Origin of the sequence: Azohydromonas lata, from assembly GCF_034427735.1 — a bacterium.
In the GTDB taxonomy this organism is placed as follows: Bacteria; Pseudomonadota; Gammaproteobacteria; order Burkholderiales; family Burkholderiaceae_C; genus Azohydromonas; species Azohydromonas lata.
In genome coordinates, this window is record NZ_JAXOJX010000018.1 from 57316 (window position 1) to 104981 (window position 47666).

A 47666-nucleotide genomic window follows, 5' to 3' on the forward strand; every position below is an offset into this window, starting at 1 on the left:
TTGCCTGAGCAACGCATGAAGCCGGAGTTCACGGACGCCGTGCGCGACGCGGCCAAGCGGCTGACGCAGCGCTTGGGCGGGCCGGCGTCAGCCTGAGGCGGCGATCAGGCGGCGACACGCCGCCGTGAAGTCGGAGCGCAGGGCGACGGGCCGCCCTGCGAAGACATCAGCGTGAAGGCTTCAGGCAGCCGCGCGTGCGCCGCCGCAAGGCGGCACCGCCTGCGTCAGGCCTGGCACTTGCGCCAGGGCCCCTCGATCACCAGCGTGATGCCCGGCGTCTGGAGGTTCACGAACATGAAGCGGCCGTTGTGCGAGAAACAACCGCCGGCGAACTCGCTGTCGTTGATGCGGTTCTCCGCCACGCGGAACAGCTCGCCGCGCGCATTGACGCCCACGATGTTGTTGCCGCCGTCGCCGTCCTCGCACACGTAGAGGCGCCCGTCGGGGCCCACGGTGATGTTGTCCGGCATCTCCAGCACGGCGCGGTCGGTGGACTCCACCACCAGCGTCAGCGTCTGCGCCGCGGGGTCGAGCGCCCACACTTGGCCGGCGCCGATGTCGCCACCGGAGGTACAGGTGAAGTAGATCAGCCCGTTGCCGTACCAGGCGCCCTCGCCGCGGACGAAGCGCGTGGCCCCCAGCGCCTGGCCCTGGCCGCGCACGCTGTTGGCGAAGACGTTGTCCACGGGGTCCGGGTTCGGGATGGTCACCCACTCCACCGGCAGCGCCTGGCCCACGCGGTCGCCGAAACCCAGGCCGGTGTTGACGGACGTGCTGGAGCCCTTGATGCGCAGCGCCTGCAGCGTGCCGCCGGCCAGGAGCTGGCCCGGCTGCACGGGCACGTAGCGGTAGAAGAGGCTGTCGCCGGTGTCCTCGGTCTGGTAGACGATGCCCGTGCGCGGGTCGGTGGCCGTGGCCTCGTGGCTGAAGCGGCCCATGGCCACGATGGGCTGGGCCTTGACCGGGCCGGTGCCCATGGCCGGCACCTCGAACACGTAGCCGTGGCGCTTCTGGTAGGTCGTGGGCACGGCCAGCGGAATGGCCGTGGTTTCCTCGCAGGTCAGCCAGGTGCCCCAGGGCGTGAGGCCGCCCGCGCAGTTGTTGTTGGTGCCGCCCAGCGAGGCGTAGTGGCGCAGCAGCCGGCCCTGCGCGTCCAGCACCAGCGTGGTGGTGCCGCCGTTGGCGTAGGGGTCGTACTTGAGCGCCTCGGCCACGTCCACGCCGCGCAGGTTGCCGAACTTGCTCTCGCGGTTGTTGAGCTCGTGGTTGCGCACGAGGAGGGTGGTGCCGTCCGCGCCGCGGAAGCAGGCCATGCCGTCGTGGTCGCCGGGCACCAGCGTGCCGTCGCTCATGGTCTGGCCGGTGAAGGACACGGCCCAGTAGCGAAAGCCTTCCGGCAGCGCCAGCAGCGGCTGGTTGCGGAAATCGAAATACCCCGGCAGGGCGATGTCGGCGGTATTGAGCGGCAGCGTGGGCGCCAGCGGTCCGAAGCCCGCGCCAAAGGCCGGCGCGGCGCCGGCTGCACGGCTGTACAAACTGGTCAAGGGCGCAACCATGGCACCGGCGCTGAGCATCTTGACGAAATGGCGGCGGGATGCAGTCATCCAGGGAACTCCTTCTGGGCTTTGGAAACCGCGGACATATCGGCTTGCACAAGGCAAGCCGACGCCCGTGGCGCTTGACCCAAGTTAAGGAGCCGCCGTGACAGTCGCGTGAAATCGCGGGGGGCCGCGTCCCCCCCACGCGATCACGCCAGCGCCGCCTTCAGTGGTTGTGCCGAGGCGTCTTGGCGGCGATGCGCCGGTATTTCAGCGCGAACTCCAGCGTGGCGCCGTCGGCGAGCTGGTTGGTCTTTTCGCGGTACAGCTCTTCCCACGGCGAGTGGCTCGCGGGCACGGGCGGCGCGGGCAGGTCGCGCTTGCGGCGCTCGATTTCCTCCGTCGCCACCAGCGCGTCGCAGGTGCCGGCGTTGAGGTCGATGCGGATCACGTCGCCCGTCTGCAGCCAGGACAGGCCGCCGCCCGCGGCGCTCTCCGGCGAGCAGTTGAGGATGGAGGGGCTGTCGGCCGTGCCCGACTGGCGGCCGTCGCCCAAGGTGGGCAGGGTTTCTATGCCGCGGCGGATGAGGGCGTCGGGCGGCTGCATGTTCACCACCTCGGCCGAGCCCGGCCAGCCCAGCGGGCCGGCGCCGCGCATCACGAGGATGCAGCCCTCGTCGATATTGAGCGCCGGGTCGTTGATGCGGTGGTGGTAGTCGTCCGCGCCGTCGAAGACGATGGCGCGTGCCTCGAAAACGCCTTCCTGGCCTGGATTTTTCAGGTAGCGGTTGCGGAAGCGCTCGGAGATCACCGAGGTCTTCATGATGCCGAAGTCGAACAGGTTGCCGCTGAGCACCAGGAAGCCCGCGCGCTCCATCAGCGGATCGTTGAAGGGGCGAATCACCTCGCGGTCCGTGGCCTCGCGGCCCTGCAGGTTCTCGCCGATGGGCTGGCCGGTGACGCTCAGGCACTGGCCGTGCAGCTTGCCGGCCTGCTGCAGCTCCCACATCACGGCGGGCACGCCGCCGGCGCGGAAGAAGCGCTCGCCCAGGTACTTGCCCGCGGGCTGCATGTTCACCAGCAGCGGCAGCTCGTAGGCGTGCTGGGTCCAGTCCGTGGGCTCCAGCTCCACTTCGGCATGGGCGGCCATGGCCATGATGTGCACCTGCGCGTTGCTGGAGCCGCCGCAGCAGCTCACCACCGACAAGGCGTTGAGAAAGCTCTCGCGCGTGAGGATCTTGGACGGCCGCAGATCCTCGTAGGCCATCTCCACGATGCGCCGGCCCGTGTCGTAGGCCATCTGGCCGCGCTGGCGGTAGGGCGCGGGAATGGCGGCGCAGCCGGGCAGCGACAGGCCCAGCGCCTCGGCCACGGCGTTCATGGTGGAGGCCGTGCCCATGGTGTTGCAGTGCCCTGCGGACGGGGCGCTGTCGCAGGCGCGCTGCAGGAACTCCTCCTCGTCGATCTCGCCCGCGGCCAACTTGCGGCGGCTGCGCCAGATGACGGTGCCCGAGCCCACCAGCTCGCCCTCGTGCCAGCCGTCGAGCATGGGGCCGCCGGAGAGCACGATGGCCGGGATGTCCACCGTGCTGGCGGCCATGATGCCGGAGGGGGTGGTCTTGTCGCAGCCCGTGGTGAGCACCACGGCGTCTATCGGGTAGCCGTAGAGGATCTCGACCAGCCCCAGGTAGGCCAGGTTGCGGTCCAGCGCGGCGGTTGGGCGGCGGCAGTTCTCGAAGATGGGGTGCACCGGGAATTCCATGGGAATGCCCCCGGCGTCGCGGATGCCCTCGCGCACGCGGCGCGCCAGCTCCAGGTGGATGCGGTTGCAGGGCGAGAGGTCGCTGCCCGTCTGCGCGATGCCGATGATGGGTTTGCCTGAGCGCAACTCGGCCGGCGTGAGGCCGTAGTTCATGAAGCGCTCCAGGTACAGCGCCGTCATGTCCGAGCGCTGCGGGTCGGCGAACCACTCGCGCGAGCGGAAGGGGCGGGCGGGTTTCTTGTCCATGGGAGTTGTCTTTCTGCGCAAAGGGGGTGCTGCGGTGCCAAGCCGCCCACGAGGCGCGGCAATTCTGCCGCCCGCTCATGTGCTTGCGCGCCTTGGGGACCGGGGTGAATCCCTGGGTGCTACGGTGACGATTCCATCCCCTGGAACCGCACAAGCCCATGGACACCGACTGGCTCATCCGCGACGCCGACGCCCGGGACCTCGCCGGCATCGCCCTGCTGTATGAAACCTCCGGCGTGGACGCGCCGGGCACCAGTGACCCGCACACCCTGCGCGCCCATTTCGCCCGGCTGCAGTCGCTGCCCGGCGCCCGCGTGCTGGTGGCCGCGGCGGCCGATGGCGGCGCGCTGCTGGGCACGCTCACGCTGTTCGTCCTGCCGCTGCTGGCCCACGGCGGCACGCCCGGCGCGCTGGTGGAGGACGTGGCCGTGCACCCCGACGCGCAGGGCCGCGGCCTGGGCCGGACCTTGATGGCGCACGCCCTGCGCATCGCCGGCCAGGCCGGCTGCTACAAGCTCGCGCTCAGCTCCAACGCCAAGCGCGCCGACGCGCACGCCTTCTACGAGCGCCTGGGTTTCAAGCGCCACGGCTACAGCTTCGTGGTGGACGTGCAGCCCCCCGCCGAATGAGCTGAAGCCGCGCCGGCACCCACGCGCGCGGCCCAGCCTCGGTGAGCGTCAGTGCGGCGGGCAGCCCTTGCAGCCGTCCACCATGGCGCCGCGCCACTGCGTGGTGCCGTCCACGGTGGCGCCGCTCAAATCGGCACCGTCGAGGTTGGCGCCCTGGAAGTTGGCGCCGCGCAGGTCCGCACCTTGGAGCGCCGCGCCGCGCAGCTCGGCGGCGTTGAAGTCGGCGCCGCGCAGGTCGGCCTGGCGCAGGTCCGCCCCCTGGAGGCTGGCGCCGTTGAAGCTGGCGCCGCCGGCACGGGCCTGCGACAGGTTGGCCTCGGCCAGCTTGGCGTTTTGCAGGTTGGCCTCGGTCAGCTCGGCGGCCTGCAGCGACGTGCGCTGCATCTGCGCGGCGCGGAAAGCCGTCTTGCCCAGGCTGGCGCGCTCCAGCCGGGCGCCGGGCAGGCGGGCCTGGTTGAGGTTGGCCTCGCGCAGCTTGGCACCCGTGAGGTCAGCGCCGGTGAGGTCGGCCTTGAGGAAGTTGGAGTGGTTGAGCTCGGCGCCGCGCAGGTCGGCGTGCGCCAGGCTGGCGTCGGGGCACAGCGTGGCCGTGGTGAGGCTGCAGCCGTTGACGCTGTCGCTGCCGGCCATCGCGGGACCGGTGGCCAGCGCCCAGGACGCCAGCGCCGCCAGCAGGCCGGCGGCTCGCCATGAGGATTGAGGCATCGTGTTTCTCGCGCAATTTGCAGGTGCCCGCCGGGTTGCAATCGCCATGCCGCCAGGCGCGCCGGCCGCGCCGCGCCTCCCTGGCGGCGGGCCGGCCCAAGCTGTAAGCAAGGGTAGGCACCACGGCTGTGCGCAGCCGCCCGCGGTGGCGGCCAGGCGGCGCCTCAGCGCCGCTGCCAGCCGTTGCGCGCCTGCACGCCCAGGAAGGCGTGGTCGGTGAAGAAGCCGTCCATGCCCAGGTTGAGGAAGGCGCGCACCTGGCCCGCCAGGTCGCCCAGCGCGGCGGGGTCGCTGCCCTGGTCGAAGTCGTCCGGCAGGAACTGGTTTTCGGCGCGGAAGGTCCAGCCGTGCACCAGCAGCCCCGCGGCATGCGCGTCGCGCACCAGCGTGGTGGGCGTGCCCAAGCGGCCGGCCACCAGCGGGATCATCAGGCTGGTGTTGGCACCCACGCCCTGCGCATAGCCGGCGATGTCCGCCAGGCCCGCGGGCTTGGCCAGGTCGGCATAGGTGCGGGCGTCACCGGACACCGTGAAGTCCCAGGGCTGGCCGCTGCCGTTGAGCAGTTGCACCAGCGGCAGCCTGGTCATGCCCGCGAGCTTGCGCAGGTTGGCGACTTCGAAGGACTGGATGAAGACCGGGTCCTTGCGGCTTTGGTAGCCCCAGGCGTGCAGCGTGCGCACCAGCGGCTCCTCCAGCGACAGGCCCAGGCCCTGGAAGTAGCTCGGGTGCTTGGTCTCGGGATAGAGGCCCACGGCCCGCCAGGGCTTGCCGCCGGCGCGCTCGCGGCGGCGGTCGTTGGCGTCCTTCACCAGGCGCAGGATCTCGGTGAGCGTGGGCACCTGGAACATGCCGTCGAAGCGCGCGTTGGCCACGCGCAGCGCGGGCAGCCGCTCGCGGGCGCGCAGGGTCTTCAGCTCGGCGAGGGTGAAGTCCTCGGTGAACCAGCCGGTGAGGGTGACGCCGTCTATGGTCTTGGTGGCGCGGCGCGCGGCGAATTCGGGGCGGTCGGCCACGTCGGTGGTGGCTTCGCGCACGCTGCCGTCGGCGTTGAGGATGGCGATGGCGTTCTCGTGCCGCGCCACCAGCACGCCGTCCTGGGTGCTCACCAGGTCCGGCTCTATGTAGTCCGCGCCCATTTCAATGGCCATCCAGTAGGCCGCCAGCGTGTGCTCCGGCAGGTAGCCGCTGGCGCCGCGGTGGGCGATGACCACGGGCTCCGCGGCGCCGGGCTTGTCCTGCCCGGGTGGAGCCGCCATCGCTGCGGGGGCAACCATCACCAGCGCAGCGCTCAGGCCGGCCAGCAGCCGGCGGCGAAGAATCATCATCGAAGGACTCCAGGTGCTTGCACGCCCAAGCTTTGGACGCGGGCGCACTGTGCGCAGCGCGCATGTCAGCGCCGTGACGTGGCGCCGCCGCTCCCGCGCCCGGCCGGGGTGGGCGCCGCGCGGGGCGGTTCAAGTGCGGGAGCCGGCCGTCATCACGCCGTCACGGCGCTTCCGGCTCCGTCAGCCGTCCCTCGCGACCAGCACGGGGCTGCTGGACGCCGGCGCCGCGGCGCGGGCGTCGCCCAGCCCCTGCGCGCCGTCGTGCCGCGGCAGGGCCACGACATGCCGCCAATGCAGCCGCATCATTTCCTGGCGCACCTGCTCCACCGTGACCAGGCCGCGGCAGGCCAGCGCCCACAGCTCGTCGAAGCCCTGCTCGTACTGCGGCGAGCGGTATCCCGGGATGTGACATGCAGCCATGTGAAACCTGCCTTTGCTCAAGCAACGTCAAGGCCGCCCTTGTCTGCCCGGTGCGTGACGGCACGATGACCGGGCCTTGCCACAGGAGGCGCATTTCCCCAAGGCCCCAGGCTTTACCCACCCCATGAATACGGGGATTTCCGCAGGGGTTTTCCATAGAATGCGCGCACCTCAACACCGACAGAGGAGTGGACGTGGAACCCCATCAGGTCACGGTTTACAGCTTCGACGTTTTCGACGTGGACGGGCGCAACTACATGCCGTTCAAGGCCACGCGCGAGGAAATCCTCAGCCGCTACGGCGGACAACTGATTGAAGGCACGGCCGAGACCGTGCCGCTGGACGCCCTGGACGACGAGGGCCACTACCGCCGCTGGAGCGGCGGCTGGACCGAGCAGCACTTCGCGCTGCTGCGGCACTGAAGCGCTTCGCCGCGGCGCAGGGCGCTCAGGCGCCGGCGGGCGGGCAGCGCGGCGCCATGCCGGCGGCCGCTCCACTGCGCACCGACACCAGCATCCGCAGGAACTGGTCGCACACCGCGGACCAGTCAAAGCGCAGCGCGCGCTCGCGCGCACCCTGGCGCGGCAGCGCCAGGGCCTGCAACGCAGCGGTGTGTAAATCTTCGTGCAGCACGCCGCCGCCGGAGTCGCCCACCACGTCCAGCGGTCCGGGCACCGGGTAGGCCGCCACGGGCGTGCCGCAAGCCATGGCTTCGAGCATGACCAGGCCGAAGGTCTCGCTGCGGCCGGGAAACACGAACACGTCCGCGCTGCCGTAGATGGCCGGCAGCTCATGGCGCGGCACGATGCCGCGCCAGTGCACGCCGGGAAAGGCCTTCATCAGCGCGTCGCGCAGGGGCCCCGTGCCGTACACCACCTTGTCGCCCGGCAGGTCCAGCGACAGGAAGGCCTCCAGGTTCTTCTCGTAGGAGAGGCGGCCGACGTAGAGGAACACCGGGCGCCGCCACGGCTCAGGCGGCTCGCCGGGCCTGAGGGCGGCCGCGGGCTGGAACAGCCGCAGGTCCACGCCGTGCGACCACGCCCGCGCGTTGGTGAAGCCGTGGCCGCGCAGCAGATTGAGCATGCCGTCGCTGGGCACCATCACGGCGCTGGCCGGCGCGTGAAAGCGCCGGAACCACGCGTAGCTCCAACGCACGGGAATGCGCAGCCCCTTGGCCAGGATTTCCGGGAATCGCGTGTGGAAGGCGGTCGTGAAGGCCCAGCCGCGCCGCAGGCAGTGCCGCCGCGCGGCCGCGCCCATGGGGCCTTCGGTGGCGATGTGCACGGCGTCTGGCTGCAAGGCGTCGAGCTGGCGGGCCACGCCGCGCCCGGGGCGCCAGGCGATCTCGATCTCGCGGTAGCCGGGGCAGGGAAAGCGCCGGTAGGCGCCGGGCTCGATGACGTGCACCTCGTGGCCGCGGGCGCGCACGCCCTCCACCAGCTCCACCAGCGCCGTGACCACGCCGTTGACCTGGGGCTGCCAGGCGTCGGTGACCAGCGCGATCCTCATGGCTGCACCCGGACCTGCACCGGGTTGGGCAGCGTGGGCGGCCAGCGCAGGGGCGCCGGGGCCTCGTCGCCGGACAAGGGCACGGGCAGCGTCGTGTCCGGCCGGCCCCATTCGACGATGGCCAGTTGCCCGTCGAAGTGCTCCACCAGCGCCGTCATGCTCTCCACCCAGTCGCCGTCGTTGCAGTAGAGCAGCCCGTCGATGTTGCGAATCTCGGCGTGGTGGATGTGGCCGCACACCACGCCGTCCACGCCGCGCTTGCGCGCCTCGTGGGCCACGGCGCGCTCGAAGTCGCTGACGTAGCTCACCGCGCGCTTGACCTTGAGCTTCAAGTATTTGGACAGGCTCCAGTACGGCAAGCCCAGCCGCGCGCGCAGGCGGTTGAAGTGGCGGTTCAGGCGCAGCGTGAGCTCGTAGAGGTTGTCGCCCAGGTAGGCCAGCCACCTGGCGCACTGCACCACGCCGTCGAAGAGGTCGCCGTGCGTCACCCACAGCCGCCGGCCGTCGGCGGTGCGGTGCACGGCCTCGTCCACCACCTCGATGCCGCCGAACTCGTGCTGCACGTAGCGGCGCGCGAACTCGTCGTGGTTGCCGGGGACGAACACCACCCGCGTGCCCTTGCGCACCTTGCGCAGCAGCTTCTGCACCACGTCGTTGTGCGCCTGCGGCCAGTACCAGGAGCGGCGCAGTTGCCAGCCGTCGATGACGTCGCCCACGAGGTAGAGGGTTTCGCAATCGACACGCTTGAGGAAGTCCAGCAGCGCCTCGGCCTGGCAGCCCGGCGTGCCCAGGTGCAGGTCCGAGATCCAGACCGTGCGGACGAGCCAGCGGCCGTCGCCGCGCGGGCCGGGCGCGGGGTGGCGCCCGGACAGGTCGGGGAAGTTGGGCAGGGGAGGAGGGTCGCGGTGCATGGCAGGCCATGCTGGGCGCACGCCGTGACGAAGCGGTGTCGGATCGGTGACGCATCCATGACGCCGCGCGCTCGGCCCCCCAGCGGCCGCGGCCCGCGCAGGCGGCCTTGGGCGCCCCGGCAAGGCACACTGCCGCGCCGCAGCGCTTCCGAAGTTGGCGGCACCAGGCCCAGCCACACCCCCATGCACAACTCCCCGACGCCCTCCCGCCGCCGCATGCTCCAGCTCCTGGGCGGCGTGCCGCTGCTGCCGCTGGCCGCCGCGGGCTGCGCCTCAGGCCGCCCCGGGCCGGACGCGGCCCCTGCCGCCCCCCAGGGCCGCGGGCCCGTGCGCAGCGTGCGCTTCGAAGGCATGGCCGCGCCCACGCTGGCCGACCCGGCCGCCATGGCCACCACCCGCGTCGCCTCGGCCCTGGTCGCCACGCTGGCCGACGGCTCGCAGCACCGCCATGCGCTGCAGTACGACACCTTCTTCATCACCGGCGCGCTGGTGCCGGACGGCGCGGGCGGCCAGGTCGTGGCCGGCGGCTGTTTCGACATCCACAACCGCCCCATCGTGGACGCGAGCGACCCCGGCCGCCGCCAGTTCTTCTCCGACGCGCCGGACGGGATGTCGCTGCTGCAACTGCCCCGGGCGAACGTGCCCGGCGTGCGCGGCCACACCCTCTTTGCCGTGGTGCAGTTCGAATACACCACGCGCGACGCCGCGGGCGCCTCCATGTACGGCCAGCTGCCTTCGCCCATCGCCGTGCTCACGCTGGACCAGGACCCCGCCACCGGCCGCCTGCGCCTCGTGAAGTACGCCAACGTGGACACCAGCGCCGTGCACGGCCTGTGGACCACCTGCGGCGCCAGCCTCTCGCCCTGGAACACGCACCTGGCCAGCGAGGAGTACGAGCCCGACGCCGCGTTCGGCGACGAAAGCCTGGCCGCGTTCAGCCGGCACCTGTATGGCGACCCGGCCCGCGCCAACCCCTACCACTACGGCCACCTGCCGGAAGTGACGGTGCTGCCCGACGGCACGGGCCGCATCGCCAAGCACTACTGCCTTGGGCGCATCTCGCACGAGCTGGTGCAGGTCATGCCGGACGAGCGCACCGTGCTCATGGGCGACGACGCCACCAACGCCGGGGCCTTCATGTTCATTGCCGACCGGCCGCGCGACCTCTGCGCCGGCACGCTGTACGTGGGCCGGTGGCACCAGACCTCCGCCAGCGGCCCCGGCGCCGCCACGCTGAGCTGGATACGCCTGGGCCACGCCAGCAGCGCCGAGATACGCGCGCTGGTGGACGGCGGCATACGCGCCGCCGACATCATGGACGTGAGCAAGGCCGACCCCGGCGACGCCAGCTTCACCAAGATCCCCTTTGCCGGCGGCTTCCACTGGGTGCGCGTGAAACCGGGCATGGAAAAGGCCGCGGCCTTTCTGGAGACGCACCGCTTTGCCGCGCTGGCGGGCGGCTCGCTGGGCTTTACGAAGTGGGAAGGCACCACCGTCAACGCGCGCGACAAGGTGGCCTACGTCGCCATGTCGCGCATAGAAGCCTCCATGCTCGACGGCTCCGGCGGCGTGAAGGTGGAAGGGCCGTACTCCGGCGCCGTCTACGCGCAAAACCTGCGCGGCGGCCAGCGGGACCACCGTGGCGCGCCCATCGCCAGCGACTGGGTGCCCGTGGACATGGCCGCCGTGCCCGCGCTGGTGGCCGAGGACTTCGGCGGCGGCAAGCTGCGGCGGCAGGACGCGCTGGGCAACTTCGCCCACCCGGACAAGCTGTCCATGCCGGACAACCTGAAGTTCAACGAGGCGCTGCGCACCCTCTTCATCGGCGAGGACAGCAGCACCCACGTCAACAGCTTCCTGTGGGCCTACGAGGTGGACACGGGCCGGCTCTCGCGCCTGCTGTCCTGCCCGGCCGGGGCCGAGTCCACGGGGCTGCACGCGGTGGACGCCGTCAACGGGTTCACCTACGTCATGAGCAATTTCCAGCACCCGGGCGACTGGGAATCGCCGCTGCACGACAAGGTGAGGCCGGTGCTGGACCCGCTGATCCGCGCCCGCTACCGCGACCGCAACGGCGCCGCGGTGGGCTACCTCACGGCGGTGCCGGCAGCGCACGCGCCCGGCTGAAGCCGCGGCGCCGTCCAGGTCCAGGAAGTCACTCCCCTTTTGTCCCCCTCCATGAGTCGCAACCTTTGGGCGCTGGTCGCCTTGCAGGGCCTGTTCCTCACCAACAACGTCACCTTCATCGCCATCAACGGCCTGGCCGGCCTGTCCATGGCGCCTCACGCCTGGATGGCCACGCTGCCGGTGATGGCCTACGTGGTGGGCGGCGCGCTGTGCACCGGCCCCGTGGCCTGGACGCAGGCCCGCTTCGGCCGCAAGGCCAGTTTTCAATTTGGCCTGCTGGTGGCGCTGGGCTCCACGCTGTTGTGCGCCTGGGCGGCCAGCACGCGCAACTTCTGGCTGATGTGCTTCGCCACGCTGGTGGCCGGCTACCACTCGGCCAACGGCCAGCTCTACCGCTTCACGGCCGCGGAGTTCGCCGCGCCCGCCGCGCGCGAGAAGGCGGTGTCGCTGGTGATGGCCGGCGGGCTGCTGGGCGCCGTGGTGGGGCCCAACCTGGCCTCGCGCACGCGCGACCTGGCGGCGCTGCCCTTCGTGGGCGCCTACCTGGCGCTGGCGGCCGTGGCCCGCCTGGCGCTGGTGCTGCTGGCCTTCCTCTTCACCGGCGCCACCACGCTGTCGCTGTCGGCCTACACGGCGGTGGAGAAGGACAGGGCGCAGGGCGCCATCAACTTCATCATGTTCGCCGTCATGGCCGTCACCGCCTTCAGCTCCGGCGCCCTGGTCAGCGCCGCGCAGGGCTGGAGCTGGCTGAACCTCGGCTCGGTGCCCGCGGTGCTCGCCATGGGCGCGGGCCTGGCCTGGCTGGCGCTGCGCCGGCGCGACCAGCCCGCGGCGGCGTAGCCGGGCGGCGGCCAGGCCGCTCGAACGGCAGGCGTTAGACGGTCTAACACCGGGTTCATGGGGCAAGCCGGCGCCGTGCCGGCCCGCCCTCGGCGCCTCACACCGCCAGCTTGAAATTGGCGGTCAAGCCCTGCAGCCGGCTGGCCTGGCGGTGCAGCAGCTCCGACGTCGCGGCCGACTGCTGCACCAGTGCCGCGTTCTGCTGCGTGGCGGCCTCCACCTCGGAGACGGCGCCGCTGAGCTCGCGGATGCGGCTGGTCTGGTTGGCGGCGGCCTGCAGCAGCTCTTCCATGGAGTGCGCCATGCGCGCCACCGAGGCGTTGATGCGCTCCATGCGCGCCTGCGCGTCGTTCGCGGCCTGCGTGCCCTGATCCACCACGTGCACCGACTCGCGCGCCAGCGACGCGATCTCGGCCGAGGCCGACGCGGCACGCTCGGCCAGCACGCCCACTTCCTGCGCCACGACGCTGAAGCCGCGGCCCTGCACGCCCGCGCGCGCGGCCTCCACCGCGGCGTTGAGCGCCAGCAGCCGCGTCTGCAGCGCGATGCGCTCGATCACGCCGGTGATCTCCGTGATGCGCGAGGCGCTGCGTTCGAGCTGGTCCATGGCGCCGCACACGCTGGCCACGGCCTCGCTGCCGTCCTGCGCGGCGCCGGTGGCCGAGTGGGCCAGTTGCGTCACGGCGTTGGCCGTGTGCTCGGTGTGGCCCACGCAGCGCGCGAGCTCGCTCATGGCCGCGGCCGTCTGCAGCAGGTCCGCCGCGGTGCGCTCGGTGCGGGAGGAGAGGTCGCCGTTGCCCGCGGCGATCTGCACGCTGGCCGCGGCCACCGCCTGGCTGGACTGCTGCATGTCGTGCAGCATCTCGCGCAGCCGCGCCTGCATGGCCGCCATGGCGCGCAGCAGTTGCGAGAACTCCTGCACCCCGCCCGTGGCGATGTCGCCGGCCAGGTCGCCCTTGGCAATGCGTTGCGCCACCGCCACGGCATGCGTCAGCGGCACGGTCACGGCGCGCACGCCGGCCCAAGCCAGCCAGGCGAACACCGCGATCGACAGCGCCGCCACGCCCAACATGGCCTGGCGCCAGAAGTCGCTGCGCGACTGCGCATGCGCGCGCCGCTCCTGGCCGCGCGCGGCTACGTCGTCCGAGAGCCGGCCCACCAGCGCGGCCAGGCGATCGGCCTGCGCACGCGCGCCGGAGAGCAGCTGGAAACCCTCGGTGGCGGTGACGATGCGGCCGTTGATGCTGTCCTGTATCACCGCGCCGGCGCTCTTCTCGTAGCCGGAGAGCAGGGCGCCCAACTCGTCGGCCGCGGCGCCGTTGCCACGCTCGCGCAGGGATTGCAGGCTGTCCTTGGCGGCGCCCAGCGCCTGGTGCCAGCGCGACTGCAGCGCCTTGGCGGCCTGCGCATCGTCGATGTTGATGAGCGCCTCCTTGTCCAGGCGCATCACCTCGCCCAAGTGCAGCCGCAGCGTGGCCACGCCGGCTTGGGCGGCGAACTCGTTGTCGGCAAAGGCGCCGAACTCGGCGTTCACGTCGCGCAGCGCCAGCGTGGCGGCAGCCAGGACGACGAGCAGCGTCAAAATGGATGCGACCGCACCGGCGGCCAGCTTGGCTCTCAGGGTGGCTCGGGGTCCGAAAATCATGTTGTGTTCCATCGAGTCAAACGGGGGGAGGCGATGCGGGCAGGTGGTTACGCCTGCATCAAGGCCGCGATTCGGCCATGCAACAAGGTGTTTCCCTATGAAAGCCGAGTGGGGACACCGTGTAAGCGGCGCCTTCATCAAGCTGTCACGGCTTGGGGTGCAAGGTGTGCCGACGCAGCGCAAGCCGCGCCCGTTCGTGGCCGGGTGCGGTGTTTGCCCTGACGTCCACACCATGCCTGCCACCCGCCGCGTGATGCTGATCCGGCATGCCGAGGAGCCTGACAAGGGCGCCGGCATCCTGGGCGTCGACGAGTCCGGCCACCCGGATGCCGAGGCGCTGTCCGTGCGCGGCTGGCAGCGCGCCGGGGCGCTGGCGGGCCTGTTCACGGCCTGCGCGGGGCATGGCGCGGCCTACCGGCCGCTGGCCCCGCCCATGGCCGTGTTCGCCGCCACCGACGCCGGCAAGAGCCGGCGCCCGCTGTGCACGGTGCAGCCGCTGGCGCGGCGGCTGGGCCTGGAGGTGGACACGCGCTTCGGCTCCGAGGATGCCTTGGCGCCAATGCTTGCCGCCGTGCTGGCCTGCCGCGGCCCGGTGCTGGTGTGCTGGCGCCACCAGACCATGGGCGACGTCGCGCAGGCACTGTGCGGCGGGCCCGCGCGCCGCTGGGACGCGGCGCGCTTCGACCTGGTGTGGGTGTTCGAGCGCCAGGGCGGCGCCTGGCAGCTCACCGAGCTGCCGCAGCGGCTGCTGGCCGGCGACGGCTGAGCCGCGGCCGAACCGCAGGCCAACCGCAAACGAACCATCGGCCGGCGCGCCGTGAAGGAGGCTCATTCGTGCACGAAGTCGAGATCAAGCTGCAAGTTCCCTCGGAACACCGCGCCGCGCTGGAAGCGGCGCTGGACGTGGCGCAATGGCACCTCACGCGGCTGGAGGCCCACTACTTCGACACGGCCGGCCGCCAGCTCGCCGCGCACGGCTTTTCGTGGCGGCTGCGCCGCGAGAACGGCCAGTGGGTGCAGACGCTCAAGGGCGACGGCGGCCACCTGCTGCAGCGCCTGGAGGACGAGGTGGAGGTGTCCGCCCAGGAGGGGCGGGAGGTGCCCAGGCCCGATATCCGGCGGCATGGCGGGAGCCCCGCCGGGCGGGCGCTGGCCAAGGCACTGGGCGGGGCGCTGGACGACCTCTCCACCCTGGTGGTGGAGCAGTTCCACAGCCGCGTGGAGCGCCGCGCGCGGGTGATGAACCGGCACGGCGCGCAGGTCGAGGTGGCCTTCGACGTGGGCAGCCTGCACGCCAAGGGCCGCAGCGTGCCGGTGTGCGAGCTGGAGCTGGAGCTCAAGGACGGGCCGGTGACGGCGCTGTTCGAGCTGGCGCGGCCCTGGGTGGCGACGCACGGGCTGTGGCTGTCCACGGCCGCCCTGGCGCGGCGCGGGGCGCTGCTGGCCGAGGGGCGCGATGTCGGTCCCGCGATCAAGGCCGGCGTGCCGGCGCTGGCGTGGTCGCAGTCGCCGCAGGCGCTGCTGCGCGCCATCGTGGCCAGTTGCCTGGAGCAGATCCTGCCCAACGCGGGCGCGATCGCCGCGGGCAGCGTGGAAGCCGAGCACGTGCACCAGGCCCGCGTGGGGTTGCGCCGGCTGCGCACGGCGCTGCGCGAGCTGGGCGACTTCGCCCCCGCGCTGGACGAGGCCGGTGCGCAGGTGCTCGCCACCACCTTCTCACGCTTGGGCGAAGTGCGCGACCAGGAGGCCGTGGCCCGCGCCGTGCTCGCGCGCCTGGCGCAGGCGGGCGCGCCGGCCGGGCTGCAGTGGCCCAAGGCCGAGGGCGAAGTGCACCCGCCCGCCGCGGCCGTGCGCGACCCGGAGTTCCAGGCGGTGCTGCTGGACCTGCTGGCGTTCACGCTGGCCGAGGCGCCGGACGAGGCGCCGTGCAAGCACGACGGCGGCTGCCGCAAGGCGCTGCGCCGGCGGCTCGTGAAACTGCACAAGCAGGTGGTGCGGGACGGCGAACGCTTTACCGAGCTGCCCGTGGAGCAGCAGCACCGCGTGCGCAAGCGCCTGAAGCGGCTGCGCTACCTGAGCGAGTTCCTGGCGCCGCTGTACGGCCCGCAGGCCGTGGAGCGCTACGTGGAGGCGCTGCGCCCGGCGCAGGACGCGTTGGGCGAGCACAACGACGACGCCGTGGGCCTGGAGGCTTTCGGCCGCGCGACGGCCACGCAGCCGCAGGCGTGGTTTGCCGTGGGCTGGCTCAACGCGCAGCAGGCCTCCAGCGCCCGCGACTGCCGCCGCGCGCTGCGCAAGGTGGCCGAGGCGCCGCGGTTCTGGAAGAAGCGCGGCCACTGACCAGCACCAACGGCCCCTGGAGGGGCCGTCGAGCCGGCATCAGCGCTGCTGCGGCCCCGGCGTGGGCCCGGGCTGCTCGCCGCCCGGCATGCGCCCGTTGGGCTTGTGCACGGCACCCGCTTCGCCGCCCTTGGGCAGCGAGGCGCGGCCGGCCAGGCCCAGGTCCAGCGCCATCAGGCGCAGCTCCAGCGCACTTTGCAGCCGCAGCTTGGTCATCACGGCGGCGCGGTGCTTTTCCACCGTCTTGGGGCTCAGGCCCAGTTCCTGGCCGGCGCTGCGGTTGGTGTGGCCCGCGGCGATGAGCAGGAAGACGTCGCGCTCGCGCGGCGAGAGCCGGTCCAGCGGGCAGGGCTGCGGCGCCGCGGGCGCGGGCTGCGTGAGCTGGCGCGCCATCTCGGCGTCCAGGTAGATGCGCCCGGCGAACACGCAGCGCACGGCGTCCAGCAGCTCCTGCTCGGTCAAGTCCTTGCGCAACAGGCCCGCGCAGCCGGCGGACAGCACCTCGCGCACGGACACGGCGTCGTCGCGCTCGTTCATCAGCAGCACGCGCACGGCGCCGGACTGGCTCACCAGCCGCGCCACACCCAACCCATTGCCGCCGGGCAGGTGCATGTCCAGCAGCACCACGTCGGGCTGCAGCTCCTCGGCGCGGTGCACCGCCTCGTGGGCGTCGCCGGCCTCGCCGATGACGTTGATCTCCGCGTCCACCGCCAGCGTGGAGCGCAGGCCGACACGCATGAGGCGGTGGCCGTCGGCCAGCAAAACTCGGATGCTCATTGAGGTCTCCCCGCAAGAATGGAGCGGCCGGCGGCGAACCGTCCGGTGCATTGGTTGGTGTTGTCGAGCTGCATGACGGCACTCATTGGGTTCACGTGGCGGGGCCTGCTCCGCGGAAAGCGGGCAGCGGCAAGGGTGGGAGCAGGCGCCAGCCTTCGGCATCGGCCAGCCCGGTGAGTCGCGCGTGCTGCCAGGCATCGGCCGGCAGCACGCAGGTTTCGGCGTTTTCCAGTCCCTGGCGGACGGCAAAGCCCATCAGCCGCTCGCGCACGGTGTAGGGCACGTCCACCTGGCAGGACTCCCAGCACAGCGCCTCCAGCGCGCCGTGGCGCAGCGCCATGAGCTGCAGGCCACGCTGGCGCAGCAGCGCCACCAGGGCGTCGCCGCGGGGCAGGTCGGCGCTGCGGTACTGCAGGTCCTCGGCCAACGCGGCGCGCATCGAACGTATCGCCACGCCCTGCGAGCCCAGCGCCGCACCGAGCCCGTGCACCAGCTCGCCGGAGACGGCCGCCGCCAGCCAGCGCTGCCCGCCCGGGGCCAGGCCCAGCGTCACCTGCAGCGCCTCGTCGCCCGTGTTGACGGCAAACAGGGCGCGGGCCCGGTCCACCGCGTCGCGCCAGCGGTGCTGCGCCGGCAGCAGGTAGTAGCTCAGGCACTCGTCCTCCAGCACCACCACCGCCGAGCGCGGCAGCGCGTGGCCGGTGCGGCGCACGGCCTGCAGCGCCGAGCGCAGCGCGGCTTCCGGCCAGTCCCCGGCCATGCTCAAGGCCACGGCCGGATGCGAGCGCCAGCCGGCGCGCCACAGCGCCAGCGCACAGTGCTGCGGGCCGATGCGCACCCACAGCTCACTGCGCAGCCGCAACGCCACCGCGGGCCACCTGCAATCGCGTGGCGCCGGCGACACGGCCTGGCTTGAGCGCAAAGACGCCACGGCATGCGGCGTCCGCGCCAGGCCGGCGCAAGCCGCCGAATCCCGTGTGCCCTGCAGACCCGGTGTGGGAGACACCCGGGCCTATGGGCCTGGTATTTAACAATTTCCCTTCGTTGAAGGGATTCCCTCGTTTCATTGTTTTCCCCGTTTTTCCATCCGGGCGGGCTTCAATTGCCCTGCCGCGCCGGCTACCCCTCGGTTCTTATTCGCTGGAATTCTTCTTGCGGGCGATTCCCCAGTCGGCGAACCGCATTGCATATGAATACCTTAGGGCGGGTCCGCATGGGGTGTGTTACGCGAGTGTCAACAACTTGGTTACACACGCGCCGAAATATCCGGCGCCATCCGACGACGGAATCATTTCAATTGATATTGATTAATTAAAACTTGTCCGCGCCGCGGCCAAGCCCCTGCGATGCGTGCGCGGCCCGTGCCGGCGGCGTGGCGCAGGGCGTACACCGGCAAGGCCATCCACGGCCGCCTACGCTCATGAAGCGACAAGAGCCGCCCTGCATTCACCACGAACCGCTCGTTTGCCGCCCACAAAGCACGCTTCATGGAAGCCAAATGGCTCGCAAATAGTTACATTCCGTTTCCATGAAGATTGCGCCCCTGTTCCTGCGGCGGGCCCGACGGGCTGATGCGCTGCACTTAGGCGCGGTGCGAAAGGGCATCGCAGAAAGCCGTGAGGGCAAAAACAGCGCGGTGTGCTCCACGGCCATTTGAGAAACGACGCCCGCGATGCGCCCAATGGCCTTCAGCCTACACGACAGTATTCAGCGAAAATCACGACAATGGCGTTGAAAATAAGAGGCCATTCAGCACCAAGGTCCGACATACACCTGAACCGTTCATTGAAGCTGGCCGCGAACCGCATGCCGGCAATTCGTTTATCGTGCCTCCATATTCCATCGGCGGATGGCGGGTCCAAAATTCAATCCGCTCGACCCATACAAAAAAATAGGGCGGGACGATGCATGTCCCACGCAGCCTCGGCTTGGAGCGCAGCTGGGCTTTGGCCGCTTCCATGCCCTGCGCCTCGCATTCAGCCCGGACGGCCGTTATAGGCACGTCACCTTGCACCCAGACACCGGCGCGTCAACGAGCGCATCACTCCATGGAAAACGCAATCCGAAGATGGCGGCACCGACGTTCATTGCTTCAACCCAACCGTCTCTTTTCTGGTGCCACATTTGAAAAGCGTCAAATCAATAAATTGTTCTTTCAGCAAGATTTTCTTGTGCAAGACCTGTGAATGGGTCGGTATGTTTCCAATCCATGGAACATATGCCGGCTCCACCCTAGGTGGTTTTACGGAAATGATGGTTTTCTTCACCTCCCGTGAGCAGAAAGCTGCTCCAGGATTTTGTTGAAGGCCTTTGAAGAAACCCCCATGGCGTCCCACACCGCCATCCACCGTGGTCGATGCCGGACGCCTTCTCGTCGATATTCACGGGCCCGCACGCCGGATTCGCCGGCGCCTCACGGCGCCCGCCGCCACCAGCGCAGCGCCAAAAGCGCCAGCACGGCCGTGACCACGGCGATCAACGCCACCACGATCCAGAAGCCGTGGCCGTGGTCGGCCAGCGGGATGCCGCCCACGTTCATGCCCATCAGCCCGGCCACCAGGTTGATGGGCAGCGCCAGCACCGTGACCATGGTCAGCGCGAACAGGCTGCGGTTGTTCTGCTCGGCCACGTGGGCGGCGGCCTCGTCCTGCAGCAGCTTGATGCGCTCCTGCAGCGCCAGCACGTCGCGCAGCACCACGGAAAAATCCTCGCCCGCGTGGCGCAGCAGCTCGCGCTCCTCGGCCGCCATCCAGCGCGGCGGCGAGCCGAGCACGCGCAGCAGCGCCGTGGGCTCCGGCGCCAGCAGCCGCTGTAGCCGCACCGTCAGCCGCCGCAGCCGCGCGAGCTCGCCGGCGTGGTGCGTGCCGCGGCGCGCCAGCAGCTCGTCCTCGATGTCGTCCACCCGGTCCGCGGCGGCGCGGTGGATGCGCTGCAGCTCGTCGGCCTGGTCGCCCAGCAGGTGCTCCAGCAGCGCCACCGTCGAGGCGATGGGCTCGCCGCGGTTGACGGCCGCGCGCAGCCGGTCCACCGCGCGCAGCGGCTGGCGCCGCGCGCTCACCACCAGCCGCGGCCCCAGGCTCACCCACAGCGTGGCCACGTCGTTGGGGTCGAAGGAGAAGTCGAACGTGACGTCGTTGAGCACCGCCAGCAGCGTGTGGCCGTCGCGCTCGATGCGCGTGGAGCGCGAGCCCAGCGCGTTGATGACTTCGAAAAAGCCCTCGGGCAGCCGCGCATGCGCCTGCAGCCAGGGCAGGGCCTTGGCGTGGGTGAGGTTGAAGTGCAGCCAGACGAAGCCCGGGTCCGTGTCGTCGGTTGGGCGCTGCAGCCAGCGCAGGGCCTCGTCGGTGCCCAGCGGCGCGCCGCTTTGGCCGGGCAGGAAATGAAAGCCGCACACCAGCCCGTTGGCGTCGGCGCCGTAGCCGGCCAGCGTCTGCCGGTACAGCGCCTCGGGGCCGGCGGCGGGCCTGGCCGCCGCCGGCGTGCCGTCGGCCAGCCCGCTGCCGCGGCCTTCGCCGGCCATGCGCTCAGGCCTTGAGCGTGAGCGTGAAGTGCCCCTGCTGCCCCCACTGCGCGATCTCCTCGCGCAGCAGGTGCAGCGTGCGCGGGTCGGCCGGCACGTCGCCGGGCTCCCAGCGCAGGTTGTGGCGCGTGGCGTTGACGGGGTCCATGCGCAGCCGCGGCGCCTCGCTGTCGCGCCGCGCATGGCAGCGGATGGCCGCCAGCCGCAGGCACAGCGCCTGGCGCGCGAAGGAGCGCCGCGCCAGCGAGGCCTCCACCTTCTTGAGCCCGCCGCGCTGCGCCAGCACCAGCTCCGCAATGCGCCGCTGCTGGCTCTGCGAGAAGCCGGCCGCGTCCACGTGGCCGATGAGGTAGGCGCTGTGGCGGTGGAAGTCGTGGTGCGAGACGCAGCGTCCAACCTCGTGCAGCGCGCAGGCCCAGGCCAGCTCGCGGCGCTCGTCGGCCGAGGCGTCGGCCGCGATGTCGCGGTGCAGCGCCATGGCCACGTCGTGCACGCGCCGCGCCTGCGCCAGGTCGCAGTGGAACTGGCGCTGCAGCCCGGCCACGGAGGCGTCGCGCAGGTCCGGCGCCTCGCCGCTGGCGCTTTGCTGGCGCTCGTGCAGGTCCACGATCACGCCCTGGCGCAGCGCGCCCTTGGCCGGGGCGATGTCCTTGATGCCGAACTCGCTCATCAGCGCGGCCAGGATGGACAGCCCGCCTGCGATCACCGGGCGGCGGTCGTCGCGCAGGCCGCGCAACTGCAGCCGGTCGATGTGCCCGGCATCCACGCAGCGCTCTATGCACCAGTTCAGCGCCGAGGGCGTGATGCGCCCGTCCGTGATGCCGTGGTTCACCAGCATCAGCGACACGGCGCCGGCCGTGCCGGAGGAGCCCAGCGCCTCCTGCCACATGTGCGGCTCGAAGCTGGTCTCGGCCTCCTCGAACTCGGCCTGCGCCGCCACGCGGGCAGCCTCGAAGGCGGCCTTGGTGAGCAGGCCCTCGGCAAAGTAGCGCTGCGACAGCGACACGCTGCCGACCTGGAACGACTCGGCCTCGCCCGGCGTGCGCCCGCACCCAAGCACCAGCTCCGTGGAGCGCCCGCCGATGTCTATGACCAGCCGCGGCAGCGCCGAGGGCTGCAACTGCGCCACGCCCACGAAGATCAGGCGCGCCTCCTCGCGGCCGGAGATCACCTCCACCGGCGCGCCCAGCACGTCGCAGGCGCGCAGCAGGAAGGCGTCGCGGTTGCGCGCCTCGCGCAGCGTCTGCGTGGCCACGGCGCGCAGCCCGCCCAGCTCGAAGCCCGCCAGCCGGTCGCGGAAGTGCCGCAGCGTCTGCAGCCCGCGCTCAGCCGCCTCCTCCTGCAGCATGCCGTGCGCGTCCAGCCCGCCCCCCAGGCGCACGACTTCCTTGAGGCTGTCCAGCCGCTGGTAGCGCCCGCCCTTGAGCTGGCCGATCTCCAGCCGGAAGCTGTTGGAGCCCATGTCGATGGCTGCCAGCGGCAGCGAGGTGGCTTGGTTCATGGGAAGAGGCGGGTTCTGCAAGGGTCTGCTGCGCGGGGCAGGCCGCATGCCATGCAGGCGGCCCAAGCACGCGGTGTTGTGGGTTGTAGTGAAGCCCAGCCTAAGGCATGCGGGTGACATCTCCATGACACCCGCCAAAGCCTCATGCGAAAGGGCTTGCGGCCGTGGTGCCCATGCTGCCCCCGCACGACGGCGCAGGTGCCGCCCGCGGCTTGTCACGGTAGTGACATATGTCGCAACTAGTCTGCCGGTATTCGCTTTTCACCCAGGAGTCGTGATGAAACGCCTTGCCGCCCGCTTCACCTTTTCCCTGCCGCTGGCCTGCGGTGCTCTGTTCGTCGCCGCCACCGGCCACGCGCAGGCCCAGGACGTCACCGGTGCCGGCGCCACCTTCCCCGCGCCCATCTACGCCAAGTGGGCCGAGGCCTACAACAAGGCCGCCAGCGTGCGCGTGAACTACCAGTCGGTGGGCTCCGGCGCGGGCATCAAGCAGATCAAGGCCAAGACGGTGGACTTCGGCGCCACCGACATGCCGCTCAAGGACGAGGAGCTGGCCGCCGACGGCCTGGTGCAGTTCCCCACCGTCATCGGTGGCGTGGTGCCCGTGGTCAACGTCAAGGGCCTGCAGCCCGGCCAGTTGAAGCTCACCGGCCAGGTGCTGGGCGACATTTACCTGGGCAAGATCACCAAGTGGAACGACGCGGCCATCACGGCGCTCAACCCGGGCGTGTCGCTGCCTGACGAGGCCATCGCCGTGGTGCGCCGCGCCGACGGCTCCGGCACCAGCTTCCTCTTCACCAACTACCTCTCCAAGGTCAACGCCGAGTGGAAGTCCAAGGTGGGCGAGGGCACCGCCGTGAACTGGCCCACGGGCGCGGGCGGCAAGGGCAACGAGGGCGTGGCCGCCTTCGTGCAGCGCCTGCCCGGCGCCATCGGCTACGTGGAGTACGCCTACGTCAAGCAGAACAAGATGACGTATGCCCTGCTCAAGAACCAGGCCGGCAACTTCGTCGCCCCCGACGACCTCAACTTCAAGGCCGCCGCCGCCGGCGCCGACTGGACCAAGACCTTCTACCAGGTGCTGACCGAGCAGCCCGGCAAGGACGCCTGGCCCCTGACCGGCGCCACCTACATCCTCATGCACAAGACGCCCGAGAAGCCCGTCAACGCCGCCGCGGCCTTGAAGTTCTTCGACTGGGCCTACGCCAACGGCGACGCCATGGCCACCGAGCTGGAATACGTGTCGCTGCCCCAGGCCGTGAAGGTGCTGGTGCGCAAGCAGTGGAGCGGCATCAAGAGCGCCGACGGCAAGGCGCTGGCCGCCGCCAACTGACACGCCGTTGCCAGGCCGCCGCCCGCGCCGCCGCGCGGCGGCGGCCCGCCCCGGCAGTACCCCCCAACACCTCGCGGATCGCCACCCCCCATGGCCAAGCCGCGACCCAAGGACGCAAGGAGGCCCATGAGCACTCCCATGCCGACGACGGGCCACCTGCGCGACCTCGCCTCCCGGCAACGCACCGCACCCCTGTCCTCGCCCCCATCGCAGCCCCGCTTCTCGCCCTGGCCGGACCGCCTCTTCTCCGCCGCAGCCCACGCCGCCGCCGTGCTGGTGCTGGCGCTGCTGGTGGGCATCATCGTGTCGCTGGTCATCGGCGCCGCGCCGGCCATCAAGGCCTACGGCCTGGGCTTCCTGTGGACCAGCGAATGGGACCCGGTGCTGGAGCACTTCGGCGGCCTGGTGATGATCTGGGGCACGCTGGCGAGCTCGGCCATCGCGCTGCTGATCGCCGTGCCGGTGAGCTTCGGCATCGCCGTTTTCCTCACCGAGCTGGCCCCGGGCTGGCTCAAGCGCCCGCTGGGCACCGCGGTGGAGCTGCTGGCGGCCGTGCCCTCCATCGTCTACGGCATGTGGGGCCTGCTGGTGTTCGGCCCGCTGCTGGCGCGCTTCGTCCAGCAGCCGCTGCAGGCGGCCTTCGGCAACGTGCCGTTGCTGGGACAACTGTTCCAGGGCCCGCCCGTCGGCCTGGGCCTGCTGTCGGCCGGGATCATCCTGGCCATCATGATCATTCCCTTCATCGCCTCCGTGATGCGCGACGTCTTCGAGGTCACGCCGCCCATGCTCAAGGAGTCGGCCTATGGCCTGGGCGCCACCACCTGGGAAGTGGTCTCCAAGGTCGTGCTGCCCTACACCAAGACGGGCGTGGTGGGCGGCATCATGCTGGGCCTGGGCCGCGCCATCGGCGAGACCATGGCCGTCACCTTCGTCATCGGCAACATGAACCAGCTCGGCTCGCTCTCGCTGTTCGAGCCGGCCAACAGCATCACCAGCGCGCTGGCCAACGAGTTCGCCGAGGCCGGCGAGGGCCTGCACCAGGCCTCGCTGATCTACCTGGGCCTGGTGCTGTTCTTCATCACCTTCGTGATCCTGGTCCTGTCGCGCCTGCTGCTCAAGCGGCTGCAGCGCCATGAAGGAGCGCGCACGTGAACGCCCCCATGTCCCCCACCCCGACCGCGCCCGCCACCACCGCGCCGGACCGCCGCCTGGCCAAGCACCGCGCGCGCAAGCGCGTCAACGCCATCGCCCTGGCCATGGCGCTGGCCGCCATGGCCTTCGGCGTGTTCTGGCTGATCTGGATCCTGTGGGAGACGCTGCGCCTGGGCCTGCCCGCGCTGTCGCTGCACGTGTTCACGCAGATGACGCCCGCGCCGCAGTCCGAGGGCGGCGGCCTGGCCAACGCCCTCATGGGCTCGCTGCTCATGGTCGGCCTGGCCACGCTCATCGGCACGCCCATCGGAGTGATGGCCGGCATCTACCTCGCCGAGTACGGCCGCAAAGGCCTGCTGGGCGCGGCCACGCGCTTCATCAACGACATCCTGCTGTCGGCGCCCTCCATCGTCATCGGCCTCTTCGTCTACTCGGTGGTAGTGGCCACGACCAAGGGCTTCAGCGGCTGGGCCGGCGTGCTGGCGCTTACGCTCATCGTCATTCCCATCGTCGTGCGCACCACGGAAAACATGCTCTCGCTGGTGCCCAACGCGCTGCGCGAGGCGGCCTACGCCCTGGGCACGCCCAAGTGGAAGGTGATTGGCGACGTCACGCTCAAGGCCGCACGCTCCGGCGTGCTCACCGGCGTGCTGCTGGCGCTGGCCCGTGTTTCCGGCGAGACCGCGCCGCTGCTCTTCACCGCGCTGTCCAACCAGTTCTGGAGCGCCGACCTCTCCGACCCCATGGCCAGCCTGCCGGTGACCATCTTCAAGTTCGCCATGAGCCCCTACCAGAACTGGCAGGAGCTGGCTTGGGCGGGCGTCTTCCTCATCACGCTGGGCGTGCTCGCGCTCAACATCGCCGCGCGCGTGCTGCTGCGGCAAAAGCATTGACACACACCATGACCGCTGCCGTCGCTGAAAAAAGGGCCGTGCTCGATTACGCGCTGCCCGCCTATGAGAAAGCCAAGCTCTCCGTGCGGGACCTGCGCTTCTATTACGGCAACTTCCTCGCGCTCAAGCACGTCAACCTCGACATTCCCGAAAAGAAGGTCACGGCCTTCATCGGCCCGTCGGGCTGCGGCAAGAGCACGCTGCTGCGCACCTTCAACCGCATGTACGAGCTCTATCCGGAGCAGCGCACGGAAGGGCAGATCCTGCTGGACGGCCAGGACATCCTGACCTCCGGCCTGGACGTGAGCCTCATCCGCGCCAAGGTCGGCATGGTGTTCCAGAAGCCCACGCCGTTCCCCATGTCCATCTACGACAACATCGCCTTCGGCGTGCGGCTGTTCGAGAACCTGCCGCGCGTGGAGATGGACGAGCGCGTCGAATGGGCGCTGCGCAAGGCCGCGCTGTGGAACGAGGTCAAGGACAAGCTGAGCCAAAGCGGCGCGGGCCTCTCCGGCGGCCAGCAGCAGCGGCTGTGCATTGCGCGCGGCATCGCCATCCGCCCCGAAGTGCTGCTGCTGGACGAGCCCTGCTCGGCGCTGGACCCGATTTCCACCGGCAAGATCGAGGAGCTCATCCACGAGCTCAAGAGCGACTACACCGTGGTCATCGTCACGCACAACATGCAGCAGGCCGCGCGCTGCTCGGACTACACGGCCTACATGTACCTGGGCGACCTGGTGGAGTTCGGTCCGACCGCGGAGCTGTTCATGAAGCCGCGCAAGAAGGACACCGAGGACTACATCACCGGCCGCTTCGGCTGAAGCTGCGCGCGCAACTGCAGGAGGAGCCAAGATGGCCGACAAACACCTTTCGTCCGAGTTCGATGCCGAGTTGGGCGCCATCTCCAACCGCGTGCTGGAGATGGGCGGCATGGTGGAGGCGCAGATGGCGCAAGCCATGTACGCGCTCTCCAACTTCAGCCAGGAGACCGCCTCGCAGGTGCTGGAGCGCGAGGTCATGGTCAACGGCATGGAGCTGGAGATCGACCGCGACCTCTCCGCCGTCATCGCGCGGCGCCAGCCCACGGCGCGCGACCTGCGGCTGCTCATCGCCGTGAGCAAGGCCATCGCCAACCTGGAGCGCGTGGGCGACGAGGCCGCGCGCATCGCGCGCACGGTGCAGCAGCTCATCAAGGCGGGCCTCTCGACGCGCATGCGCGTGCCCGTGGCCGACCTGGCCTATGAAGCGGAGCTGGCCATGATCAGCCTGCGCAAGGCGCTGGACGCCTTCGCCCGGCTGGACACGGCGCGCGCCCTGGAAGTGCTCAAGCAGGACGACCAGATCGACCAGGAGTTCGACGGCCTGCTGCGCAAGCTCATCACCTACATGATGGAAGACCCGCGCACCATCTCGGCGAGCATCGACCTCGTGTTCGTCGCCAAGGCCATCGAGCGCGTGGGCGACCACGCCAAGAACCTGGCCGAGGTGATCATCTACGTCGTCAAGGGTACGGACGTGCGGCACGCTTCCCTGGAAGCGGTCGAAAACGCCGTGCGCTGACGGGATTTTTTGAAGTTGTCTGGGGAGTCCGGCCGTGAGTGACGTGCTGGTGGTGGAAGACGAGCCGGCGATCGCCGAGCTGCTTGCAATGAACCTGCGCCATGCCGGGCATGAGGTGCGGGTGGTGATGGACGCCGAGTCCGCCGTCGCGGCGGTGGACCGCGTGCTGCCGGACCTGGTGCTGCTGGACTGGATGCTGCCCGGCCGCTCCGGCGTGGCGCTGGCGCGGCAGTGGAGGAGCGACGCGCGCACGCGCGAGCTGCCCATCATCATGCTCACGGCCCGCACGGACGAGTCCGACCGGGTCAACGGCCTGGACGCCGGCGCGGACGACTACCTCGTCAAGCCGTTCTCCATGTCGGAGCTGATGGCGCGCATGCGCGCCGTGCTGCGCCGCCGCGCGCCCGAGGCGCTGGAGGCGGCCGTGGAGGTGGGCGGCCTGCGCCTGGACCCGGCCACGCGGCGCGTCACGCGCGCGGTGGAGGGCAGCGTGCGCGACGTCAAGCTGGGGCCCACGGAGTTCCGGCTGCTGCACTTCCTGATGGCGCACCCGCAGCGCGTGCACACCCGCGCGCAGTTGCTGGACAAGGTGTGGGGCGACCACGTCTTCATCGAGGAACGCACGGTGGACGTGCACGTGAAACGCCTGCGCGAGGCGCTGGCGCCGGTGGACTGCGCGGCGCTGATAGAGACGGTGCGCGGGGCGGGGTACCGGATGGCGCAGAGCGTGGAGGCGGTGGCGGGCTGAGGGCTGAGGGCTGAGCGCTTGCCTTCACCCAAAGACAGGCCCGTACAGCCCAGGCCGTAGACGTAGAACGCAAGCCGCGAGACACCAAGCCACGCCCTCTACCTCGTCATTCCCGCGAAGGCGGGAATCCAGGCGGTCCCACGCCTAAGCGTAGAAATGACGCAGGCAAGCCAAGGTTAGGCCCTGGTACGCCGACGGGTGAGCTGGCGGCCGGCTTGGGGGCCGCCTGGATTCCCGCCTTCGCGGGAATGACGGCTTGAGGTGCGCTGCCCGTCAGTTTCCGGCTGAGGGCTGAGGACGAACAGCGAACAGCGAACAGCGAACAGCGAACGCCTAGCAGCAGGCGGCAGGCGACATCCCATCCGACAGCGAGAAAATCGTCGCCCCCACCTCACCCCGCCCCGAAGTTGAGCCTGTACCCATACCCGCGCTGCGTCTGGATCATCGAGCGCCCGCGCCCGCCGTCGAGGTGCTTGCGCAGCCGCTTGATGTTCTGGTCCACGGTGCGCACGTCCACGGCGTGATCCGGCCCCCAGGTGGCGGCGATGATCTGCTCGCGGCTGACCACGCGGCCCTGGTGCTCCATCAGGCAGCGCAGCAGCTCCAGCTCCGCGCGCGGCAGCGACACCACGTCCACCTTCTGCCCGCGCGCCACGCGCACTTCGTGGCGCAGCGTGTCCAGCTCCAGCGGGCCCAGCCGCAGGGTGGCTTCCGGCGGGGCCGGCGCCACCGGCGGGCGGCTGTTGAGCTGCTCACCCAGGCAGCGCACCACCTCGCGCGGCACGAAGGGCTTCTCTATCCACAGCCGGCGGCTGCCGGCCTGCTCGTCGCCGCGGGCCTGGGACGACAACACCAGCGTGGGCGCGATGTCGTCCGCCGCGGCGCCCGCGGCGTCCAGCCAGGCGGCGGCGGCGGGTGAGTCCGCATCCACCAGCACCGCGTCCGGCCGCACCTCGCCCGCAAGCTGCCGCCCCTCCTGCGCCGAGGCGGCCAGGATGGGCAGCAGCCGCGCGTGCTGCAGGTGCGAGGCCACGAGCTCGCGAATGGCGGGGTTCTCGATGATCACCAGGACGGACCTGGGAACCGGTTGTCGAGGAGCGGCTGCGGCAGATCCGGGCATGGTCATGGGCAAGCGATTCCTTTAACGCCCAACGCCAGACGTCGGGCCCAAACCGCCATGGTGAAGCCGCGATGTGACAGTCTCTTGACACCCCCAAGACGCACACGCCGGCGGCGTCAAGGAATGCCGCATGCCCAGCCCTGGCCATGCCCACCATCCCGATTTCCAGGGGGATGAAATGCTTTTCCTCAAGTCCGGCCCGCCTTGTCACATTGCTGTCTTAATCGGTTCATAGAGTGGTTTGCATGAACGATTTCCCGCTTTCCGGCGACATGACGGCATTCCTGGACCCGGCGGAGCTGACCCCGCCACTGGTGTTGCTGGAGCGCGAAAAGGCCATCCTGGCCTTCAACCGCCGCGTGCTGGCACAGGCGCGGCGCGAGGACGTGCCGCTGCTGGAGCGGCTGCGCTACGTCACCATCGTCTCCTCCAACCTCGACGAGTTCTTCGAGGTCCGCTTTGCCGACGTGATGGAAGCCGCCCGGCTGCCCGGCACGGCCGTCTCCACCGGCGAGGTGCAGGCCGTGGCCGCCGAGGCCCGCGCCCTCGTGGACCAGCAGTACGCCGTGTTCAACGACGAGGTCATGCCCGCCCTGGCCCGCGAGGGGCTGGTGGTGCTGCAGCACTCGCAGCGCAACGAGGCGCAGCGGCGCTGGGTGGCGCAGTTCTTCGCGGCGCAGGTGCGGCCGCTGCTGGTGCCCGTTGGGCTGGACCCGGCACACCCCTTCCCGACGGTGGCCAACAAGACGCTGAACTTCATCGTCCAGCTCGGCGGGCGCGACGCCTTCGGCCGCGAGAACGCGATTGCCATCGTCAAGGTGCCGCGCGTGCTGCCCCGCGTGATCCAGTTGCCCGACGAGCTGGCCGAGGGCAGGCAGGCCTTCGTCCTGCTCAGCAGCGTGATACGCGCGCACCTCAAGGAGCTTTTCCCCGGGCGCGAGGTGCTGGCCTTCTCGCAGTTCCGCGTCACGCGCGACTCCGACCTGGAGGTGGACGAGGACGACGCCACCAACCTGCGCCAGGCCCTGCGCACCGGCCTCTACACCCGCCACTTCGGCCAGGCCGTGCGGCTGGAGGTGGTGGACAGCTGCTCGGAGACGCTGGTGCAGTTCCTGCTGCAGCAGTTCCAACTGGCGCCCTGGGCGCTGTACCGGGTCAACGGCCCGGTCAACCTCGTGCGGCTCAACGAGCTCATCGACCAGGCCGACGCGCGCGCCTTGCGCTTTCCGCCCTGGGAGCCGGCCTGGCCGGCCAGCCTGCCGCGCGGGGGCTCCATGTTCGAGCGGCTGCAGCAGGGCCCCATGCTGCTGCACCACCCGTTCGAGAGCTTCGAGCCCGTGGTGCAGTTCCTGCGCGAGGCGGTGCAGGACCCGGACGTGCTCGCCATCAAGCAGACCATCTACCGCACCGGCACCGAGTCCGTGCTGATGGAGCTGCTGCTGGAGGCCGCGCGCCGCGGCAAGGAGGTGACCGTCGTCGTGGAGCTCAAGGCCCGCTTCGACGAGGAGGCCAACATCAATTGGGCCGAGCGCCTGGAGGCCGTGGGCGCGCAGGTGGTCTACGGCATCGTGGGCCTCAAGACCCACGCCAAGCTGCTGCTGGTGACGCGGCGCGAGCGCAGCGGCACGGGGCAGGGGCGGCGCGAAGCCACCGTGCTGCGCCGCTACGTGCACCTGTCCACCGGCAACTACAACGCCCGCACCGCGCGGCTCTACACGGACCTGGGCTGCCTCACCGCCGACCCCGAGCTGGCCGCCGACGTGGACGCCGTCTTCCAGCAGCTCACCGGCCAGGTGGAGCTGGGCCGGCTGCACCGGCTGCTGGCCGCGCCCTTCGCGCTGCAGGCCGCCATGCTGGACCACCTGGTGCAGGTCACGCAGGCGGCGTTCGCGGGGCTGCCCGCGCGCGTGGTGGTCAAGTGCAACGCGCTCACCGACCCGCTGCTCATCGACGCGCTGGTCATGGCCAGCCGCGCCGGGGCGCGCATAGACCTCGTCATCCGCGGCGCCTGCATGCTGCCGCCGGGCCTGGCGGGCGTGAGCGACAACATCCGCGTGCGCTCGGTGGTGGGCCGCTTCCTGGAGCACACGCGGGTCTTCTACTTCCGCTGGGGCAAGTCGGAGGAGGACGAAGCCATCTACCTCAGCAGCGCCGACTGGATGAGCCGCAACATGCTGCGCCGCGTGGAGATCGCCTGGCCGCTGCGCGATGCGGCGATGCGCCAGCGCGTGATCGACGAATGCCTGGTGCCCTACCTGCACGACGCCCGCGACGCCTGGGCGCTGCACAGCGACGGCAGCTGGACGAGCCTGGCCGAGCCCGGCCGCCCCGGCGCGCAGCAGGCACTGATGAACCGCTACCAGAGCTGAAGGCCGGCCACAGGCTGAACAAGAGCTGATCAACAGGAGATCGAGCGATGGACCTGATCCTGTGGCGCCACGCCGAAGCCCACGACCTGCGCGAGGGCGACACCGACGACCTGGCCCGCGCCCTCACGCCCAAGGGCGAGCGCCATGCCGCGCGCATGGCGCAGTGGCTCAACCAGGTGCTGCCCGCCAGCACGCGCGTGCTGGTGAGCCCGGCCGTGCGCACGCAACAGACGGCGCAGGCGCTGGAGCGCCGCTTCAAGACCGTGGCCGCGCTGGCGCCGGACGGCACGGTGGACGGCCTGCTGGACGCGGCGCGCTGGCCTGACGCCAAGGAGCCCGTGCTGGTCGTGGGCCACCAGCCCACGCTGGGGCTCGCGGCGGCCTACCTGCTCGCGGGCACCGCCCAAGCCTGGAGCATCCGCAAGGGCGCCGCGTGGTGGCTGCGCTGCCGCGACAAGGACGGCCAGCGCCAGGTCGCGCTGCTGGCCGTGCGCTCGCCGTCGCACCTGTAAGGGCAGGCCGCACGACGGCGCCGTCACGGCCCGCGCGCTCAGGGCGCTTGCAGCAGCAGCTCCAGCGGCCCCTGCTGCGCCCACAGCGCCACCTCCTCCTGCAGCAGGTGGAGCGTGCGCGGATCGGCCGGCGGGCTGGCCCGCTCCCAGCGCAGCGCGTGGCGCCGCCCGCCCAGTGTCTGCAGGCGCAGCCGTGGGCCGGCTACGTCGCGGCGGGCGTGGCAGCGTATGGCGGCCAGGCGCAGGCACAGCACCTGGCGCGCGAAGGGGCGGCGCGCCAGCGCCGCTTCCAGCTTCTTCAAGCCGCCGCGCTGCGCCAGGACCAGATCGGCCAGCCGCCGCTGCTGCGCAGCGGTGAAACCCGCCGCGTCGGCGTGCTCCACCAGGTAGGCGCCGTGGCGGTGGTGGTCGTGGTGCGAGATGCAGCGGCCCAGCTCGTGCAGCGCGCAGGCCCAGGCCAGCTCGCGGTACTCTTCCAGCCCCGCGTCCGGCGCGGCGTCGCGGTGCAGCGCCAGCGCCACCTCGCGCACGCGGCGCGCCTGCGCCAGGTCGCAGCCGAACTGGCGCTGCAGCGCCGCCACCGCGGCGTCGCGCAGGTTGGCGGCACTCACGGCGGCGGCGCCGTCAGGGGCCGGCACGGCCGGTTCAGCAGTGCACAGGAGCAGGGCGGAGGTGGCGGCAGCGTTCATGTCTGGCGGCGGGGCGGACGCTGGAAAACCCGGCGGGGCAGGACGCGTGCCGCAAGGCATGCACGCCATGGACCGGCGGCGCGAGGAACAGCCATCGGCAAAAAAGCCAGCCTAGGCGCGCCCCGTGAAGCTTGCGTGACAGCGCCCCCGGGGTTTGCCCGCAGGCCGTCTCCTTGCTGTCAGCATGGAAACCACGATCCACCCAGGAGTGACGCATGGCTTCCCATTCCACTGTCCCGCCCAAGCGGCCCGCCGCCGCCCCCTGCTGCGCCTTGCCGGAGGGCCGCGCATGAGCAAGCCCAGCAAGGACAGCGACGCGGCCCACGACAAGCGCCTGGCCGGCCTGGTGCATGCCGACCCCAAGGCGCGTTTCAACCTCGCCAAGGTGGACCCGGGTCATAAGCCCTTCTCGGTGGGCGACAAGGCGCAGGACAAGGCCGTGGTGGAGGAGCTCGCGCAGGAGCTCGACGGGCTGCAGAACCTCTTCTGGGCCGACCGCCGCTTCAAGCTGCTGGTGGTGGTGCAGGGCATGGACGCCTGCGGCAAGGACGGCACGCTGCGCCACGTCTTCGGCCGCATGACGCCCTTGGGCGTGCACGCCGTGAGCTGGCGCGCGCCCTCCGAGGAGGAGCGCTCGCACGACTTCCTCTGGCGCATCCACCAACGCGCGCCGGCCGCGGGCGAGATCGTGCTGTTCAACCGCAGCCACTACGAGGATGTGCTGGTGCCCGTGGTCAAGCGCCAGCTCACCGGCAAGCAGATCGCCCAGCGCTATGCGCAGATCAACGACTTCGAGCGCATGCTCACCGAGCACGGCACCGTCATCCTCAAGTACATGCTGCACATCTCGCGCGACGAGCAGCGCCTGCGGCTGCAGGACCGCCTGGACGACCCGGCCAAGCACTGGAAATTCCTGCCGGAAGACCTGGAGGTGCGCAAGCACTGGGACGCCTACCAGGACGCCTACGCCGACGCCCTGTCCGCCACCGGCACCCCGTGGGCGCCGTGGACCGTGGTGCCCGCGGACTCCAAGACCCACCGCAACCTCATGATCGCCACGCTGGTGGCGCGGGCCCTGAAGGCGCTGAACCTGCGCTTCCCGGAAGGCGACCCGGCGCTCAGGGACGTGCGCGTCGAGTGATGCGTGCGTGCGCGGCGGGCGTGCATCCCGGGGGGCGGCGCGCGGCTTTCATGCAAGCGACTTGAAGCCGTCACGGCACTGACACGAAGGCTTCGAAGAATGCGCTGGTCTTTCCCAACCGACGCGTTCCCCGATGAACCACAGCTTCACGCCCGCCGCCACCCCCGCCGACGAGCCCAACGGTTACGACGACAACGAGATCGTCAACCACAGCGCCAACGCGCACATGAACGACTTATTGGCCGCGCGGCTGGTGAGCCGCCGCCAGGCGCTCAGGGGCGGCGTCAGCGTCACGGCCGGGGCGCTGTTGGGCGGCCTCTCGCTCACGGCCTGCGGCGGCAGCGGCGACGACGACGCGCCCGCCACGCCCGCCACGCCCGCCACGCCGGTGGATACGCCCAAGGCCCTGGCCCTGGGCTTCACCGCCGTGGCCAAGAACAGGAACGACCTCGTCACCGTGCCGGCGGGCTACCAGGTCAGCGTGCTGCACGCGCTGGGCGACCCGCTGCACTGGGGCGACGCCTCCTGGGCCGACAACGGCAGCGAAAGCGCCGACTCCTACAACCGCCGCATCGGCGACGGCCATGACGGCATGCACTACTTCGGCCTGAGCGAGGCCGGTGCCTACCAGGCCGACCGCTCCGACCGCGGGCTGCTGTGCGTGAACCACGAGTACGTCGTGGGCCCCTACGCGCTGCACCCCAACGGCCGCACCATCGTGGACAACGTGCGCACCGTGCCCGCCGAGGTGGAAAAGGAGATCTACGCCCACGGCGTGAGCATCTGCGAGGTGCGCCGCGGCGCCGCGGGCACGGCCATGAGCCTGGTGCGCGGCTCGCGCTACAACCGCCGCGTCACCTCGGCCACCGAGATGGACATCGCCGGCCCGGCCCGCGGCAGCGCGCTCATGGCCACCAAGTTCTCGCCCACCGGCGTGAAGGCGCGCGGCACCAACAACAACTGCGCCAACGGCTACACCCCTTGGGGCACCTACCTGACCTGCGAGGAGAACTACCTCAACGTGCTCGCGCGCGCCGCCAACGACGACGCGCTGCGCACGCCCAAGGAGATCGTGGCCCTCGCGCGCTACGGCCTGCCGCAAAACCGCCGCAGCCCCTACCTCTGGGACACGGCCGGCAGCGACGACCTCTTCGCGCGCTGGAGCTCCTCCGTCACCGGCGCCAGCGCCAGCGCCGACTACCGCAACGTGTTCAACACCTTCGGCTGGGTCGTGGAAATCGACCCCTTCAACCCGGACGCCACGCCGGTGAAGCGCACGGCGCTGGGCCGCTTCAACCACGAGGGCGCCTGGCCCGCGCCGGCCGTGGCCGGCCAGCCCATCGTGATCTACATGGGCGACGACTCGCGCGGCGAGTACATCTACAAGTTCGTCTCCAAGGCGCCGTGGGACGCCAAGGACGTGGGCGGCGGCGTGGCCGCGGGCGCCAAGTACCTCGACGAGGGCACGCTGTACGTGGCCCGCTTCAATGCCGACGGCAGCGGCCAGTGGCTGGAGCTCACCCACGGCAAGAACGGCCTGACCGCCGCCAACGCCACCTACGCCTTCGCCGACCAGGCCGACGTGGTGACGCACGCGCGGCTGGCCGCCGACGTGCTGGGCGCCACCAAGATGGACCGGCCGGAGTGGGGCGGCGTGAACCCGCTCAACGGCGAGGCCTACATGACCCTCACCAACAACAGCAACCGCGTCGCGGCCACCGCCACGCCCAGCGGCAGCCAGGTGAAGGTCGATGCCGCCAACCCGCGCGCCTACACCGACACCTACGCCAACGCCGACGGCAGCACCCGCAACAGCGCGGGCAACGTCAACGGCCACATCATCCGCTGGCGCGAGGCCGGCACCGGCAACGCCGCCGCGAGCTTCGCGTGGGACGTCTACCTCTTCGGCGCGCAATCCGACGCGGCGGCGGACGTCAACCTCTCCGGCCTCACCGCCGTCAACGACTTCTCCAGCCCCGACGGCCTGCACTTCGACGAGCGCGGCCTGCTGTGGATACAGACCGACGACGGCGCCTACACCGACGTGACCAACTGCATGATGCTGGCGGCGGTGCCGGGCCGGGTAGGCGACGGCGGCAGCGCCACCGCCGCGGGCGGCGCCGTCACGCGCAAGGGTGCCAACGCAACCGAGCAGACCGTGCGCCGCTTCCTGGTTGGGCCAGTGGAGTGCGAGATCACGGGCATCGCGCTGACGCCGGACCACAAGACGCTGTTCTTCAACGTCCAGCACCCGGGCGAGGACGGCACGCTGGCCGCGCCCACCAGCCACTGGCCGGACCGCCAAACCAACGCCGCCTCCACGCGGCGCCCGCGCTCGGCCACGGTGGTGGTGACGCGCACGGACGGCGGCGAGATCGGCATCTGAGCCCACGCCCGGGCAGGCGCGTGCATCGCGCCTGCATCGGCATGTCCCTGCGCGCAGGAGAAGCCCGCCTTGAGACCTCTTGCGGCCTTCTCCCGCCTGGGACTTTCCCTGTAGGTATCAGGCTATGCCCTGGCCGGGGGAGGCGTTTCCTAAAGTCTGGGCACCTACCCGGAAAAGCGGCGGGGACAAGCCGCCACGCAGGAGACGCCACCATGAAAGTGATTCCTTTGGCCGCAGCCGGCCAGGGCTGTGAAGAACCCAGCGGCGAAGTGCCCAAGCTCGCGCTGCCGCTGACGCGGCGCAGCCTGCTGCGCGGCTCCGGCATCCTGATGGGCACCCTGGCCGCCGGCAGCCCGCTGGCGCTGCTGGCCCCCTCCACGGCCTGGGCCGTGGAGCTGAAGACCCTGTCCCAAGCGCAGGGCCAGACCCTGCTGCTCATGGGCCGCGTGCTCTACCCGCATGCCAAGTTGCCCGACGCCGTGTATGCGCTGCTGGCCAAGGACCTGGATGCGGCGGCCGGCGACAACGCCGACATGGCCAAGCAACTGCAGGACGGCATCGCCTCGCTGGACCACCTGGCCGGCGGCAGCTTCGCCAAGGCCAGCCCGGCGCGGCGGCTGCAGGCCGTCAAGTCCATGGAGGGGCAGCCCTTCTTCAACAACGTGCGCGGCAAGTGCGTCACGTCGCTGTACGACAACGACATGGCCTTCGCCGCCTTCGGCTACCCCGGCTCGTCGTGGGACAAGGGCGGCTACATCACCCGCGGCTTCCAGGACCTGAAGTGGCTGCCCGCGCCGCCGCTGTCGGCCAGCCCCAAGCCCTACATGGGCTGAGCGCGCACGGCGCAAGACCGCACTTCACCAGCACAACAGGCCAGGCCGGCCAGGCACCGGCCGGGGCGGAGACCTCCATGGCTGCATTCGATTTCTCGGACGACTCCGTCGTCGTCATCATCGGCTCCGGCGCGGGCGGCGGCACGCTGGCCAACGAGCTGTGCCAAAAGGGCATCAAGGTCGTCGTCCTGGAGGCGGGCGCGCCACAGTCCAACGCCAGCTTCATCAACGACGAGTGGAAGTCGTTCAGCCAGCTCGCCTGGCTGGACAAGCGCACCACCTCCGGCACCTGGCGCGTGGCCAAGGATTTCGCCGGGCTGCCGGCCTGGATCTGCAAGACCGTGGGCGGCACCACCACGCACTGGGCCGGCGCCTCGCTGCGCTTGCAGGAGCACGAGTTCCGCATCCGCAGCGAGTACGGCGGCATCAAGGACGCCAACCTGCTGGACTGGCCGCTCACGCTCAAGGAGCTGGAGCCCTACTACGCCCGCGCCGAGGACAAGATGGGCGTGACGCGCACCAACGGCATTCCCGGCCTGCCCGGCAACAACAACTTCAAGGTGCTCTACAACGGCGCCACGCGGCTGGGCTACAAGGAGGTGCACACCGGCAACATGGCCATCAACAGCCAGCCGCGCGACGGGCGCGGGCGCTGCATGCAGCTGGGCTTCTGCTTCCAGGGCTGCAAGAGCGGCGCCAAGTGGTCCACCCTCTACACCGAGCTGCCCAAGGCCGAGGCCACGGGCAACTTCGAGCTGCGCAGCCAGTGCCACGTCTCGCGCATCGAGCACGACGCCAAGGGCAAGGCCACGGGCGTCGTCTACTTCGACAAGGACGGCAAGGAGCAGCGCCAGAAGGCCCGCATCGTCTGCGTGGCGGGCAACTCCATCGAGACGCCGCGGCTGCTGCTGCTGTCGGCCTCCAACCTGTTCAAGGACGGCCTGGCCAACTCCTCCGGCCAGGTCGGCCGCAACTACATGCGGCACATGACGGGCTCGGTCTACGCCGCCTTCAAGGACCCGGTGCACATGTACCGCGGCACCACCATGGCCGGGATCGTCCGCGACGAGGCCGGGCACGACACGCGCCGCGGCTTTGCCGGCGGCTACGAGATGGAAACGCTGTCGCTGGGCATTCCCTTCATGGCCGCCTTCCTGAATCCGGGCGGCTGGGGCGAGGATTTCGCGTGGTGGATGGAGCACTACACCCAGCTCGCCGGCATGTGGCTGGTGGGCGAAGACATGCCGCGCGAGACCAACCGCGTCACGCTCAACACCGACGTCAAGGACCAGTGGGGCAACCCCGTGCCCAACGTGCACTACGACGACCACCCCAACGACGCGGCCATGCGCAACCACGCCTTCACGCAGGGCGAGCGCGTCTACCAGGCCGCCGGGGCGATACGCACCTTCCGCACGCCGCCTTACCCCTCCACGCACAACCTGGGCACCTGCCGCATGAGCGCGCGCGCGGCCGACGGCGTGTGCAACAAGCACGGCCAGACGCACGACATCAGCAACCTCTTCATCAGCGACGGCAGCCAGTTCACCAGCGGCGGCGCGGAAAACCCGACGCTGACCATCGTGACCCTGGCCATTCGCCAGGCCGAGTACATCGCCGGGCAAATGACCCAGCGCGCGATCTAATTGCGGCCGGCCGGTAAAATCGGCCGGATAAAAATACCCGGAGACAGCATGTGTGAATTCTTCGTATCCGCCGATCCGATTCTTTACGAATCGCGTACCCGCACCGTGCGCATCCGCGGCGTGTCCACCAGCATCCGCATGGAAAACTTCATGTGGGACACGCTGGCGGCGCTGGCGGCCGAAGAGGGCGTCACCACCAATGCGCTGATCGCCCAATTTCATGACGAGATATTGCGCCACCGCGGCGACGTGCAGAATTTCGCCTCTTTCCTGCGGGTGACATGCCTGCGCTATCTTCGGCGCAAATTGGACGCGGCCGAAGGCCACCAGCCCGGCGGCCCGATTGACGGCGCCCTCGGCGGCCCGCTCGACGGGCATCTCCTGGACGGCACCGGCCCGGCTTTCCCTCAGAGCACGCACTGACCATCTCCCCCTGAACGCACCGAACGCATATATGGCCAAAATCATCCATACCATGATTCGCGTCCGCGACCTGGACGCCTCGCTGAATTTCTACCGCCAGGTGCTGAATCTCACGCCCGCGCACCGGCTGGATTTCCCCGATTTTTCGCTGGTGTATTTGCGCAATCCCGAGAACGATTTTGAAATCGAGCTGACCTGGAACAAGGGCCGCGAGGAGCCCTATACCCACGGCGACGGCTACGGCCACGTGGCGGTGGCCGTGGACAGCGTGGCCCAGAAGCACGCGGAATTGGTGGAGGCGGGTTTCGCGCCGCTGGCCATCAAGGAATTCAAGGTCGGCGAGGAGCTGCTGGCGCGCTTCTTCTTCATCCAGGACCCGGACGGCTACAAGATCGAAGTCCTGGAGCGCCACGGCCACTACCAGTAAATCTCTCGAAAGTCCGGTGCTGCCCCGGGCTCGCTGCCCCGGGGCGGCGGGCCACGGGGCCGTGCCGTCTGGAGCCCTTGCCAAGGGCTTGGTCACCGTTTCTTCACGGTTGAGCTGGAGCATCTCCCCATGGCCCCTCATCTCCTCACGGCGCTCAGCGGCCCGCTGGGCGCACTGGAAAAGCGGCTGCTCAATGCAGCCCCCGACATCGAACGCTGGTTCACCCGCCAATGGGCGGTGCACCGGCCGCCGGTGTATTCCTCCGTGGACGTGCGCAACGCCGGCTTCAAGCTGGCACCCGTGGACACCAACCTCTTTCCCGGCGGCTGGAACAACCTGACGCCGCGCATGCTGGAGCGCGCGGCCGAGGCCGCGGCCGGCGCGCTGCGGCGCGCGGCGCCCTGCAACCGCCGCGTGCTGCTCGTCCCCGAGAACCACACGCGCAACCTGCACTACCTCTCCAACGTCGCGCGGCTGCGCCAGGCGCTGCTGGCCGGCGGCATGGACGTGCGCGTGGGCAGCGTGCTGCCCGAGCTCGCCGAGCCCCTGGCGGTGGAGCTGCCGGACGGCGGCAGCGTGCTGCTGGAGCCCGTCCAGCGCGAGCACGGCCGCCTGGGCCTGCCTGGCTTCGACCCCGGCCTGGTGCTGCTCAACCACGACCTGAGCGCCGGCATCCCGCCGCAGCTCCAGGGCTTGCGCGATCAGCCCGTGCTGCCGCCGCTGCATGCGGGCTGGCACGTGCGGCGCAAGACCACGCACTTCGCCCGCTACGCCGAGGTGGCGCGCGAGCTGGGCGAGGCCATTGGGCTGGACGAGTGGCTCATCACCCCCGACTTCGAAGCCTGCGACGGCCTGGACTTCAGCTCCGGCACGGGCCTGGAGGCGCTGCAGGCGCGCGTGGACGCGCTGCTCACGCGCGTGCGGCACAAGTACCGCGCGCTGGGCGTGGCGGATGAGCCGTTTGCCATCGTCAAGGCCGACAACGGCACCTACGGCATGGGCGTGATGACGGTGCGCAACGCGGCGGAGCTGGACAAGCTCAACCGCCGCACGCGCAACAAGATGGACGTGATCAAGGACGGCCAGCGCACCACGTCCGTGATCGTGCAGGAGGGCGTGCCCACCTGCGAGCGCGTGGGCGAGGCCATGGCCGAGCCGGTGGTCTACCTGATGGACGGCCAGGTGGCGGGCGGCTTCTACCGCACGCACGCCGAGCGCGGGGTGGACGAGAACCTCAACGCGCCGGGTGCGCGCTTCGTTTCCATGGCCTGCGCGGAAGGCCAGCCGGGCGAGGGCGTGGGCGGCGCCAACCGCTTCTATCCGTATGCCGTGATCGCGCGGCTGGCCACGCTGGCGGCCAGCCGGGAGCTGGAGGCAGAGCAGGCGCCGGTGAAGGCTTGCGAGGCGGCTTGAGAGAAGGGGCAGGGCGGGGCGGGGTGGGGCGTCACGCCGCGCTCTGCTCCCGCAGCGACGCCATGTCAACCACGAACCGGTACTTCACGTCCGAGCGCAGCATGCGCTCGTAAGCCTCGTTGATCTGGTCCATGCGGATCATTTCGATGTCCGAGGTCAGGCCGTGGCGGGCGCAGAAGTCCAGCATTTCCTGCGTCTCGGCGATGCCGCCAATGAGCGAGCCTGCCAGGCGGCGGCGCCGGAAGATGAGGTTGAAGACCTGCGGGGAGGGATGCGGCTCGGCCGGCGCGCCCACCAGCACCAGCGTGGCGTCGCGCTTGAGCAGCACCAGCAGCGCGTCCAGGGCGTGGGGCGCGGCCACGGTGTCCAGGATCATGTCGAAGCTCTCGGCATGCGCGGCCATCTGGTCCGGGTCCTTGGAGATGACCACCTCGTCGGCCCCAAGCCGCTTCGCGTCCTCCGTCTTGCCGGGCGAGGTGGTGAACAGCACCACCCGGGCGCCCATGGCGTGGGCGATCTTCACCGCCATGTGGCCCAGGCCCCCGAGGCCGACCACGCCCACCTTCTTGCCCGGCCCGGCGCCCCATTGGCGCAGCGGCGAGTAGGTGGTGATGCCCGCGCACAGCAGCGGCGCGACGGCGGCGAGGTCGTCCTGCGCATGGCTCACGCGCAATACGAAAGCCTCGTCCACGACGATCACTTCCGAGTAGCCGCCGTAGGTGTTCTCGCCGCCACCAAAGGCCGGGCCGTTGTAGGTGCCGGTGAAGCCCGTTTCGCAGTACTGCTCCAGGCCCTCGCGGCAGGCACTGCAGGCGCGGCAGGAATCCACCATGCAGCCCACGCCGGCGATGTCGCCGGCCTTGAACCGCGTCACCTCGGCGCCCACGGCCGTGACGCGGCCGACGATCTCGTGCCCGGGCACGCTGGGATAGACCGTGTTCTGCCACTCGTTGCGCGCGGTGTGCAGGTCAGAGTGGCACACGCCGCAGTAGAGGATTTCGATCTGCACGTCGCGCGGCCCCGGGTCGCGGCGCTCGAAGCCGAACAGGCGCAGCGGGGACGTGGCGGAAACGGCGGCGTAGCCGCGGGTGGCGATCATGAATGGAGCTCCTTCAAGCGTTGAGGAGAGACAGGCGGGGCGATCATGAGCCGGGCATCAGCCGCCGGCCGTTACCTACGGTGAAGTCGTGCAGCGCCCAACGCCCAACGCTCAATAGCGCCGACGTTCCAATGCCCGTGAATCGATGGAAGCACCGATTGCCGTCCCCGGCCTACAGGCGTCACTGCCCACGAGGCGTGGATTTTCCGAATGTGAAACCTGTCAGCACAAAAGGTACGGCATGGACGCCAAGCATATTGACGCAAGGGATGCGAGTTTTCGGTGCGCATTCCCCTGCGGCAGCAGGATGGCCTGGCGCCGGAGGCACATTGGGGATTTTGAGCATCACCCCCTGTCAATCTGCTCAACGGTCGAAAGTGATCTTCACCGAATCCGCACTGCGCTGGGCCGGCCCATGAAAAACCGCCTCGATATTGTTGCCGTCCGGGTCCAGGACAAAGGCGGCGCAATAGCCGGGGTGGTAAGGACGCTCACCGGGCGGGCCGTTGTCGCGGCCGCCGTTCTCCATCGCGGCCTTGTAAAAGGCCTCGACCATGGCGTGATCGCGGGCCTGGAAGGCCAAATGGATGCGGCCGGTCAAATGGCCTTGGGCAGCGGGGCTGTCGGCACTGGAAATGAACAATTCGTCGGCCCAGAAATAACTGTCGCCGCTGCCGCCCATGGGAATTTCCAGGGTTTTCAATAGGGCCTCATAAAACCGCCGGCTGGCGGAAAGATCATGGACGACGAGGTGGATGTGGTCTATGAGGCGGCCGCGGCGCAGTTCGGTGGTTTCCATGGAGGCTCCTGGTTTTTGACCAGGAGAAGCATAAAAGACCCTTCATCAAAAAACAAAACCATAGACCATTGCGCCCTCAATGAAATAATTTTAATAAAATTTTGACTACAGGCACTTCAGAAGGGAATTCAATGTTCGACCACGTGAAATTCGGCGTTACCGACTACGAGGCCAGCAAGGCATTTTTCCTCAAGGCACTGGCGCCGCTGGGCGTCACCCTGCTTTCCGAAGGCCTGCCGAGCTACGGCGTGGAAATCGGCTCAAAAGGCGGGGCCACCCTGTGTTTGTTTCAAACCCAGGAAAAGCCGGCGCATCTTCACCTTGCATTCAGAGCGGAAACCCGGCAGCAGGTGGACGATTTTTATCGGGCCGCTTTATCGGCAGGCGGCAAAGACCATGGGGCGCCAGGGCTGAGGCCGCAATACCATGCGAATTACTATGCGGCGTTCGTGATTGGGCCGGATGGGCACAATATCGAGGCGGTTTGCAATGAACCCGTAACCTGACCCAGAGCGGAGATATTTCCGATTTTCCCAACTGCACCGCGTTTGGAACCCCGAATCACATTCCTCAGCAGCGCCCCGACCGCCGGCTCCGCGGCTGCAATTTGTCCAGCTCCGCAAACTGCTGTTTCAAAAGCAGCATCAGGGCCCGCGCCTGGTCCACCGGCAAACTCACCACCGTGGTGGGCGATTCGTCGCGCGCCGAACGCGGGAGCACCAGGGCGTCCACGCCGATTTCTATGAGCCCCTTGTCGTGCCGCAGGGACTTCAGGCGCTGGACTTCGATGTCAAAGGTTTTCAAGGCTGCTCTCAAGGGAAGGTTCAAAGGCGGATTATCGGCGATGCCGCACCTCCGCTCGCCGGCCCCTCCCGCCACGGCCGTCAGCTTTGCCACGCCTTGGCACGTTTCGGACGTCCAGGAAAAAGGCGCCCGCAGGCGCCTTGGCGTGACAACATACCCCCGGCCGCTTACCAGGACCAGCGCTTGGACGAGGCGCGGTTATTCATGAAGGAACCAACGAAATAGCAGTTGGGGAAGCAGCGAACCCAGTCGCCCGTCTGCCAGTAGCCGTCGTAGCTGGTATTGCGGTTGCAGCCATTGAAACCGCGCGTGGAGGTCAGGCGGTTGTTGAAGGCGCCGGGCATGTTGGCAACATAGGAACGGCCGCCATAACAACCGTAGATATTGTTGGCGTACCAGATGAAGCTCGCGCCACCGTAATAGCGGCCGTCGTAGTCCACGCCGATCACGCGGGTGGCGGCAGCCGCCACGTCGGATTCCTTGAGAGATTGCGGCGTGGCATCCGCCGCCAGCGCAACCGTGTTTTGCGTGGCCGCCGCCATGGCCGCCGCAAACGTGGCGTGGCATTCCACCTTACCCATTGCAGAGGCCTTGGCGCCTTCGGCCATGGGCTGCAATTCGGCCACGCAGTGCTTGCCGGCCGATTGCGGGCTGGTCACGGCCGGAGCACTGCCCATTTCCACTTCCGCGTCATTGGCCGGATCGTTTTGCGCCATGGCCGACGCAGCGGCAAAAGCGGACATGCCCAGCAGGGCGAACAGGCGAGCGTGGGAGATTTGGGTTGCATGTCGATTTCCTTGCCTTGAAACCGCCTGAGGCAGTTTGGTGGGATGACCCTGTCTTTTTGGAGTTTTATTCCGCCGCCTCACTGTCCTGAATAGCCTGGGCTATTGGCGTTGGGATTTCGTTGCGGAATGACGAGCAGTTTAGGCAGCCAGAATGGCCCGACCACCCCCAAAGGTCGGCGCACGGGGGAGGGGGATCAATACCCCCCACAAGGTTGCCGGCATATTCAGCCAGCGGTGATGGGGAATGTCCTAGGCAGAAAGTCATTGAATGTTCATAAACGCGGCATTCGGAAAATCGGAGCGGGCATTTACTTCATCAAACCGCGGGCATACGCGTTGCTGCACTGCAGCAATGAATCTCCATGTTGTTTCCTCCTCTTCCACCGGCGCGGGCGAGCGCACGGTGCCGGCCGCCAGCGGGCCGGCGCGGTACGTGAGCCTGGCGCTGTCCGGCGGCAATGCCTTGGGCGCCTATGGCGCGGGCGCCTGCGAGGCGCTGCTGGAAGCCGGCTACGCGCTGGACCGCGTCAGCGGCGCGTCCATCGGTTGCGTGAACGCCACCATCCTGGCCGGCAACCCGCCGGCTCAGCGCGCGGCCAAGCTGCGCGAGTTCTGGCAGCAGGCCGCGCGCTGGTCGCCCTGGGGCACGCTGCCCACGGGCGGGCAGGTGCGCGACACGCTCAACAAGCTGCAGACGCTGCACACCGTGATGGCCGGGCGCCCGGGGCTGTTCCGGCCGCGGCCCAGCGGCTTCTTTTCCCTGCTGCCCGGCACGCCGCCGGACGTGGGCCTGTTCGACGGCCACCCGCTGCTGGCCACGCTGGAGCGCGTCATGGACTGGGACTTCCTCAACACCGCGGCGCTGCCGCTGACCATTGGCAGCGTGGACCTGGAAAGCGGCGAGGGCGTCTATTTCGACACCCGGGAGCAGGCGATCGAGCCGCACCACGTGCTGGCCAGCACCGCCTTCCTGCCCGGCTTCCCGCCGGTGGACATCGGCGGCCGGCTGTTGGGCGACCCCGGCATGCTGTGCAACCTGCCGCTGGACCCGCTGCTGCGCGACCCACCGCCGGGGCCGCACCTGTGTATCGCCGTGGACCTGTTCGACGTGCGCGGCGGGCGGCCGTCCTCCATGGACACGGCGCTGGAGCGGGTGCAGGACATTGCGTTTGCTTCGCAGTCGCTGCGCACCATCGAGGCGTTCCGGCGCGAGTACCGGCTCAGGCGGCTGCTGGCGCAGTCGCTGCAGCGCACGGGCCACGCGGTGGAGCTGGACGCCGAGGAGATGCGCCTGCTGGAGCGCGAGGCCCGCGGTGCCGACACCGACATGGTGCTGCTGGCCTACCACCCGCCGGCGCACGAGGTCTCGGCCAAGACGCTGGAATTCTCCGCCGCCTCCATCGCCGAGCGCTGGGAGGCCGGCCGCCAGGACATGCAGCGCGCCCTGGCCCTGCTCGAAGCCGGCCAGGCGACCACGCGCGACCCGGGGTTCAACTTCTACGACGCGCGGCGGGTGCAGTCCCGGGAGGAGACACCGGCCGAGGCGGTAGAGGCAAAGCAGGCGCAGGCGACGCAGCCGGCTTGACGCAGCACCCGGCGGCCATGGCCTTGCGGGCCGAATGGCAGCCGGGCTGCGGTTCGGCCCGCCAGCGGGCCTCGTACACCGCTGTATCGGTCGATATCGCCACCCGCTGCACCTGCCGCCCGTTGCGCTCGCCACCTAGCATGCGGGCCATCGCCGCGGCACCCGTGCGCCGCGACACAACTCACCAGGATGGCTCCATGTCCCGCAGCTCCCCGTTCAAGCAGGTCGACGTCTTCACTTCCGTGCCCTTCAAGGGCAACCCGGTGGCCGTGGTGATGGAGGCCGAGGGCCTCACGGCCGAGCAGATGCTGGCCATCGCCAACTGGACCAACCTGTCGGAGACCACCTTCGTGCTCCCGGTGAGCCAGGCGCACCGCGGCCAGGCCGACTACCGGCTGCGCATCTTCACGCCCGGCGGCGAGTTGCCCTTCGCGGGCCATCCCACCATCGGCACGGCGCACGCGCTGCTGGAGGCGGGCGTGGTCAGCGCCCGCGACGGCGCGCTGGTGCAGGAGTGCGAGGCGGGGCTGGTGCGGCTGCAGGTGTCCGGCGGCGAGCGCGGGGGCGCGCAGCGCATCGCTTTCGAGCTGCCCCAACCCGTGGTCACGCCGCTGGACGACGCGGCCATCGCCGAGCTGGAAGCCGTGCTGGGCGCGCCCGTGCGCCGCGGCGAGGCGGTGCCGCGCCTGATCGACGTGGGCGCGCGCTGGATCGTCGCGCAGCTCGCCGACGCCCAAGCCGTGCTGGACTGCCGCCCCGACTTCAACCGCATGAAGCTGCGCGACATGCGCGACCACAACACGGGCGTGACGGTGTTCGGCGCCTGGCCGGCCGGCGCCGCCGCGGGCATCGAGGTGCGCTCCTTCGCGCCCGCCCACGGCGTGGTGGAAGACCCGGTGTGCGGCAGCGGCAACGGCTGCGTGGGCGTGTTCATCCGCGACAGCGGCCAGGCCGCCACGCTGGGCCCGGATTACGTCGCGGCCCAGGGCTCGATGCTTGGGCGCGCGGGGCGGGTGAGCGTGAGCCTGCAAGGCGGGCAGGTGCGCGTGGGCGGGCAGGCCGTGACGTGCGTGGAGGGGCGCATCGCCTTGTGAGATCCCCTCACACCCCGCTCACCCCACTGAAATGCCGCCGGTACGCCGCCGGCAGGTCGCGCAGCCGCAGCATCAGCGGCAGGTCGGCGGTGTTGAAGTTGGGGTCCCAGGCCGGGGCGCCCAGCACTTGGGCACCGCAGCGCAGGTAGCCGCGAATCAGCGGCGGCACCTCGACGGGCAAATCCTTGCGCAAGGACGCCAGCGGCAGACGCGCGCGCACGTGCAGGTCCACGGGCGCCAGGTGCGTCTTGCGCAACTGCTCCCACAGGCTCGCGGCCGCGTGGCCGCCGTCGCGCATGGACATGCTCGCGCAACCGATCACGGCCTGGAAGTCGTTGCGCTGCATGAAGGCCGCCAGCGCGGACCACAGCAGCAGGATCACGCCGCCGCTGCGCCAGCGGCCGTCTATGCACGAGCGGCCCAGCTCGGCCATGTGGCGCCGCATGGGGCGCAGCCGCACCAGGTCGAACTCCAGGTCGCTGTAGTAGCCGCCGGCCTGGCGCGCGCCTTCCGGCGTCAGCACGCGGTAGGTGCCCACCACCTGCGAGGGCTCGTCGTCCGTGGCCTGGGTGCGCACCAGCAGGTGCTCGCAGTAGCGGTCGAACAGGTCGGCGTCGTGCCCTTCAGGCGTGCCGGGGGCAGGGCGCAGCCGCGCGCCCATCTCCTCGGCGAAAACCTGGTAGCGCAGGCGCTGGGCCTGGGCCAGGTCTTCCTCGTCCCGGGCCCACACGGCCTCCAGCCGTGCAGGCCGGGTGCGGTCCGGAAGTACTGCAGGGTCGGGGGCGGAGGTCGCCGCGGCGGGGAGCATGAGCGTGTGTTCCATGGCCCGCCATGCTGGGCAGCGGCCATGACAAGGCCGTGAAGCCCGCATGACGAAGCGATGACGGCACCCCGGCGCCGGCGGGGTTTCAGCCTCGCGCCGACAGCCAGCGCGCGATGCGCTCCACCACCCAGCCGCCGTCGTCCAGCGGCAGGTCGTGCCCGGCGTCGGGGTGCAGCGCCAGCGGCAGCCGCCAGCGCGCGGCCAGCGCCTCGGAGCAGCGCGCATCGACCAGCG

44 protein-coding genes (1 of these 44 running past the window's edge) are annotated in these 47666 nt (G+C 70.2%); 25 read left to right on the forward strand and 19 right to left on the reverse strand.

What is annotated here, in order from left to right; all coding sequences use genetic code 11:
* A protein-coding gene (locus SM757_RS12675; RefSeq protein WP_066341829.1) for an IclR family transcriptional regulator crosses the window boundary here: on the forward strand, nt 1–96 show its 3' end. It extends 627 nt beyond the left edge of the window; the window shows 96 of its 723 coding nt (coding positions 628–723); the start codon falls outside the window, past its left edge; its stop codon occupies nt 94–96.
* A 128-nt stretch (nt 97–224) separates the two neighbouring features.
* Here the strand turns inward: SM757_RS12675 and SM757_RS12680 are convergent, their stop codons facing one another.
* Nucleotides 225–1604, reverse strand: coding sequence for an alkaline phosphatase PhoX (locus SM757_RS12680; RefSeq protein ID WP_322465741.1), 1380 nt, complete (start codon nt 1602–1604; stop codon nt 225–227).
* Between the two features lie 160 nt (nt 1605–1764).
* The gene (locus tag SM757_RS12685) at nt 1765–3546 is read right to left on the reverse strand and encodes an IlvD/Edd family dehydratase (RefSeq protein WP_066341828.1); all 1782 of its coding nucleotides are present in this window, start codon (nt 3544–3546) and stop codon (nt 1765–1767) included.
* A 158-nt stretch (nt 3547–3704) separates the two neighbouring features.
* On the opposite strand from SM757_RS12685, the gene SM757_RS12690 reads away from it, so the two are divergent.
* Entirely contained in the window at nt 3705–4175 is a 471-nt protein-coding gene (locus tag SM757_RS12690) for a GNAT family N-acetyltransferase (protein WP_322465742.1), read from the forward strand.
* A gap of 48 nt (nt 4176–4223) precedes the next feature.
* Here SM757_RS12690 and SM757_RS12695 read toward each other — a convergent pair whose 3' ends face one another.
* From SM757_RS12695 to SM757_RS12705, 3 genes are all read right to left on the reverse strand, one after another.
* Nucleotides 4224–4880, reverse strand: a complete 657-nt coding sequence (locus SM757_RS12695) for a pentapeptide repeat-containing protein (protein ID WP_322465743.1) — start codon at nt 4878–4880, stop codon at nt 4224–4226.
* A gap of 164 nt (nt 4881–5044) precedes the next feature.
* On the reverse strand, nt 5045–6205 hold the full coding sequence (locus tag SM757_RS12700; RefSeq protein ID WP_322465744.1) for a glycerophosphodiester phosphodiesterase: 1161 nt from the start codon (nt 6203–6205) through the stop codon (nt 5045–5047).
* Between the two features lie 180 nt (nt 6206–6385).
* A complete protein-coding gene (locus tag SM757_RS12705; RefSeq protein WP_322465745.1) occupies nt 6386–6625 on the reverse strand; it encodes a hypothetical protein in 240 nt (79 codons plus the stop codon).
* 194 nt (nt 6626–6819) lie between these two features.
* Here SM757_RS12705 and SM757_RS12710 point away from each other — a divergent pair, with 194 nt between their 5' ends.
* Entirely contained in the window at nt 6820–7047 is a 228-nt protein-coding gene (locus SM757_RS12710; RefSeq protein ID WP_084267883.1) for a hypothetical protein, read from the forward strand.
* A 25-nt stretch (nt 7048–7072) separates the two neighbouring features.
* Here the strand turns inward: SM757_RS12710 and SM757_RS12715 are convergent, their stop codons facing one another.
* Together SM757_RS12715 and SM757_RS12720 are read right to left on the reverse strand one after the other, a co-directional pair.
* The gene (locus SM757_RS12715; RefSeq protein WP_322465746.1) at nt 7073–8134 is read right to left on the reverse strand and encodes a glycosyltransferase family 4 protein; all 1062 of its coding nucleotides are present in this window, start codon (nt 8132–8134) and stop codon (nt 7073–7075) included.
* Nucleotides 8131–9045 carry a UDP-2,3-diacylglucosamine diphosphatase gene (locus tag SM757_RS12720; protein ID WP_322465747.1) on the reverse strand — a complete coding sequence of 305 codons (915 nt, stop codon included), beginning with the start codon at nt 9043–9045 and terminating at the stop codon, nt 8131–8133. The genes SM757_RS12715 and SM757_RS12720 overlap by 4 nt, the downstream gene beginning before the upstream one ends.
* A gap of 183 nt (nt 9046–9228) precedes the next feature.
* Here SM757_RS12720 and SM757_RS12725 point away from each other — a divergent pair, with 183 nt between their 5' ends.
* Both SM757_RS12725 and SM757_RS12730 read left to right on the forward strand, forming a co-directional pair.
* Complete coding sequence (locus SM757_RS12725) at nt 9229–11172, forward strand: PhoX family protein (protein WP_322465748.1); 1944 nt, start codon at nt 9229–9231, stop codon at nt 11170–11172.
* Between the two features lie 51 nt (nt 11173–11223).
* On the forward strand, nt 11224–12012 hold the full coding sequence (locus SM757_RS12730; protein WP_322465749.1) for a hypothetical protein: 789 nt from the start codon (nt 11224–11226) through the stop codon (nt 12010–12012).
* A gap of 97 nt (nt 12013–12109) precedes the next feature.
* On the opposite strand, the gene SM757_RS12735 is transcribed toward SM757_RS12730, so the two are convergent.
* A complete protein-coding gene (locus tag SM757_RS12735) occupies nt 12110–13657 on the reverse strand; it encodes a methyl-accepting chemotaxis protein (RefSeq protein WP_322465750.1) in 1548 nt (515 codons plus the stop codon).
* A 232-nt stretch (nt 13658–13889) separates the two neighbouring features.
* Here SM757_RS12735 and SM757_RS12740 point away from each other — a divergent pair, with 232 nt between their 5' ends.
* Both SM757_RS12740 and SM757_RS12745 read left to right on the forward strand, forming a co-directional pair.
* Complete coding sequence (locus SM757_RS12740; RefSeq protein ID WP_066341814.1) at nt 13890–14423, forward strand: hypothetical protein; 534 nt, start codon at nt 13890–13892, stop codon at nt 14421–14423.
* Between the two features lie 68 nt (nt 14424–14491).
* The gene (locus SM757_RS12745; protein WP_322465751.1) at nt 14492–15997 is read left to right on the forward strand and encodes a CYTH and CHAD domain-containing protein; all 1506 of its coding nucleotides are present in this window, start codon (nt 14492–14494) and stop codon (nt 15995–15997) included.
* Between the two features lie 39 nt (nt 15998–16036).
* Here the strand turns inward: SM757_RS12745 and SM757_RS12750 are convergent, their stop codons facing one another.
* From SM757_RS12750 to SM757_RS12765, 4 genes are all read right to left on the reverse strand, one after another.
* The gene (locus tag SM757_RS12750; protein ID WP_322465752.1) at nt 16037–16774 is read right to left on the reverse strand and encodes a response regulator transcription factor; all 738 of its coding nucleotides are present in this window, start codon (nt 16772–16774) and stop codon (nt 16037–16039) included.
* 91 nt (nt 16775–16865) lie between these two features.
* On the reverse strand, nt 16866–17642 hold the full coding sequence (locus SM757_RS12755) for a hypothetical protein (RefSeq protein ID WP_322465753.1): 777 nt from the start codon (nt 17640–17642) through the stop codon (nt 16866–16868).
* 1545 nt (nt 17643–19187) lie between these two features.
* Nucleotides 19188–20294 (reverse strand): transporter, encoded by a 1107-nt coding sequence (locus tag SM757_RS12760; protein ID WP_322465754.1) that lies wholly within the window; start codon nt 20292–20294, stop codon nt 19188–19190.
* A 4-nt stretch (nt 20295–20298) separates the two neighbouring features.
* Entirely contained in the window at nt 20299–21795 is a 1497-nt protein-coding gene (locus SM757_RS12765; protein ID WP_322465755.1) for a Ppx/GppA phosphatase family protein, read from the reverse strand.
* 277 nt (nt 21796–22072) lie between these two features.
* Between SM757_RS12765 and pstS the strand changes: the two genes are divergently transcribed.
* The 6 genes from pstS (at nt 22073) to phoB (ending at nt 27481) form a co-directional block, all read left to right on the forward strand.
* Nucleotides 22073–23128 (forward strand): phosphate ABC transporter substrate-binding protein PstS, encoded by a 1056-nt coding sequence (gene pstS, locus SM757_RS12770; protein ID WP_066341803.1) that lies wholly within the window; start codon nt 22073–22075, stop codon nt 23126–23128.
* A 126-nt stretch (nt 23129–23254) separates the two neighbouring features.
* Nucleotides 23255–24280, forward strand: coding sequence for a phosphate ABC transporter permease subunit PstC (gene pstC / locus SM757_RS12775; protein ID WP_322465756.1), 1026 nt, complete (start codon nt 23255–23257; stop codon nt 24278–24280).
* A gap of 8 nt (nt 24281–24288) precedes the next feature.
* On the forward strand, nt 24289–25173 hold the full coding sequence (gene pstA, locus SM757_RS12780; protein WP_066343653.1) for a phosphate ABC transporter permease PstA: 885 nt from the start codon (nt 24289–24291) through the stop codon (nt 25171–25173).
* A gap of 8 nt (nt 25174–25181) precedes the next feature.
* The gene (pstB, locus tag SM757_RS12785) at nt 25182–25994 is read left to right on the forward strand and encodes a phosphate ABC transporter ATP-binding protein PstB (RefSeq protein ID WP_322465757.1); all 813 of its coding nucleotides are present in this window, start codon (nt 25182–25184) and stop codon (nt 25992–25994) included.
* A gap of 31 nt (nt 25995–26025) precedes the next feature.
* Entirely contained in the window at nt 26026–26733 is a 708-nt protein-coding gene (gene phoU / locus SM757_RS12790) for a phosphate signaling complex protein PhoU (RefSeq protein WP_322465758.1), read from the forward strand.
* Between the two features lie 34 nt (nt 26734–26767).
* Entirely contained in the window at nt 26768–27481 is a 714-nt protein-coding gene (phoB, locus tag SM757_RS12795; protein ID WP_322465759.1) for a phosphate regulon transcriptional regulator PhoB, read from the forward strand.
* Nucleotides 27482–27872: 391 nt separating this feature from the next.
* Here the strand turns inward: phoB and SM757_RS12800 are convergent, their stop codons facing one another.
* The gene (locus SM757_RS12800; RefSeq protein WP_066337589.1) at nt 27873–28547 is read right to left on the reverse strand and encodes a winged helix-turn-helix transcriptional regulator; all 675 of its coding nucleotides are present in this window, start codon (nt 28545–28547) and stop codon (nt 27873–27875) included.
* Nucleotides 28548–28873: 326 nt separating this feature from the next.
* On the opposite strand from SM757_RS12800, the gene ppk1 reads away from it, so the two are divergent.
* Together ppk1 and sixA are read left to right on the forward strand one after the other, a co-directional pair.
* Nucleotides 28874–30970 carry a polyphosphate kinase 1 gene (ppk1, locus tag SM757_RS12805; RefSeq protein WP_322465775.1) on the forward strand — a complete coding sequence of 699 codons (2097 nt, stop codon included), beginning with the start codon at nt 28874–28876 and terminating at the stop codon, nt 30968–30970.
* A gap of 47 nt (nt 30971–31017) precedes the next feature.
* Entirely contained in the window at nt 31018–31482 is a 465-nt protein-coding gene (gene sixA / locus SM757_RS12810) for a phosphohistidine phosphatase SixA (protein WP_066337588.1), read from the forward strand.
* A gap of 38 nt (nt 31483–31520) precedes the next feature.
* On the opposite strand, the gene SM757_RS12815 is transcribed toward sixA, so the two are convergent.
* Nucleotides 31521–32171: a hypothetical protein gene (locus SM757_RS12815; RefSeq protein ID WP_322465760.1), complete on the reverse strand. Its 651-nt coding sequence runs from the start codon at nt 32169–32171 to the stop codon at nt 31521–31523.
* Between the two features lie 289 nt (nt 32172–32460).
* On the opposite strand from SM757_RS12815, the gene SM757_RS12820 reads away from it, so the two are divergent.
* The 7 genes from SM757_RS12820 (at nt 32461) to gshA (ending at nt 40440) form a co-directional block, all read left to right on the forward strand.
* The gene (locus tag SM757_RS12820; protein WP_084267571.1) at nt 32461–33312 is read left to right on the forward strand and encodes a PPK2 family polyphosphate kinase; all 852 of its coding nucleotides are present in this window, start codon (nt 32461–32463) and stop codon (nt 33310–33312) included.
* 133 nt (nt 33313–33445) lie between these two features.
* Nucleotides 33446–35698 carry a PhoX family protein gene (locus SM757_RS12825; RefSeq protein WP_322465761.1) on the forward strand — a complete coding sequence of 751 codons (2253 nt, stop codon included), beginning with the start codon at nt 33446–33448 and terminating at the stop codon, nt 35696–35698.
* 212 nt (nt 35699–35910) lie between these two features.
* Nucleotides 35911–36531, forward strand: a complete 621-nt coding sequence (locus tag SM757_RS12830; RefSeq protein ID WP_322465762.1) for a gluconate 2-dehydrogenase subunit 3 family protein — start codon at nt 35911–35913, stop codon at nt 36529–36531.
* Between the two features lie 77 nt (nt 36532–36608).
* Nucleotides 36609–38177 carry a GMC family oxidoreductase gene (locus SM757_RS12835; RefSeq protein WP_322465763.1) on the forward strand — a complete coding sequence of 523 codons (1569 nt, stop codon included), beginning with the start codon at nt 36609–36611 and terminating at the stop codon, nt 38175–38177.
* 48 nt (nt 38178–38225) lie between these two features.
* Entirely contained in the window at nt 38226–38600 is a 375-nt protein-coding gene (locus SM757_RS12840; RefSeq protein ID WP_322465764.1) for a ribbon-helix-helix domain-containing protein, read from the forward strand.
* Between the two features lie 31 nt (nt 38601–38631).
* Nucleotides 38632–39027, forward strand: a complete 396-nt coding sequence (locus SM757_RS12845) for a VOC family protein (protein WP_066337577.1) — start codon at nt 38632–38634, stop codon at nt 39025–39027.
* A gap of 129 nt (nt 39028–39156) precedes the next feature.
* Nucleotides 39157–40440 carry a glutamate--cysteine ligase gene (gene gshA / locus SM757_RS12850; RefSeq protein ID WP_322465765.1) on the forward strand — a complete coding sequence of 428 codons (1284 nt, stop codon included), beginning with the start codon at nt 39157–39159 and terminating at the stop codon, nt 40438–40440.
* A 31-nt stretch (nt 40441–40471) separates the two neighbouring features.
* Here the strand turns inward: gshA and SM757_RS12855 are convergent, their stop codons facing one another.
* Both SM757_RS12855 and SM757_RS12860 read right to left on the reverse strand, forming a co-directional pair.
* Nucleotides 40472–41539 (reverse strand): NAD(P)-dependent alcohol dehydrogenase, encoded by a 1068-nt coding sequence (locus tag SM757_RS12855; protein WP_322465766.1) that lies wholly within the window; start codon nt 41537–41539, stop codon nt 40472–40474.
* A 364-nt stretch (nt 41540–41903) separates the two neighbouring features.
* On the reverse strand, nt 41904–42338 hold the full coding sequence (locus SM757_RS12860) for a VOC family protein (protein ID WP_322465767.1): 435 nt from the start codon (nt 42336–42338) through the stop codon (nt 41904–41906).
* A gap of 131 nt (nt 42339–42469) precedes the next feature.
* Here SM757_RS12860 and SM757_RS12865 point away from each other — a divergent pair, with 131 nt between their 5' ends.
* Entirely contained in the window at nt 42470–42844 is a 375-nt protein-coding gene (locus SM757_RS12865; protein ID WP_322465768.1) for a VOC family protein, read from the forward strand.
* Nucleotides 42845–42908: 64 nt separating this feature from the next.
* Here the strand turns inward: SM757_RS12865 and SM757_RS12870 are convergent, their stop codons facing one another.
* Both SM757_RS12870 and SM757_RS12875 read right to left on the reverse strand, forming a co-directional pair.
* Entirely contained in the window at nt 42909–43235 is a 327-nt protein-coding gene (locus tag SM757_RS12870) for a hypothetical protein (RefSeq protein ID WP_322465769.1), read from the reverse strand.
* Nucleotides 43236–43309: 74 nt separating this feature from the next.
* A complete protein-coding gene (locus tag SM757_RS12875) occupies nt 43310–43885 on the reverse strand; it encodes a hypothetical protein (RefSeq protein ID WP_322465770.1) in 576 nt (191 codons plus the stop codon).
* A 397-nt stretch (nt 43886–44282) separates the two neighbouring features.
* Between SM757_RS12875 and SM757_RS12880 the strand changes: the two genes are divergently transcribed.
* Both SM757_RS12880 and SM757_RS12885 read left to right on the forward strand, forming a co-directional pair.
* The gene (locus SM757_RS12880; RefSeq protein WP_322465771.1) at nt 44283–45515 is read left to right on the forward strand and encodes a patatin-like phospholipase family protein; all 1233 of its coding nucleotides are present in this window, start codon (nt 44283–44285) and stop codon (nt 45513–45515) included.
* A 197-nt stretch (nt 45516–45712) separates the two neighbouring features.
* Complete coding sequence (locus SM757_RS12885; protein ID WP_322465772.1) at nt 45713–46609, forward strand: PhzF family phenazine biosynthesis protein; 897 nt, start codon at nt 45713–45715, stop codon at nt 46607–46609.
* A gap of 7 nt (nt 46610–46616) precedes the next feature.
* Here the strand turns inward: SM757_RS12885 and SM757_RS12890 are convergent, their stop codons facing one another.
* Complete coding sequence (locus tag SM757_RS12890; RefSeq protein ID WP_322465773.1) at nt 46617–47432, reverse strand: GNAT family N-acetyltransferase; 816 nt, start codon at nt 47430–47432, stop codon at nt 46617–46619.
* Nucleotides 47433–47666: the final 234 nt, after the last annotated feature.

What these genes read in the sequence shown, in the direction of transcription:
- SM757_RS12865 (WP_322465768.1), top strand. Translation starts at nt 42,470, where the DNA reads ATGTTCGACCACGTGAAATTCGGCGTTACCGACTACGAGGCCAGCAAG.
- pstC (WP_322465756.1), top strand. Translation starts at nt 23,255, where the DNA reads ATGAGCACTCCCATGCCGACGACGGGCCACCTGCGCGACCTCGCCTCC.
- SM757_RS12875 (WP_322465770.1), bottom strand. Translation starts at nt 43,885, where the DNA reads ATGTCCGCTTTTGCCGCTGCGTCGGCCATGGCGCAAAACGATCCGGCC.
- SM757_RS12860 (WP_322465767.1), bottom strand. Translation starts at nt 42,338, where the DNA reads ATGGAAACCACCGAACTGCGCCGCGGCCGCCTCATAGACCACATCCAC.
- SM757_RS12720 (WP_322465747.1), bottom strand. Translation starts at nt 9,045, where the DNA reads ATGCACCGCGACCCTCCTCCCCTGCCCAACTTCCCCGACCTGTCCGGG.
- phoU (WP_322465758.1), top strand. Translation starts at nt 26,026, where the DNA reads ATGGCCGACAAACACCTTTCGTCCGAGTTCGATGCCGAGTTGGGCGCC.
- pstB (WP_322465757.1), top strand. Translation starts at nt 25,182, where the DNA reads ATGACCGCTGCCGTCGCTGAAAAAAGGGCCGTGCTCGATTACGCGCTG.
- SM757_RS12760 (WP_322465754.1), bottom strand. Translation starts at nt 20,294, where the DNA reads ATGGCCGGCGAAGGCCGCGGCAGCGGGCTGGCCGACGGCACGCCGGCG.
- SM757_RS12845 (WP_066337577.1), top strand. Translation starts at nt 38,632, where the DNA reads ATGGCCAAAATCATCCATACCATGATTCGCGTCCGCGACCTGGACGCC.
- SM757_RS12825 (WP_322465761.1), top strand. Translation starts at nt 33,446, where the DNA reads ATGAACCACAGCTTCACGCCCGCCGCCACCCCCGCCGACGAGCCCAAC.
- SM757_RS12885 (WP_322465772.1), top strand. Translation starts at nt 45,713, where the DNA reads ATGTCCCGCAGCTCCCCGTTCAAGCAGGTCGACGTCTTCACTTCCGTG.
- SM757_RS12735 (WP_322465750.1), bottom strand. Translation starts at nt 13,657, where the DNA reads ATGATTTTCGGACCCCGAGCCACCCTGAGAGCCAAGCTGGCCGCCGGT.
- SM757_RS12700 (WP_322465744.1), bottom strand. Translation starts at nt 6,205, where the DNA reads ATGATGATTCTTCGCCGCCGGCTGCTGGCCGGCCTGAGCGCTGCGCTG.
- sixA (WP_066337588.1), top strand. Translation starts at nt 31,018, where the DNA reads ATGGACCTGATCCTGTGGCGCCACGCCGAAGCCCACGACCTGCGCGAG.
- gshA (WP_322465765.1), top strand. Translation starts at nt 39,157, where the DNA reads ATGGCCCCTCATCTCCTCACGGCGCTCAGCGGCCCGCTGGGCGCACTG.
- SM757_RS12685 (WP_066341828.1), bottom strand. Translation starts at nt 3,546, where the DNA reads ATGGACAAGAAACCCGCCCGCCCCTTCCGCTCGCGCGAGTGGTTCGCC.
- SM757_RS12840 (WP_322465764.1), top strand. Translation starts at nt 38,226, where the DNA reads ATGTGTGAATTCTTCGTATCCGCCGATCCGATTCTTTACGAATCGCGT.
- SM757_RS12730 (WP_322465749.1), top strand. Translation starts at nt 11,224, where the DNA reads ATGAGTCGCAACCTTTGGGCGCTGGTCGCCTTGCAGGGCCTGTTCCTC.
- SM757_RS12855 (WP_322465766.1), bottom strand. Translation starts at nt 41,539, where the DNA reads ATGATCGCCACCCGCGGCTACGCCGCCGTTTCCGCCACGTCCCCGCTG.
- SM757_RS12690 (WP_322465742.1), top strand. Translation starts at nt 3,705, where the DNA reads ATGGACACCGACTGGCTCATCCGCGACGCCGACGCCCGGGACCTCGCC.
- SM757_RS12725 (WP_322465748.1), top strand. Translation starts at nt 9,229, where the DNA reads ATGCACAACTCCCCGACGCCCTCCCGCCGCCGCATGCTCCAGCTCCTG.
- SM757_RS12715 (WP_322465746.1), bottom strand. Translation starts at nt 8,134, where the DNA reads ATGAGGATCGCGCTGGTCACCGACGCCTGGCAGCCCCAGGTCAACGGC.
- SM757_RS12820 (WP_084267571.1), top strand. Translation starts at nt 32,461, where the DNA reads ATGAGCAAGCCCAGCAAGGACAGCGACGCGGCCCACGACAAGCGCCTG.
- SM757_RS12680 (WP_322465741.1), bottom strand. Translation starts at nt 1,604, where the DNA reads ATGACTGCATCCCGCCGCCATTTCGTCAAGATGCTCAGCGCCGGTGCC.
- SM757_RS12830 (WP_322465762.1), top strand. Translation starts at nt 35,911, where the DNA reads ATGAAAGTGATTCCTTTGGCCGCAGCCGGCCAGGGCTGTGAAGAACCC.
- SM757_RS12695 (WP_322465743.1), bottom strand. Translation starts at nt 4,880, where the DNA reads ATGCCTCAATCCTCATGGCGAGCCGCCGGCCTGCTGGCGGCGCTGGCG.
- pstS (WP_066341803.1), top strand. Translation starts at nt 22,073, where the DNA reads ATGAAACGCCTTGCCGCCCGCTTCACCTTTTCCCTGCCGCTGGCCTGC.
- SM757_RS12750 (WP_322465752.1), bottom strand. Translation starts at nt 16,774, where the DNA reads ATGAGCATCCGAGTTTTGCTGGCCGACGGCCACCGCCTCATGCGTGTC.
- pstA (WP_066343653.1), top strand. Translation starts at nt 24,289, where the DNA reads ATGTCCCCCACCCCGACCGCGCCCGCCACCACCGCGCCGGACCGCCGC.
- SM757_RS12740 (WP_066341814.1), top strand. Translation starts at nt 13,890, where the DNA reads ATGCCTGCCACCCGCCGCGTGATGCTGATCCGGCATGCCGAGGAGCCT.
- SM757_RS12815 (WP_322465760.1), bottom strand. Translation starts at nt 32,171, where the DNA reads ATGAACGCTGCCGCCACCTCCGCCCTGCTCCTGTGCACTGCTGAACCG.
- SM757_RS12835 (WP_322465763.1), top strand. Translation starts at nt 36,609, where the DNA reads ATGGCTGCATTCGATTTCTCGGACGACTCCGTCGTCGTCATCATCGGC.
- SM757_RS12705 (WP_322465745.1), bottom strand. Translation starts at nt 6,625, where the DNA reads ATGGCTGCATGTCACATCCCGGGATACCGCTCGCCGCAGTACGAGCAG.
- ppk1 (WP_322465775.1), top strand. Translation starts at nt 28,874, where the DNA reads ATGACGGCATTCCTGGACCCGGCGGAGCTGACCCCGCCACTGGTGTTG.
- SM757_RS12765 (WP_322465755.1), bottom strand. Translation starts at nt 21,795, where the DNA reads ATGAACCAAGCCACCTCGCTGCCGCTGGCAGCCATCGACATGGGCTCC.
- SM757_RS12880 (WP_322465771.1), top strand. Translation starts at nt 44,283, where the DNA reads ATGAATCTCCATGTTGTTTCCTCCTCTTCCACCGGCGCGGGCGAGCGC.
- SM757_RS12890 (WP_322465773.1), bottom strand. Translation starts at nt 47,432, where the DNA reads ATGGAACACACGCTCATGCTCCCCGCCGCGGCGACCTCCGCCCCCGAC.